Raw genomic sequence first — 56,961 nt, forward strand, 5'->3', positions numbered from 1 at the left:
CCAGGGCGCGTTCGTCATCAACGCCGCCAACAACTTCCCGGTCGTCTACAGCGGCATCGGTCGCCGCTCCGACGAGTTCGCCGTCGTCCGCGCCGGCCTGAACTACAAGTTCGGCTCGTACTAAGACTGCGCCAACGGAGCGGACGGGCCGGCCTGCCGGTCCGCCGCTCCCCAGGTCTGTCGATCGGCGAGGCCGCTTCCGCGAGGGGGCGGCCTCGTTGCTTTTGGAGGTGGCCCGACCGCGTCACGAGCCGCCCGCGCGGGCGCCCGCCACCACCATGATCAGCGCCTCACGGTCGATCCGACCCGCGATCCGCGCGTCGCGCGGTTCCGAGAGGTCCACTTTCGGCGCGGGATCCTCGGCCACCCGCTTGGCGCTTCAATGCCGCCAGGAGGGCGTCGCGCACCGTGGTGTTCCGATCCAAGGGGTCGGCTCCCCGCCGGCCGGAGGCGTGCAGGTTCCTCCGGCGATGGCATGGGACTAACAGGCCATCCGCTGCGCCCGTTTGCGCCGCGCTCCAGCGCTCTCCATCGAAGGAGATATCAGTTCGGCGCAAGAGTGCGCGTCAGGACAAAGGCTTAGGGCCCCGCAAGGACCACGGCATAAGATCGGAAAGCCTTGGACCGGCACTCCAACCCTCCGCCTCATCTTGAGGTGCCGGAGCGCAGCGGAGGCCTCGAAGGAGGGCTCCAAGGATCGCTCGGCCGGCTGGGGCCCTCCTCCGAGGCCCGCTGCGCGGGCACCTCAGGATGAGGCGGAAGATTGGATGCAATCGGGCGCTGTCCTGTCGCGTTGGCCTGCCAACGTAAGTCTGGTCAGGCCGCCGAGGGCCGGCGGGCGCCCGGATCCGGCCGCGGGGACCGGCCCGGCACGAGCGACAGGGCTGCCGAGAGCAGCGCGAAGGCCACCAGGGGCAGGAGGCTCAAGGTGAAGCTGCCGGTCCCGTCCTTGATGGCGCCGATCAGGTAGGGGCCGAGGAAGCCGCCGAGATTCCCGACCGCGTTGATCGCCGCGATGCTCGCCGCCGCGGTGGCGGGGGGCATCTGCTCGGTGGCGAGCGCCCAGAACGGCCCCTTCAGCATGTAGACGCCGACCGCCGCCACGGTCAGCGCCGCCACCACCGGGCCGAGCCCCGTCAGCACGGTGCCGCCCGCGAGCCCGAGCGCCAGGATCAGGAAGGACAGCGCGAGATGCCAGCGCCGCTCGGCCGTCCGGTCGCTGTGCCGGCCCCAGAGGATCATGGCGACCGACGCGAAGCCGTACGGGATGCTGTTCAACAGGCCGGTCTCGACATTGCCGAGGCCGAAGCTCTTGACGATCTGCGGGGTCCAGAACGAGAGCCCGTAGCTGCTCGCCGTCGACCCGAAATAGATCGCCGCGAACAGGGCGAGGCGCCGATCGCGCAGGATCTCCCACAGGGGCGGCTTGGCGGCCTGCCCGCGCTTCGTGTTGCGCGCCGCCTCGGCCCGGAGCTGCCGCTCCAGCCAGTTGCGCTCGTCGGCGGGCAGCCAGGCCGCGTCCCGCGGGCCGTCCGGCAGCAGCCACAGGACCGCGACCGCCATCAGCACCGCCGGCAGCCCTTCGAGGATGAACAGCCACTGCCAGCCGGCGAGCCCGAACCCGGTCACGTTGAGCAGCGCCCCCGAGATCGGCGAGCCGAGGAAGGACGAGATCGGGATCGAGATCATGAAGACCCCGATGATCCGCGCCCGGTAGGCCGCGGGGAACCAGTAGGTGAGGTAGAGGATCACGCCGGGGAAGAATCCCGCCTCGGCGAGTCCCAGCAGGAAGCGCAGGCCGATGAACGACCACGGCCCCTGCACGAGGGCCATGGCGGCGGAGATCAGCCCCCAGGTCGCCATGATCCGGGCGATCCAGAGCCGCGCCCCGAAGCGCTCCAGCATCAGGTTGCTGGGAATCTCCATCAGGAAGTAGCCGAGGAAGAAGATCCCGGCGCCCCAGCCGAACACCGTCGCGGTGAGGCCGACATCGTGGTTCATCTGGATCGCCGCGAAGCCGACATTCACGCGGTCGAGGAACGAGATGAAGTAGGCGAGGATCAGGAACGGCACGAGCCGCCAGCCGATCCGGCGCATCGCGGAGCGTTCCAGGGCAGACTCGTCCGGGGTGCCGGGTATCGGGCCGGTGGTGGGGCCTGTCGCTGGGCCTGTCATGGGGCCTGTCCTCGTCACGCGTCGCGGGGTCCGCGCGGATTCGAGGGGGCCGCGCACAGCCGCGACAGCGGCGTGACGGACGTCTCGGGCTTCCTCGCGGGCCGGTCATCTCTGGCGGTGACCTGTGCCGCTCCTGCTTAACCCGTTCCCGGCGCGGCAGGGAAGCGCGCGCGACGCGATGCGGGACCGGAATTGTTGATGGTCCGGCGGTCTTCGTACGCCAGGGGACCTTCGAACACCGCACGCTGTTCCGCGTCGCGCGGCGGGCGCCCGTCCTGAGGGCCCGCCGAAGGGACTCAGCCGTTTGGCAACCCGGATCCCGGGTCGGTCAGGTCCTCACGCCTGATCCGGATGCGGATCGTGTCTGCGCACCGTGACCTTGCCGTCGTGTTCGCTGTCCGGGACCGGGAGCCAGCCATACGGGGCGCGCCTGAACGGCGAGCGGGGCCAGCTCATCGCGTCGATCGCCTCCGTCAAGGGCAAGATCTCGGAGATCAAGCTGCAGAGCCTGCAGGTCGATGCCGAGATGCGCACGGAGGTCGGCAAGGATCTGTCGGACATCCGCAGCAAATGGTTCGAACTGGTCGAGAAGCGGATCGCCGCGGAGGACCAACTGCGGCGTGTCGAGATGCGGGCGCCGCAGAACGGCGTGGTGCATCAGATGAGCGTGCACACGGTGGGCGGGCTGGTGGTGCCGACCGAGCCCGCGATGCTGATCGTCCCGGATGCGGACCGGCTGACCGTGGAAGCCCGCGTGCCGCCGCAGGACATCGACAGCGTGCAGCAGGGCCAGGCCGGGCTCCTGCGCTTCCCCGCCTTCAACGTGCGCACCACGCCCGAGATCGAAGGTCGGATCTCGCGGGTGTCCGCCGATGTGACCACCGATCCGAAGACCGGGCAAAGCTACTACACGGTGCGCGTCGCGATCCCGGCGGAACAGCTGGATCGGCTGGGAACCGTGCGGCTGGTGCCCGGGATGCCGGTCGAGGCCTACCTCAAGCTCGGCGACCGGACGGTGCTGAGCTACCTGCTCAAGCCGCTGCAGGATCAGGTCTCGAAGGCTTGGCGCGAGCGCTGGAGCGCGCTCCGACGCAGTGAACACCGGTTCGGCGCTTGAGACCGCAGCCCCTGCGCCGACCGGGCCTCGACGCGGCGACCCCGACCCGTGGCCCTGCCGCGCGGCAGGGCCGACCCGCGCGCAGGGCCCGCCGGCCGAGGCTCGGTATCGAAGACCGAAAGTGCTGTACGGGCCGGCAGCATCGACCGAGCGCTTGCGGACTAAGCATTTTTTGTCCGGGCACAGATCCTGGCGCAATCAGCCGCTCGGACTGCCCCCAAAGGCTATCTCACGCAATCACGGCACATCCCATCAAGGATGAGCTGATCTTGGCTGACAGAACATCGCTCCGATGAGAAATCGACCACGGAAATTTAGCTTTATGGGCTCTCAAACGTACATCTAGGAGAAAATATTTTGGTAAAATACCCAACCAATACAGTCCGAAAAACATTCGATACGACGGCATGCCGACGCGGCATGGGCATCGTGGCCGCTCTTGAATATTATTACGCTCGCGAAGTATGGGCGCCGAATTTTTATAAATGCTTGTCGAGAGCTTAATGCCGAGTTAAACAGCTGAGCTAAGACAGTGCCCGAAGTGGCACATCGCAGGGATCGCTGCCTTCAGGCATCCGGCGGCCGCACCCGGTCGATCCGGATCTGAATAGGGGCTCATCGCATGAACGCCTTGGAACGCAGCTTGGCTGCGGACGAACAGTTGGCGCCCATGACGTCCGGCAGCCGACATCAGCCAAGTGCGATCCTGCGCATCGGATTCGACGCCGCCATCGCGGCGCTCGCCCTGTTCCTTCTGGCGCCGCTTCTGGCGATCGTGGCGCTTCTGGTGCGGCTGGACAGCCCGGGCCCGGCGCTGTTCCGCCAGACCCGGACCGGCCTGAACGGACGCGCTTTCCTGATCTACAAGTTCCGCACGATGCAGGTGCAGGAGAACGGCGCCGTCGTCGCCCAGGCGCGCCGGGGCGATGCCCGGCTGACCCGGCTCGGCGGCCTGCTGCGCAGCACCAGCCTCGACGAGCTGCCGCAGTTGATCAACGTGCTGCGCGGCGAGATGGCGCTGGTCGGCCCGCGCCCGCATGCCCTGGCCCACGACCGCCATTACGGTGCGCTGCTGAGCGCCTACCACGGCCGCTTCGCAGTCCGGCCCGGCATCACCGGCTGGGCCCAGGTCAACGGTTCGCGCGGCGGCACGCCGCGTCTCGCCGACATGCAGCGCCGGGTCGAGTTCGACCTGTGGTACGTCGAAAACCGCAGCTTCGCCCTCGATCTCAGGATCCTGGTCGCTACGGCGATCCACATTATGCCCGGCCGCTCGGACGCCTACTGATCCGACGCACCACGCGTCGGCCGGGTCTGGGACGCCGCCGCTAGGCCGGAGAGTCCACAATCCGACGGATCGCTCCGCGGCGCCTGGGCGCCGGCCGACCCGTCATCCTCCACGAGCGGTGCGCACACCGCCTCACTGAGGCAGTAACCGACGCACGCCAGCGTCACGATGGCCCCAGCCAAGCATGCGCCCCCACAGGGGGATCGGTTTGCTGTGATGATTTTCATGCCCCGAGCGGCATGCGATGACAGTTACCAATTCGCACAACAACCTGAAGCTATTATTAATTCTGGTCGATTGACCGGATCACCTTGATTCCTGTCGGATTGCGGGACTGAAACGGCACGGCCAGAGTCTTCACGATCAACCCGCACGTGCGCCGTCGCCAAGCTGGACGACGGAGCCGGCGGGTTTCGCGGAAGGCGGCTTCCGGTTTTGCGCGGCGATCCTGCGGTCCACGGCAGGTCCCGCCTACGGGGGTGCCGGGCGATCCCCTCCCCGCTCTCATCCTCAAGTGACCGTATCGGCGGGCCTTGACGGACGGCGCCTTCGAGGCCTCCGCGACGTGCGGGCACCCCGGATGAGGGACGCAAGTCCGCGCGCCGATCGGACGTGTCTCAGGCTCGCGTCATGCCCCCGACCCGGGCATTCCATGGTGAGGGGACGGGTTCGGTGCGCCCGGGTCGATCGCGCGCCCGACGCCGGTCGCCTGCGAGCCGACATCCGGCCGGCGACGCGGTTCGGCGCCGGCCCCCATCACCCCAAATGGATTTCCGTCCGCGTGATCGCGGAGCGGTTGCGGCGGCCGGACGACGACCTGCTCCGCTGAAACGCGAGATACGCCCCGATCACCATCGCAATGCCCCCCGCCGCCAGGGGGGCGACCAGGATTGCGGACGCGCCGATCCAGAACCACGCCCCGATGAGCGTCAGAAGGCCACCGATCACGGAGAGCACGATTACAGCGATCATCTCGATTCTCCCTTCGCCGGCCTTCAGGGTACCGACGTCAACCGCCCGGCCTCCGCAACACCGTCGGACCGGCACGCCGACCGGGATCGGCAAGCAGGGACGCGTGCGCCCGGATCGTGCGCGCGCAGGGGCGCCAACGATCGGCCGATGCCGGCGACGCAACCGGGACGAGCCCCGACCGGACCTTGGAGGACGCGGGAGGTAGCCCGGCGCGAAGACGCTCGATGGCTGTGCGATCAAGCCGTCGGTGTGAACCGCGGCCCGAGCCGCACAACCGGCACGTCGGGTTTCGTGGACAGGTCTTCTGGCTGCGAAGCGACGACCTCAAGGAAAAACCCTGACGTCATCACACTCTCAGGTGGTCTCGCGCGACCACAACTAAACATTGCACGACCCAGTGGTACCGACAAGGATGTGTTTGTACGCAGACACCCATTAACCACACTTCCCGACGCTTTCGTATCGCCCGGTCCGCACCTGCGATGACCTGAAGAGCTTTGATCCAAGACTTATTTGACGCAAGATACGCGCATCGACAGAACGGAATTGAGGATCTTCAAACGAGAATGACAATTCCAAATCGTGTTTTGTCGATTGGAGCAAAGCAGGCGCGCCAATAAGACAAACGATGCATTCGCCCGTGCCAATCCTGAGTTGCTGTTGCCTCGGCAGCGTCAGCCCCGGACGCGGACATCGCTTGCGGGCACGATTTAACCACGTCCCCACATCGAGTCTCCGGAACCCGCTCACCACCCCAGGAGCGATGACGAGGTCGTCCGCCGTCAGGCCGACGGACGGTTCAGCCACGCTGTGAGGCGACGGAGCACGCGCGGCGTGTTACCCCGGTTATGGGGGGACTCCGGAGCCGAGACGCGTATGCGCGAGGCAGATCCTTCGGAGGCCGGTCGCCGCTGGAGGGTGTGTACGGACGCAGGCTGAGGCGTCACCGAAACCAGCCGAGCGCCATCGATCCGATCCACCACGCGGCATAGCCCCAGGTCACGATCACGATCAGCGTGATCACCGCCAGGACACCGAGCGACAGCCACTCCGTCGGGGGGCGCCGGCCTTGCGATCGACTGGTCTGCTTGGGGGCGTCCAACGGCTCCTCGTTACTGCCTATTGCGATAGAGCCGGAACGAATTCTGAATTGAAGACAGAATGTCTCTCATTATATACCGGAAGGTGCTGACGAGACGCGAAAACCGCGAACCCTCACCCGTGCAGTCTACCTAGGGCCATCCTCGATTGCGTCGCGGTCGATCCACGTCACAAGATCGGGAAGATTTCGGGTTCGGTAACCCAACTCCCCCCTCGACCCGAGACGCCGGAGCCTGGCGAAAACGTCGTTCGCGGCCCGCCGACGCGGTCGCATCACGACGAAGGGGATTGGGTGGGACCACCCGATGGCCCTGCAGTCAGGGGCTGTCGTGCCCCGCGCGCGTTGCCCCCGATCAGGCCGCTTGGTCTTCCGCGTGATACGCTCCCTGACGCTGATCCGATACCAGCTCGGCGGAGCGCGCTCCCGGACGATCAGGCCCGAGCGGCACTTTCAGCGCCAAGCCCGATCCCGCCAGGAGCGGACTTCCTGAGCCGCGAGGAGACTGAAGCGGGACCACACGCGCAGGCGCTCACGACCGTGGACGGGCGCCAAAGCCGGCCAGATCCTGTTCAAGGCGAGGTAGATCATGGCGATACCGACGAGGAACGTCCCGATTACGCATAGGCCGCCGACGATCGCCGCGTCGCGCAGCAGGATGACGCCGGGTCTGGCTTCTTGCTCTCCGCTTTGAAGCCGGACATTGACGTGAGCTGTTTTCGCCATCGGGTCTCCGGTCCTGACCGCGTAGGAACTACGCATAGTCAGGCGTCTGTGTCGATGTCGAGGCTACGGGCCTCATCGCGCAGACCGGCCGGGAGACTGCCGTGCAACGGGCGCCCGAGAGCCCGCTCGACCCGGGAGACCGGGTCTCGAAGGGCTGGAACCCTTTGGTGTGTCGTCAGGGCAAGGCCCTGGCAGAGTCGCGGATCCTGCCGTGGATCTGCGAAGCGTCTCGATCTTTCGAACTCCCGACGGGCGCCCTGCCTACGCCGTGGGCGGCGCGATCGGACCACCGCTTGCAGGAATTGGCCATCCCGGGAGCGGAGGGGCGCGATGACTGCTCAAAGCGGAACACACGTGGTTCACACTGAGACTTGGCCTCCCCGATGGAGACATCGGGCCGAGGGCGGGGTCACGACCCTGGTCACGCGGGTCGCGGTCCCCGCCGGCTTCCTCGTGATCATGGTCGTCGCCATCATCGTCACGATCGCCGGCACGGCCCTCGCCCAACCCTCCCAGCGCCGACCGGCCGCCGCCCCGGCGGCCGACATCGGTTCGGCCCCGCACCCGAGACTGCCTCCAGCAGCCGCCTTTGCGCGCAGCGAAGCCCTCGCCCGGCGCGCGCTCGGATCGATCTGCTCGGGTTGCGCGTCCGGTCCTAGCCGCACGGCCGGCCCAATCCAGACCGCGCCTGCACGCCCTGCGACGGGGCCGGCCACGGCGTCGGTCACCCCGTCGGCCAAGTCCAGGGGGCCGACCCGCTACCGGGTCGAGGCCGCCCACGAGCGCCACGTCATTCCGCGCTGAGGCCCGCTCCACCGAACGGGAGGCCGATCCAATCGGGCGCGCATCAGGACAAAGCCCCGGAGGCGCCTATCTGGTCCTCCACTGGCCGGGCGCTTGCGAGGGCGAGACCCGAGCCGTCCTGGCTGGCGTGACGCGGAGAGGGGCGATCAGTGATCAGAGGCACGCGACCGCTCCTCATCGCGCTGGCAGCCGCGCCGCTGCCGGGCGCCCTGCAGGCGCAGGAGGGTCTGGCCCTGACGCCGCCCGCAGCCATGCCGGCGACCAAGACCCAGCCCAAAACGCGCCTCAAGGTCCGATCGAAGGCCAAAGGCTTCGTGTACCGCAAAGCCGAAGCCGACAACGCGCGCGCGATGCGCTGGACCTGCGTCGGCTGTACGGATCGGCAGCGCCTCCGCCCGGATGCGGGGGCTCGTACTCAAGACCCCAACGGCTCCGACGAGCCGGTGATCGCGGACCCGGCGCGGGCTCCGGTCATCGACTAGGCATCGGCGGCGCGGCTCCGATCGGCTGGATGGTTCAGGCCGGCCTGTCATTCTCGCAGCGCGGCGGCGCCGCGACAGATCACGACGGAGCAAAACCGGGCGTTGCGGCGGATCGCACTGCGATCCGATCCACTTCTAGTGCATCGATCCAGACGGAGGCTTCAGCCGAGTCTGGAAAAATTGATGCTCGAACAATGAGCGAGTGCTCCCTCGCATGAACGAAGTGAGTGCGTCTGAGCACTACGCGTCCAGGGAGACGAGCCATTCGTGGCGGTAATCGCCGCGATACGTGATTCGGGCCCTGTGGCCGTACTGCGATGCGTATTGCAGCGCGCCGGCCTCGTTGTCGAAGACGTAAAACTTGATGGCCACGCGTGCGCCTCCAGCAATCCCCGCTGGCAACAAGAATGGCGCCCCGACGCGCGTTGGCAATACTCTATTCCTTCGGAAGGCTGCGCAGGACCACGTCGGGCTTCAGCAGGGAGCTCCCCGCGCCGGCCCGATGCTCAGGCCGCGCGGACGCCGATGCTCGACCCGGGCTCGACGCGGCCGCGCGCTTCGGTGGCGTCGGGTGCGCGCCGAAATTTCGAGTCCGACCCGCTGATCGTCGGCCGGTGTGGCACCGATGCACGCGGCAGACGTCTTGTTTTCGCCTTTTGATAGTCTGCACGCCGACCCTGCAATCATCAAATCTTCAGTTCCGATCTTCGCCCTGATATATCGCCACTTTTGAATATAAATGCTGATGCAAAGCAAGACACGTTTTCGGATCGATCTATGCAGGCCAGGATGAGCTTACTATAAGCCGCCCGTTGCTGTGCGGCGCCAGAATTTGGATTGGCGCCGCGCGGCTGAAACGCTGCAGATCCCTGTGGTTCCGCCATGCCCTCGCCGCTCCGTCCGGCCGGGGCGGGTAAGAGGCGTATGGCTGATGTCGTGCTCGCGGGTGGCGTGTTCCCTCGGGAACTTTGGCAGGCGCATTCGGCTGTCGACGCGACTTCTGGCAACGTTTGCCCTGGCCGGAGCCCAGGGCTTCCCCCCACCCGTCCAGGCCGCCGAGCGCCCCCAGCCCCAGGTCGTCATCGGCGCGGATGGCCGGGACGGCAAGGTCTTCATCCTCGGGCGGAACAGGGAGGCGACGCCGGGCCAAGCCGGCGGCGACCTGAGCCTGACCGACGTCGATACCGCGGAAGCCGGGCGTGACGCGGCCGCGACCATCGCGATCGGCTCGCAGGGCGGGCGCGGCGGACGGGGCGACGATTACGGTTCGGGTTCCGTCTACGGCGCCAAGGGCGGGAGCGGCGGTGCCGTCTCGGTGACGCTGTCGGAGGATGTGACCGGGCGGGGCGACCAAGTCAGCCAGACCGGCGCGCCGGCCTTCGCGCCGATCCCGCGGTTCCTGGTCTTCTCCCGGGGCGGGAAGGGCGGTTTCGCCCTCACGAATTTCGGCGGCGGCGGCGATGCCGGCCCGGTCGCCCTCACCCTGTCGTCCACGGTGTCGACCGTGGGGCAGGCCTTCCTGGCCGTGCGGGTCAGCGCCATCGGGGGCGATGCCGGCTCGGGGGGCACGGCCGCCGACCAGACCGCGTTCCGGAAGGGCGGCGCCGGCGGTTCGGCCGCGCTCACGGTGACGCCCGCCGGCCGGGTCAGCACCGACGGCGTCGGTGCCACCGCGGTCATCGTCGAATCCCTCGGCGGCGCGGGCGGTGACCGCGGACGGGGCAGCAGCTTCTACAGCAAGCCCCAGGTGACCCAGGGGGGCGTGGGCGGTCTCGCGAAGCTCGACATGGCCGGGACGATCACGACGGCCGGCAACTACGCCTTCGGCGCCCTCGTCCAGAGCGTCGGCGGCCGGGGCGGCAACCAGGGCGATTCCGGTGGACGCGACGGGGCCCGGGGCGGGAACGGCGGCACCGTCACGGTGACCCAGCGCGGCAGGGTCGTCACGCAGGGGGATTACGCCCTGGGCGTCGTGGCCCAATCGGTGGGCGGCCCCGGCGGCAGGGGCGGCGGCGGCGTCTTCGGCGGCGGCACCGGCGGCGATGCCGCCACGGGCGGGGCCGTGACGCTGACCAACAGCGGCACCGTGACGACCGCGGGCACGGGGGCGATCGGCCTGGTCGCGCAGAGCATCGGCGGCGGCAGCGCCGACGCGGCCCTGCCCCTCTCGCCCCTCGCCGTGCGGTCCACGACGAATGGCGGCGGTACCGGGGGTGAGACGCTGTGGTTCTCCAGCGGCGGCGGCGGCGGGACGGGGGGCTTCGGCGGCGCCGCCGAGATCATCAACACCGAGGGCCGGGTCGCGACGACGGGCGAGGCCGCGTACGGGGCCCTGGTGCAGAGCATCGGCGGCAGCGGCGGCAGCGGCGGGCGGGCCTTCACGGCCAACGCGTTCATCTCGGTCGGCCTCGGCGGCAGCGCCGGGGGCGGCGGCGATGGCTCCCTCGCCAAGTTCACCGGCCTCGGCGGGACGATCGAGACCGGCGGTGACGGCGCGACGGGTGTCCTGGTGCAGAGCATCGGCGGCGGCGGCGGTGCCGGCGGCGACGCCAACAGCAAAGCCCTGGGCTTCGGGCTCGCGGCCTCCTGGGCGATCGGCGGCAGCGGCGGCCGGGGCGGACAGGGCGGCACCGCCGCCATCGAGAGCACCACCACCGTGACGACCCTCGGCCTCGGCGCCGACGGCCTCGCGGCGCTCAGCATCGGCGGCGGCGGCGGCGTGGGCGGTCTCGCCGACGCGACGGCGATCGCGGCGCCCTTCGTGACGCCGAGCGGCAACACGCTGCCGAGCTTCGCCTTCTCCACCGCGATCGGCGGGTCCGGCGGGGATGGCGGCGCGGGCGGCACGGCGCGCCTCCTCAACGGCGGCGCGGTCACCACCTACGGCGACGGAGCGGCCGGCCTGCGCGCCCTCAGCATCGGCGGCGGCGGCGGTATCGGTGGCGATGCAACGGCCTACGCGCTGGCGGTCGCACCGCCGGGGCAGATGGCCGTGGCGGCCACCACGACCCTCGGCGGCACGGGCGGCGGCGGCGGCAACGGCGGCAAGGCCCTCGTCACCAATAACGGCGCCGTGCGGACCTCCGGCGATAGCGCGTCCGGCATCGAGGCCGTGAGTATCGGCGGCGGGGGCGGCTCCGGCGGCGGCGCGACCGCGACGGCCAACACCCTGAGTCTGCGCCAGAACGTCACCATCACCCGGGGCATCGGCGGCAAGAACCGCGACCAGAGCGGTGGGACCGGCGGCGGCGGCGGCACCGGCGGGGACGTCACCGTCGAGCAGGCGGGCAGCGTCACCACCGGAGGCGACGCCGCGATCGGCGTGCTCGCGCTCAGCGTCGGCGGCGGCGGCGGCAATGCCGGCCCGGCCTCGGCGGTCGCGACCTCCGGGGTCTCGTTCGACAAGACCCTCAACGAAGTGCTGAACAAGCTCCCGATCGCCGACACCCTCGTGGCGAGCGACACCGTCGGCGGCGAGGGCGGCACCGGCAATCGCGGCGGCGGCGTCCTCGTGACGAACGGCGGCGCGATCGTGACCGGCGGCTCGAACGCCACCGGCATCCAGGCCCAGAGCATCGGCGGCGGCGGCGGCAATGGCGGCGACGTGTCGGGTGCCGCCACGGGCAAGCTCAAGCTCACCCGAAGGATCGGCGGGACCGGTGGGACCGGCAGCACGGGCGGGTCCGTGACCGTCACCAACGAAGCGGCCGGCACGATCACGACGGCGGGCGACGGCGCGCACGGCATCCTGGCGCAGAGCATCGGCGGCGGCGGCGGCACGGGCGGCAGCCTCGCCGCCGGGACCCAGGTCACGCCCGATGCCGTGGGCGAGATCTGGCAGCAGATCAAGCAGGCGATCGGCGTCGAGGCTTACCAGAAATGGGCCGCCGACAAGGCCAACAAGGACGACAAGAAGGCCCTCGACCAGTTCCTCAAGGACATCAAGTCGAGCGATACCTACAAGGGCCTCGCCGACAAGCTGAAGAATTCGGATTTCGGCAAGGCGCTGAAATCCTACTCCAGCAGCATCTCGACCTATCTGGACAAGCAGAAGAAGACCGCAACGAAGCTGCCCGATGTCGAGGCGAGCTTGGCCCTCGGGGGCGCCGGGGCGAGCGGCGGCACCGGCGGCGACGTCAACGTGAAGAACGACGGCACGATCACCACCGTCGGCGCCTCCGCGCACGGGATCCTGGCGCAGAGCATCGGCGGCGGCGGCGGCCAGGGCGGCGTGTCCTTCGCCGAGGCCACCAACCAGACCAATCTCACGGCGACCGTCGGCGGTTCGGGCGGCACGGGCAATACCGGCGGCTTCGTCGGGATCATCAACACCGGCCGGGTCGCCACGCAGGGGGACGCCGCCTACGGCCTCACCGCGCAGAGCATCGGCGGCGGCGGCGGCAACGGCGTCGGGGGGAGCGTCACCAGCAAGGCCGGCAAGGGGCTGACCCTCAACCTGAATGTCGGTGGCAGCGGCGGGACCGGCGCCAATGGCGGCGTGGTCACGATCGAGAATCGCGGCACCGTCACGACGGCCGGAATCGAGGCGCATGCCCTGGTCGCCCAGAGCATCGGCGGCGGCGGCGGCAGCTTCGCCGCCCCGGCCAGCGACGATGCGGAGGCGGGCGGAACGGACTCCGGGAGTGGTGCCCAAAGTGACGCCAAGGGCGATGCCAAGAGTGACGCCAAGAGTGACGCCAAGACGCTGACCAACGCGCTGCTCGCGGCGCTCGACATCGTGCAGATCGCGCCGCCGGAGGATCCCGCCTCCATCCCGGCGAAGTCGGGCAGCCTGACGCTCGGCGGCTCCGGCGCCCTGGCGGGCGATGGCGGCTTCGTGCAGGTCGTCCAGGACGGCACGGTCGCCACGAGCGGCTTCGGAGCCGTCGGCATCCTGGCCCAGAGCATCGGCGGCGGCGGCGGCCTCGCCTCCGTGGCGGCAGGGCCGGGCGGCCACACATACACGTTCGGGCTGGGCGGCTCGGGTGGCGCGGCGGGCGACGGCGGCGCGATCGAGGTCCGGCTGGGCGCGAACGCGCAGGTCTCGACCACCGGCGACGCCGCGCCGGCCCTGCTGCTGCAATCGATCGGCGGCGGTGGCGGCTACGGCGGCGCCCATCAGGCGATGGGCTACGCGATCCCCTACGCGTTGAAGGATGGCGGCCGCGGCAATGGCGGGGCGATCACGGTCAGCCTGGAGAAGGGCTCCGTGATCCGCACCACCGGCACGGAATCCCACGGCCTCCTCGCCCAGAGCCTCGGCGGCGGCGGCGGGCTGCTCGTCGGCCTGTCGGGCGAGACGACGAACACCGTGCGGAGCCGCGCCGTGACCGGAAACGGCGGCGCCATCACCATCGCGTCGGCCGGATCGATCATCGCGTCGGGCCTCGACGCCCACGCGATCTACGCCCAATCGGGCGTCCAGCGCACCGACGGCAGCCTCGAGGCCGATCCGAGCCGCGGCGGCCAGATCGTCATCCGCGTGAACGGCCTCGTCACCGGCGGCAGCGGCAGCGGCGCGGCGCTGCGCGTCGAGGGCGGCAGCGACAACAGGATCGCCATCGAAGAGGGCGCCGTGGTCAGCGCGGCCTCGGGCCGTGCGATCACCGGCGCCTTCACCACCGGCGTGATCACCAACCGCGGCACGCTGATCGGCGACGTCGACCTGGGCGGCGGCGGGCCGGCGGGGCGCGTCGTGCTCGACAACGGGTTCGACGGCGCGACGTCGGCGATCCTGCGCACGGGTCCCCACGGCCTCGTCGCGCTGGGCCGCGACGGGCTGCTGCGCAACGGCGGGATCCTCGATATCGGCGGCGTCGGCACGGTGGCGCAGGCGACCGTCACCGGCAACTTCGTGCAGGGCACGGCCGGCCGCCTGCTGGTCGACATCGCGCCGCTGTCGCCCGCCGGCACGCCGCGCAACGACCTCCTGACGGTCACCGGCACCGCGACCCTGGGCGGCGTGGTCGAGCCCCACATCGTCAGCGGCCTGCTGCCGGGCCGCTACACGTTCCTCAAGGCCGGTCAGATCCAGGCCGTCACCGCCACCACGACCGACGGCACCCTGCATTCCGGCGCGGTTCCGATCTCGTGGGCGCTGGTCCCGTCCACCGACGCCGTCGCGCTCGCTCCGCAGGCGCATTTCACGACGCCCGTGGGCATCACGCTGACCACCGACCAGCGCAACGTCGCGCAGGGCCTGCAGGATGCCTGGGACGGCAACACCACCCGGCTCGGCAACCTCTACGCCCGCTTCCTGTCGGTCGACAGCCAGAAGGGTTACGCCGCCGCGCTCGACGAGCTGAAGCCCGAATCCAACCAGGACACGCTCACCGACCGGACGCTCGACACCCGCAAGGGCCTGCAGCGGGCCATGAGCTGCCCCGCCTTCGTGGGCACCGGCACGCTGCTGCGCGAGGGCGAATGCGTCTGGGGCCGCATCACCGGCACCAACACGCGGCAATTCGCGACCCCCGACGACGGCGGCTATCACCAGAACGCCCTGAGCTACCAGGCCGGCCTCCAGACCGAGTTCGCACCGGACTGGTTCTTCGGCCTGACGGGGGCCTACACCCGGGCGATCCAGAGCGATCCCGACCGGATCACCGGCACGACGAGCGATGCCGGCGACGTCTCGGCCGCGCTCAAGCATCAGGTCGGCCCGTGGCTGTTCGCGGCCTCGGCCAATCTCGGCTACGCCTGGGCGGACAACAAGCGCCTGATCGACTTCGCGGGGGCCCGCGCCACCGCGCGCAGCCGGTCCGACATCCTCAGCGCGGGCGGGCGCCTGCGGGCGAGCTATCAGGTCCTGTTCGGCGACTGGTACATCAAGCCCTACGCGGATCTCGATCTGCTCTACAGCTACAGCCCGGCCTATTCGGAGACGGGTGCGGGGGACTTCAACCTCGACGTGCGACCGCTCGCCAAGACGCTCGTGGCGTTCAGCCCGACCGTGGAGATCGGCGGCCGGATCGATCTCGACGGCGGGCGCTGGATCCGCCCCTACGGCACGCTCGGCATGATGGTCCTGTCGGACGACCACTTCACCGGCCGGGCGAGCTTCCAGGGCACCGGCGCGCTCGGGCGGTTCGCGACGGAATCGCCGATCCCCGATCGCCTCGGCGAAGCCGGGCTGGGGCTTCAGCTCAGCCTCGGCAACGGTGTGGAGGTGACGGGCGAGTATCAGGCGCAGGTCGGCGACCACTTCGTCGCGCAATCCGGGACCGCGCGCCTCCAGCTCCGCTTCTGACACGCCGGTGCGGCCTGGAACCGCATCCCGGCGTGTCTTGCCTCGGCGACGAAGCCTACGAAGACGCGCCGGGACTTGTTCACGCGCGATCGGCCGGTGGATTAACTGCTTGATGTGACCACAATTAAGTCGTGTGCTATCTGTAGTTGCAGACTGACTGATTTGGGGGAACCAGGCCGATGCGAATGTCGGGAGGCGTGCACGCCCATCCGGGGCACGAGGAGCTGCAGACCGTTCTCGACGATGCCGATACGGTGGGTCGCTGGCAGATCGACGTGCGCCGCGGCATCGTGATCGCCGACCCCATCGTCGCTCTGCTGTTCGGCTTCACGCCCGAGTTCGGCGCAGCCGGCATCCCGTTCGCGACCTTCAACGGCGGCGTCCACCCGGATGACCGCGCGCACGTCATGAAGCACATCCTCGGATGCGCGGAGGCCGGCGGATGGTTCATCGCCGAGCACCGGGTGTGTTCGGCGGACGGTCAGATCCGCCGGATCCTGGCCCGCGGGAAGTTCGACCCCGACGAGACCGGCGCCGTGGTGTCGGGCCGCGGCATCGTGGTGGACATCACGCAGAGCGACAGCGGCGACGATCCCCTTGTCGCGTCACGGATCTCCCAGGCGACGCCGCCGCTCGAGCACGTCGTCGACCTCGTTCTGACCAGCTACCGCGCCCTCAAGGATCTCGGGGAGCCGAAGGCCCTGGCCTCGACGGAGGCGCTGCTGCTGGAACTCGGCTTCAGCCTGGCCCGCGCGCAGGTGCGCGCCCGGCTCGCCCAGCTGCACTGATCGGATCGGCCGCGCGGCGTCACGCCGTGCCGGCGCGGTCCTGTCGCGGCGGCGTGACGGCCCCCGCGTTGCGGCGGGGGGCAAGCGCGACGCGATCGTCCTGGGCGACATCCCGGCAATCCCGACCTCCTGCTCGCGCAGAGGGGAGACGCGCCGGGACGTCTCCGCCTCACGCGAGCGACATGCGCAGCGGCGGCTCGACCTCCGGGGGCAGCGGCGAGACGTAGCCGGCCGCGCCCCGCCGCCGGGCGAGCTCGGCCTTGGCGGCCTCGCGCAGGCCCGCATCGGTGAGCGCCAGGGTCCCGGTGGCCGCCATCGCCTTGGCGACCTGCACCATCGCCTTGTGGGCCGCCGGGGTCTTGCCCTGCGCCACCACCTGCCAGGTGTGGAACGGCGTGCCCACCGCCACGGTCGGCGCGTGCGCCTGCACGGTCGGCACGACCCAGCTCACGTCGCCCACATCGGTCGAGCCGATCGCGGGGTTGCGCGGGGCGTCGAGGGGCACGAGGAAATCCGCGAGGGGCGCCTCGGTGCGCGGCATCCCGATGGCGCGGAACACGGCGTCGATATCGCCGTCGCTGAGCGTCGCCCGGATCTGGTCGGCGAAACCCCGGTCGGCGTCGTCGAAGGGCGGCGGGCCCAGCTCCTCCATCACCCCGTGGAGCGCCTGCTCCAGCGGCGTGTTGCCCAGGAGGTTCGACACGGCGCTGACGATCCGCACCTCGACCTCGGTCTCGGTCATCAGGGCGGCCCCCTCGGCGATCTTCTTCACCCGTTCCACCAGCGCCAGCATGCCGGGCAGGTCGCGGGCGCGGATCGAGTAGCGCACCCGCGCCCGCGCCTGCACGACGTTCGGCGCGATGCCGCCGGCGTCGAGATAGGCGTAGTGGACCCGGGCGTCGGATGGCATGTGCTCGCGCATGTAGTTCACGCCGACGCTCATCAGCTCGACGGCGTCGAGCGCCGAGCGCCCGAGATGCGGCGCGGCCGCCGCGTGGGCGGTCCGCCCGGTGAAGGTGAAGTCCGCCCGGGTGTTGGCGAGCGCGGCGGGCGGTGCGACTTCCCAGAAGCTCGCCGGGTGCCAGGAGATGGCGATGTCGGCATCCGCGAAGGCGCCGGCACGCACCATGAAGGCCTTGGCGGCCCCGCCCTCCTCGGCCGGGCAGCCGTAATAGCGCACGCGGCCGGGGGTTCCGGTCTCGGCGAGCCAGTCCTTGACCGCGGTGGCGGCGAGCAGGGCCGCCGAGCCGAGGAGGTTGTGGCCGCAGCCATGCCCGTGGCCGCCCGCCTCGATCGGCCGATGCGCGGCCACGCCCGCCTCCTGCGACAGGCCGGGCAGCGCGTCGTACTCGCCGAGGAAGGCGATGACCGGCCCCCCCTCCCCCGCCTCGCCCATCACGGCGGTGGGGATGCCGGCGACCTGCTCGGTGACCCGGAAGCCCTGGTGGCGCAGCTCGGCGACGTGCTCGGCGCAGGACCGCGTCTCCGTGTAGCAGACCTCCGGCATGCCCCAGACCCGCTCGGACAGGGCGATCAGCCGCTCCTTCTGCGCGTCGACGTGGCGCCACACGGTGTTGCGGTTGTCCATCGTGTCGTCTCCGGGCGCGGTACCGATCGAATCCACAAAGCGCCCCTGCATGCAGGGGCGAGGCCATGAAGGCGTCCGGAATACAGGATCGTCAACACGTTTCGATTGAACCGTCACTGGCCCGCCCCTTGCCAAGCCCGCCCCCGGAATGGTGCTGTGCCGATCGCGGCGACAACCAGGGATGATTATGGACGAGCGGGATCTGCACGGCCTCATCGGACGCGTGAAGGACGGCCGCCTGTCGCGGCGCGCCTTCGTGCAGCGGATGGTGGCTTTGGGCCTCACCGCCCCCATGGCCGGGCTGATGCTCGCCGGCAACGGGGTCGCGCTGGCGGCCGACATCCGGGCCGGCTACAAGCCGACCAAGGCCGGCGGCGGCGGTGCCCTCAAGCTGCTCTGGTGGCAGGCCCCGACGCTGATCAACCCGCATTTCGCGGTCGGCACCAAGGACCAGGACGCCTCGCGGATCTTCTACGAGCCGCTCGCCGCCTGGGACCCGGACGGCAACCTGACCCCCGTGCTGGCCGCCTCCATCCCGTCCCGGGAGAACGGGGCGCTCGCCGCCGATGGCCGCTCGGTGGTCTGGACGCTCAAGCCCGGGGTGACCTGGCACGACGGCAAGCCGCTCACCGCCGACGACCTCGTGTTCACCTGGGAATACGCCCGCGACCCCGCCACCGCGGCGGTGACGACCGGCTCCTACAAGGATTGCAAGGTCGAGAAGATCGACGACCTCAGCGTCCGGGTCCTGTTCGACAAGCCGACGCCGTTCTGGTGCGATGCCTTCGTGGGCGTCGTCGGGATGGTGCTGCCCAAGCACCTGTTCGGCCCCTACAGCGGCGCGAAATCCCGCGACGCGCCCCAGAACCTCGCCCCGGTGGGCACCGGCCCGTACCGGTTCGTGGAGTTCCGGCCCGGCGACATCGTCCGCGGCGAGCGCAACCCGAACTACCACCTGCCGAACCGGCCCTACTTCGACACGATCGAGATGAAGGGCGGCGGCGATGCGGTCTCGGCGGCCCGCGCGGTGCTCCAGACCGGCGAGTACGACTATGCCTGGAACATGCTGATCGAGGACGAGGTGCTCAAGCGCCTGGAGACCGGCGGCAAGGGCCGGGTCGACGTGGTCTATGGCGGTAAGCTCGAATTCCTGCTGCTGAACGCCACCGACCCGAACGTCGAGGTCGACGGCGAGCGGTCCTCTATCACCACCAAGCACCCGGCCTTCTCCGACCCGAAGGTCTGCCGGGCCATGAACCTCCTGGTCGACCGCAAGTCGATCCAGACCTACATCTACGGCCGCACCGGCAAGGCCACCGCCAACACGGTGAACGGCCCCGAGCGCTTCGTCTCGAAGAACACGGCGTTTGCCTTCGATCCGGCCAAGGCCAACGCGCTCCTCGACGAGGCCGGCTGGGCGAAGGGCTCGGACGGCATCCGCGCCAAGGACGGCAAGAAGCTCAAGCTCGTCTTCCAGACCTCGATCAACGCCCCGCGCCAGAAGACCCAGGCGATCATCAAGCAGGCCGCCGCCAAGGCGGGCATCGAGACCGAGCTGAAATCGGTGACCGGCTCGGTGTTCTTCTCCTCCGACCCGGCCAACCCCGACACCTGCACGCATTTCTACGCCGACATGGAGATGTACGCCTACGGCGCCACCCAGGCCGATCCGGCGATCTGGCTCTTGATGTACGCGTCGTGGGAGGTGGCCCAGAAGGCCAACAAGTGGCAGGGCCGCAACGTCGTGCGCTGGCGCAGCGACGCCTACGACGAAGCCTACAACGCCGCCCAGAGCGAGCTCGAACCGGTCAAGCGGGCGGCGCTGCTCATCAAATGCAACGATCTCGCGGTCTCCGAGAACGTGCTGCCGCTGATCCACCGGGCCGAGGTCTCGGCGGTCGGCGCGAGCCTGACGGCGCCCCGAAGCGGCTGGGACAACGATCTGGCGTTCCTGCCCGACTGGTACCGGGACGCCTGAGCGGGAGGGGGAGCGTCCGATGGGCGCCTATATCCTGCGCAGGCTCCTGATCGCGATCCCGAGCCTGCTCGGCATCAGCCTGATCCTGTTCGTCGTCCTGGCGCTCGCGCCGGGCGACCCGTTCGGCGAACTCGCCGCGAACCCGAACGTGCCGCCCGAGGTCCGGGCGGCGCTCCGGGTCAAGTTCGGCCTCGATGACCCGATCTTCACCCGCTATCTGAGCTGGCTGACCGCCATGCTGCACGGCGATTGGGGCTTCTCCTTCGCCAGCCGGGTCAACGTCGACACCCTGATCCTGCAGCGGCTGCCGACGACCCTGTTCGTGGTCGGCTCCTCCCAGGTTCTGGCGCTGCTGATCGCGATCCCGGTCGGCCTCTATGCGGCGCGCCGGCCCTACTCGCTCGCCGATCAGGTCGCCAACACCCTGGCCTTTGTGGGTTTCTCGCTGCCGACCTTCTTCACCGGCCTGCTGTTCATCCTGCTGTTCTCGATCAAGCTCGGCTGGCTGCCCTTCGTCTACCAGGCCGACCTGCCGGGCTCCGGGCTGCCCTGGCTCTGGGCGAATATCCGGCAGGCGATCATGCCGGTGGCGGTCCTGGGCTTCTTCCAGGCCGCCTCCTACACCCGCTACGTGCGCGCCTCGGCGCTCGACGTCGCCCGGCTCGACTACGTCACCACGGCCCGCGCCAAGGGCCTGTCGGAGGGCACGGTGACCCGTCGGCACATCGCCCGCAACGCGCTGATCCCCGTGGTGACGCTGGTGGCCCTGCAGATCCCGGCGGTGTTCGGCGGCGCCATCGTCACCGAGCAGATCTTCCGGATCCCCGGCATCGGCTCGCTGCTGATCGACGCGATGCTGTCCAACGACACGCCGGTGGTGATGGCGGTGACCTTCGTGTTCGCCGGCCTCGTCATCCTGTTCAACCTCGTCGCGGACCTGCTCTATGGCTGGCTCGACCCTCGCATCGCCCTCCGATGAGGCGGTGCCCGTCGCCCGCGCGCCGGCCTCGCCGGGCCGGGAGACGTGGCGGCGCTTCCGGCGGCACCGGCTGGCGCTGGCGAGCGTCGGCGTCCTTGCCGTATTGGTGGCCGGCGTCGTGTTCGGCGGCCTGCTCTGGCCGGTCGCCATCGACGACATCGACTTCGCGGCCCAGCTCCAGGGCCCGTCCTGGGACCACCCGTTCGGCACCGACGATCTCGGCCAGGATCTGCTCGCCCGGATGATCTATGGCGGCCGGATCTCGCTCGCGGTCGGCTTCGCCGCCATGGCGGTGGCGAGCCTGATCGGGGTTCTGGTGGGCGCCCTCGCCGGGATGTCGCGCCGGCTCCTCGACCCGGTGCTGATGTGGCTGACCGACCTGTTCCTGTCGCTGCCGCAACTGCCGCTGCTGCTCCTCGTGATCTACCTGTTCCGCGACAGCCTGAAGGCCGTGTTCGGCAGCCAGGGCGGCGTGTTCCTGATGATCGTCGCGGTGATCGGGGGCCTGCGCTGGATGCCGGTCGCCCGGCTGGTGCGGGCGCAGTTCCTGACGTTGCGCGAGAAGGAGTTCGTGGAGGCGGCCCGCTCGCAGGGGGCGACCACCGGGCACCTCGTGCGCCGGCACATCCTGCCGAACGCGCTGGGTCCGGTGATCGTGGCGGCCTCGATCGAGGTCTCGGCGGCGATCATCGCGGAATCGACCCTGTCGTTCCTGGGTCTCGGCTTCCCACCCGATATCCCGACCTGGGGGCGGCTCCTGTTCGACGCCAAGGACCACCTCGACGTCGCCCCGCACTGGGCCCTGTTCCCGGGGGGCGCGATTTTTTTGACGGTGCTGTCGATCAACTTCATCGGCGACGGGCTGCGCGACGCCCTCGACCCGCGACGGGTTTTGTAAGGGGTTGAGGGTCGTCCGGTGACCGGAGATCGCATCACGGCACGCGTATCTCCCTCCCCCTCGGCGGACGACGAGCGACACAGGTTTGACGCCCCCGCGGGCTTGCCCTTCGACAGGATGAGGCGCGGGTCCCCTCTCCCGTGCGGGAGAGGGAGCAGGCCGCGATCGGTCATTGCCTGCCCGCCTCAAACCTGTGCTGCCCGTAGCTTTACGAGAACGGGAAACCCGCGGCCCGCTCAGCCCACCTGCCGCAGATGCCCGCCCCGCGCGGCCGGGACCGCCTGCATGGCGCGGATGAAGGCCGCGATCCGCGGCGCGATCACCGTGCGGTAGCGCGAGCCGTTGAACACCCCGTAATGGCCCACCCCCGCCTGGAGGTGATAGGCCTTGCGCGCCTCCGGCAGGTTCGGCGTCAGGTCGAGGGCCGCCTTCGTCTGGCCGACGCCCGAGATGTCGTCGTTCTCGCCCTCGATCGCCAGGATCGCGCAGCGGCGGATGGCGGCGAGATCGACCGGGACGCCCCGGTGCCGCATCTCCCCCTTCGGCAGGGCGTGGTTCACGAACACGGTCTCGACCGTCTGCAGGTAGTACTCGGCGGTGAGGTCCATCACCGCGAGATACTCGTCGTAGAACTCCCGGTGCTTCTCGGCCGAGTCGCCGTCGCCCCTCACCAGATGGTCGAACATGTCCGAATGGGCGGTGACGTGCCGGTCGAGGTTCATCGCCATGAAGCCCGAGAGCTGCAGGAAGCCCGGATAGACCCGGCGCCACGCCCCCGGATAGATCGGCGGCACGAGGCTGATCGTGTTCTGCTCGAACCATTGCTGCCCGCGCTCCTGCGCGAGGCAGTTCACCGCGGTGGGCGAGCGGCGCGTGTCGATCGGGCCGCCCATCAGGGTCATCGAGCTCGGCACGGCCGGCTCGTCGGCGGCTTCCATCAGCGCCACGGCGGCGAGGACCGGCACCGCCGGCTGGCACACCGCCATGACGTGCAGGTCCGGACCCAGGAAGGCGAAGATCTCCTGCAGGTGGTCGATGTAGTCGTCGAGGTCGAAGCGCCCAGCGAGCAGCGGCACCATCCGGGCATCGGTCCAGTCGGTGATGAACACCCGGTGGTTCGGCAGCATCGCCTCCACGGTGCCGCGCAGCAGCGTCGCGTAATGGCCCGACATCGGCGCCACGATCAGGAGCTTCGGCTGCGCCTCGGCGGGGGGCGTCGCGAAGGCACGGTCGAAGGCGATCAGGCGGCAGAACGGCCGCTCCCAGACCACCCGCTCGCTGACCGGCACCGCTTGGCCGTCGACCAGCGTCTCGGTGAAGCCGAAGGCCGGCTTGCCGTACTGGCGGGTCACCCGCTCGAACATCTCGCAGCCGGCGCTGACCGCCCGCGCGTAGGGCCCGTAGGCCAGGGGATTGCCGGGGATCTGGAGGCCGTAGCGCGTAAGATCGGCGGCGACCCGGGCCGGCGTCATCAGGGCGCGGGCGCCCTCGTATAGCGAATAGGCCAGGAGCATCGTTACCTCGCGGGTCGTCATCCGGCCAGCGACGCCCCGCGCCCACCGGCGATGGAACCCCCTGTAATCCGAATCGGCAGGATAATGTTCCACCCTGAAGGATAATGGAACATACCCAGGTGGGACGACTTGCCTGTGACGACGACGCCTGTGACGATTCGGCCCGGACGGCTTGCCGGCGTCCGGCATCCGCGACATCGCCGGACTTGAACAGTGGTGGGTTCGGTGAAGATTTCGCGCCGGACCGGTCCGTCCGACGCTCGACTGAAGCAGTCCATGCCCGATACCGATCTCAACGGCCTCGTCCACGACGCGCGACACCTGCGGCTCGACACCTTCGTCCGCCTGCGCTGGCTCGCCATCACGGGCCAGAGCGCCGCCGTGGTGGGCGCCCAGTTCGGCCTCGGCCTGCCGCTGCCCTTCGGCTGGTGCTTCCTGGTCATCGCCACCTCGTCCTGGCTGAACCTCGCGCTGCGGATCCGCTTCCCGGCGAGCTACCGGCTCAGCGACGATTCCGCGGCGCTGCTCCTGGCCTTCGACATCGTGCAGCTCGCCGCCCTCCTGTTCCTCACGGGCGGGCTCCAGAATCCGTTCTCGCTGCTGTTCCTCGCCCCCGTGCTGATCTCCGCCACCGCGCTTCCGCCCGAGCGGACGCTGGCGCTCGGCCTGCTGGCAGTGGGGCTCGCGACCCTGCTGGCCCTGGTCCACCGGCCGCTGCCCTGGTTCGCGGACGGGCGGATCGAACTGCCGTTCCTGTACGTCTCAGGCGTCTGGACCGCGATCCTGCTCGGCACCGCCTTCACGGGCGTCTATGCGTGGCGGGTCGCGGAGGAGACGCGGCTCCTCTCCCAGGCTCTGGCGGCGACCGAACTCGTGCTCGCCCGGGAACAGCACCTTTCCCAGCTCGACGGGCTGGCGGCGGCGGCCGCGCATGAGTTGGGCACCCCGCTCGGCACCATCATGGTGGTCACCAAGGAGCTGATCCGCCAGCTCGGCCCCACGGCTTCGCCCACCGTGGCGGAGGATCTGAACCTGCTGCGCGAGCAGGTCGACCGCTGCCGCGGCATCCTGGGCAAGCTCACCTCCCTCGACGGCGACGGCGCGGGCGCCGGCTTCCTGGAGACGGTGACGTTCAGCCACCTCGTGGAGGAGCTGGTGGCGCCGCAGCGGGCGCTCGGCACCGCGCTCGACGTCACGAGCCTCGGGGAAGGGCCGGAGCCGGCCTGCCGCCGCAACCCGGGGGTGATGTTCGGGCTCGCCAACATCCTCGACAATGCGGTGGACTTCGCCGAGGCCCGGGTCTCCGTGGAGGGGCGCTGGACCCAGGAGCGGGTCTGGATCGAGATCCGCGACGATGGCCCCGGCTTCTCCAGCGAGGTTCTGCTGCGCGCCGGCGAGCCCTACGTAACCACCCGCAGCCAGGATCGGCCGCAAACGGGCGGCACCGTCGGGGCAGGGCTCGGCCTCGGATTGTTCATCGCGAAAACCCTGATCGAGCGCTCCGGCGCCCAGCTCGTCCTGATGAACATGCCCAGTCCGGAGGCCCATGGGGCGGTGGTGCGCGTGTCCTGGGCCCGGCACATCTTCGAGCGCGGGGCAGTCCCGCGTCATTCGCCGGAACTCAATATCCGGCACCCCCTGCCGCCGCGCGATGTCGTCCCTATATAAGGACAGACCAAGAACCCGACGACGAAAACCCGAAAGGAATGCCCGATGCTCACGCAGCCCGGGACCGCGGCGGCGACCGACGCTGCCGTGATCAGCGATGCCGATCCGCTGGCCGCCTTCTCCGACCGCAGCCTTCTGATCGTCGATGACGACAAGCCCTTCTCGACGCGCTTGGCCCGCGCCATGGAGAGCCGCGGCTACCACGTGCAGGTGGCCGACAGCGTGGCGGAGGGCGTCTCGGCCGTCGAGGCGCGGGCCCCCGCCTTCGCGGTAATCGACATGCGCCTCGGCGACGGCAACGGCCTCGACGTGATCGCCCGCCTGAAGGAGCGCCGGCCGGAGGCTCGGGGCGTGATCCTGACCGGCTACGGCAACATCGCGACCGCCGTCACCGCCGTGAAGCTCGGCGCCTTCGACTATCTCGCCAAGCCCGCCGATGCCGACGAGATCCACGGCACGCTGATGGCGCAGCCCGGCGAGCGGGCCGACCCGCCCGAGAACCCGATGTCGGCGGACAGGGTCCGCTGGGAGCACATCCAGCGGGTCTACGAGCTGTGCGGCCGCAATGTCAGCGAGACCGCCCGGCGCCTGAACATGCACCGGCGGACGCTGCAGCGGATCCTGGCGAAGCGCGCGCCGCGCTGAAGGATCGCCTCTGATTCGTGTGGATCGGTTGCACAGGCCGGTCCCGGTGGGTTAGCTGCACGGGTCTCGGACGGTTCCGTCCGGGACCCGTGCGAGTTTTAGGGGTCGATCGCGTGAACGGGCGCAACGCCATCACCATCGTGAGCATGATGGTCCTCGTCGGCACCGAGGTGTTCGCCGTGGCCATCGCGGCCGGCTGGGCGCTGGCCGGCCTGTTCGATCTAGGGGACCGGGTCGGCCATGTCCTGATGGGCGTGTTCAGCCTGTTCGCCGCCTGGATCATGCTGCAGCTCTGGCGCCGGGCGACCAGCATCGAGCCCCTGCGCGCGGGTACCGTTTCATCCCGGCGATAGGCGGGCAACGTTCGACAGGCGGGCGGCCTTCCTGCTACTAGAGATCTGCGGCATCCTGTGAAACGTTGCCGCAGGTTATGCCCTCGTTCCGGCGACGCGCGAGATCCGACGACCCATGAAAGCCCGTATCATCGTCACCCTGAAAAACGGCGTGCTGGACCCGCAGGGCAAGGCGATCGAGGCTGCGCTCAAGTCGCTCGCCATCGAAGGTGTCGAGGGGGTGCGGCAGGGCAAGGTCTTCGACATCGAGGTGTCGGCCACGGATGCCGCCGCCGCCGAAGCGACGCTGCGCACGGCCTGCGACAAGCTCCTGGCCAACACGGTGGTCGAGAACTACGCGATCGAGATCCTCTGATGCACGCCGCCGTCATCGTCTTCCCGGGCTCGAACCGCGAGAGCGATGTCGTCCGGGCCCTGCGCCGGTCGGGCGCGCAGGTGAGCCTCGTCTGGCACGCGGACCACGACCTGCCGGCCGGCACCGACCTCGCCGTCCTGCCGGGCGGCTTCTCGTATGGCGATTACCTGCGCTGCGGGGCGATCGCGGGCCGCGCCGCCGCCATGGATGCGGTGCGCGCGCATGCGGCCCGGGGCGGCCTCGTGCTCGGCATCTGCAACGGCTTCCAGATCCTGTGCGAATCAGGCCTCCTGCCGGGCGTGCTGATGCGCAACGTGAACCGGCGCTTCATCTGTCACCGGCAGACGCTCCGGGTCGAGCGGACCGACACCCGCTTCACCAGCGCCTACCGACAGGGTCAGGTCATCGACGTCTGCGTGGCCCACGGCGAAGGCAACTATTTTGCGGATCCCGAGACCCTGGCGCGGATCGAGGGCGAGGGCCGGGTGGCCTTCCGCTACTGCGACGCGGAGGGCACCATCACCGTGGAGGCCAACCGCAACGGGTCGCTCAACGCGATCGCGGGCGTCCTCTCGGAGAACCGCGCCGTCCTCGGCATGATGCCGCATCCGGAAAATTTCGTCGAAGACCTGATCGGCGGGACAGACGGGCGCGGGCTGTTCGACAGTCTGGCCGCGTGAACTGTCGCGAAGACTGGTATTTACCGTTCGTTAAGGCTTCTGATTCATAAAGAGGCATCCAGAGATCTGGATGTCGAGTTGGACATCTCGTCCGCTCTGTTTGATGCCTCCCTGAAGACTCCTCGAAGCCGCTCCATCCGGGGCGGCTTTTTTCTGTTCGGACGTCGGGGATGCGCGGCGTCGGCGCTGATTTCCCGCCCCCCTCTACGGGCGACGATGCTTACACAACAGGATCTTGCACGCGCGTCTCCCTCCCCCACTGCGGGGAAGGGAGAAACGCAGCGACCTTCGTGCCCGTTCTCGAGCGGAAATGTGTGAATCGACGAGCCGGCAGAGGGGTAGGGAGACGCGGCTCAGCCCCGTCCTCAATACAGCCCACCCGCCTGCGCGGCCCGGTCGGGATCGGCCGGGACGGCCGCCGCCGCGGGGGCTTGGCTGCCGCCGGACGGCGCCACGTAGGAATCCGGCGGGGCGGTGCCGGGCTTGAACGCCTCCAGGATCGTCCCCGCCCCCTCGCTCGAACCGGCGCGGGTGCCGCTCGCGAGGTTGATGCGGATCAGCTTGATCCCCGGGGGCACGCGGAACGGGGTCGGCGGCTTGTCCTTGAGGGCGGTCTTCAGGAATTCCAGGGCGATCGGCGCCGCCAGCCCGCCGCCGGTGGCGCGGTCGCCCAGCGAGCGGGGCTTGTCGAAGCCCATGTAGATGCCCACCGCCAGATCCGGCGAGAAGCCCACGAACCACGCGTCCTTGGCGTCGTTGGTGGTGCCGGTCTTGCCGGCGAGCGGCTTGCCGATCTGCTTCAGGATCGTGGCGGTGCCGCGCTGGACCACGCCCTCCATGATCGAGACCATCTGGTAGGCGGTCAGCGGATCGAGCACCTGCTCGGAATCGTCCACCAGCTTCGGCTCGTCCTGGCCCGACCACTTCTCGGCGTCGCAGCCGATGCATTTGCGGTTGTCGTGCCGGTAGATCGTCTCGCCGGTGCGGTCCTGGATCCGGTCGATCAGGGTCGGCCGGATGCGTCGGCCGCCATTGGCCAGCATCGAGTAGGCGGTGACCATGCGCATCACCGTGGTCTCGCCCGCGCCGAGGGACATCGGCAGCACCGGCAGCATGTCGTCGTAGACGCCGAAGCGGCGGGCGTACTCGGCGATGAGCGGCATGCCGACATCCTTGGCGAGCCGGACCGTCATCAGGTTTTTCGAGTGCTCGATGCCGTAGCGCAGGGTGTGCGGGCCGCCCGACTTGCCGTCGTAGTTCGAGGGCGACCAAGCCTCCTGGCCGGGGCCGGCCTCGATGGTGATCGGCGAATCCTGCACGATCGACGCCGGGGTGTAGCCGTTGTCGAGGGCCGCCGAATAGACGATCGGCTTGAACGAGGAGCCGGGCTGGCGCATCGCCTGGGTGGCGCGGTTGAACTCGGATTCGTCGTACGAGAAGCCGCCGACCATCGCGTGCACGCGGCCCGTATTCGGGTCCATGGCCACGATCGCGCCGGAGACCTCAGGCTTCTGGCGCAGGCGGAACTGGCCCTTCCCGCCCTCGATCGCCTCGACATACACCATGTCGCCGGGCTGGAGATTCGCGCGGCCGGCCCAGCGCATCCCCTCGGGGGTGATCACGCCGGTCTCCCGGTCCTTGCCCACCTGGCCGGACGCCTCGCGCTTGGGCTGGAGGCCGACCTGCACGCCGCCGCCGCCATTGCCCAGCACCACGGCGAGCCGCCAGGGCGCCACGTCGCCGAGCGCCGGAACCTCGGCGGCCGCCATGCCCCAGTCGCGCCCGGTCAGATCGACCCGGGTGACCGGCCCGCGCCAGCCATGGGCCTGATCGTAGCGCACGAGGCCGTCGACCAGCGCCTTGCGGGCCCAGCCCTGCATCTTCGGATCGAGGGTGGCGCGCACCGAGAGGCCGCCCTCGTAGAGCTTCTTCTCGCCGTAGCGCTCGGAGATCTCGCGGCGGACCTCCTCGGTGAAGTAGTTGGCGTTGGCGGCGTTCGGGAAGGCGACGCGCGGGTTGACGCCGAGCGGCATCTTCTTGGCGGCGTCCGCCTCGTCCTTGGTGATGTAGCCGTTCTCCGCCATCAGGCGGATGATCTCGTTGCGGCGGTCGAGGGCCGCCTGGGTCTTGCGGTAGGGGTGGTAGTTGTTCGGCCCCTTCGGCAGGGCGGCGAGGTAGGCCGCCTCGTTGATGGTCAGCTCGTGGACCGACTTACCGAAATAGTCGAGCGCCGCCGCCGCCACGCCGTGCAGGTTGCGGCCCGGGACGATCGTGCCCAGGAAGATCTCGTTGAGGTAGAGTTCGAGGATCTTGTCCTTGGAGTAGGCCGCCTCGATCCGGAGCGCCAGCAGCGCTTCCTTGACCTTGCGGTCATAGGTCTGCTCGGAGGACAGGAGGAAGTTCTTGGCGACCTGCTGGGTGATGGTCGAGGCGCCCTGCTTCTTGCCGCTCTTGGCGTTGGTCAGCACGGCGCGGACGATCCCCTCGGGGTCGATGCCGCCATGCTTGTAGAAGTTCTTGTCCTCGGCCGACAGGAAGGCCGCGACCACGATCTTCGGCATCGCCTGGATCGGCAGGTAGAGCCGGCGCTCGCGGGCGTATTCGGCGAGCAGCGAGCCGTCGGCCGCGTGGATGCGGGTCATCACCGGCGGCTCGTAATTGGCGAGCGCCGCGTGGTCGGGCAGGTCCTGGCTGTACTTCCAGTAGAAGTACGCGCCGGCCCCGGCGGCGAGCACGAAGACCACCGCGCCGGCGCTGAACAGGATCCCGAAGAAACGAAGGATCAGACGCATCCGGTGTTCCGCTCGTCGCTGGCCCGGCGGCATGCCGGAATCGGCTCACCCGGCGCGTGGCCGCCGCGCACGATGCGGCCGGCCCTCGGATGATCCCGTGAGGCCCCCTCGAAATGCCGGTGCGACGGCTGCGAGCGGGCGTTCGGACGGCCCGTATCCACACTTACTCTATGGTAAAACTGGGGCGACGGCGGCCGAGCGACGCGTCATCGTGGGTCGTCCCAGGGTGGCGCGATTGGTGAAGAACAGGTCGATCGCCTTGGCCATGGAGCCGGTGACGCCCGCCCGCCACTCCGGCGATTGCAGCATCTCCAGGTCGCGCTTGCTCGACAGGTAGCCGAGCTCCACCAGCACGCTCGGCACGTCGGGGGAGCGCAGCACCACGAAGCGGGCCTCGCGGTGGGGCTTGGTGCTCATCTCCATCACCGGGGAGAGCTGGCCCATCAGGGTCCGGGCGAAGCCCGACGAGAAGCCGCGGGTCTCCCGTAGGGTGAGTTCCTGCAGGATGTCGGCGATGTCCGGCGGCGCCTCGGCGGCGTCGACACCCGCGGCGGCATCGGCCCGGTTCTCGCGCTCGGCGAGCTTGGCGGATTCGAGGTCGGTCGCCTTCTCGGAGTTGGTGTAGATCGTGGCGCCGCGCACCTGCGGGGCGGCCGAGATCGAATCGGCGTGGATCGACACGAACAGGTCGGCTTTGGCCTCCCGGGCGAGGCGCACGCGCTCGGCCAAGGGCACGAACACGTCCCGGTCGCGGGTCATGCGGACCCGGTAGCGCCCCCCCGCCTCCAGCTTCTCGACGAGCGCCTGGGCGAAGCCGAACACGATGTCCTTCTCGAACACCCCCCCCACCGCGATGGCGCCCGGATCGGTGCCGCCATGGCCGGCATCGACCATGATCAGCGGGCGCTGGTCGGCCGGCTCGGGGGCGGCGGCGCGGGCCTGCGCGGGGGCGGGATCGGCCGCGGCGGCGGCCCTGCGGAACGCCTCGCGGTCGGTGCGCTGGAGCGGGATCGTGAGCAGCACGGCGCCGTCCTTGGCGCGGGTCGTCGTCTCGATCTTGCCCACCGTGGCGGGGTTGGCGAGGTCGATCACGATGCGCGAGCGCCCGGGGGCGAACAGGCCGTAGCGGAAGGATTGGACGAGGCCGTCCCGGCGGCTGCCGGTACCCGATTCGAGCTGGAAGTTGACCTCGGGCAGGTCGATCACCGCCCGGTCGGGCCGCTCCATCACGAAGCCGCGGGCCTCGACCGCCCGGGACAGGGTCAGGGTGAGGCGCGTCGTGCCGCCCTGGCTCGCGAGGTCGGCCCCGATGGCGATGGCGGGCTTGTCGCCGGTCTGCGCAGCCGCGGGGGGACCCGCCAGCGCCGGCGCGAACGCCAGGGCGAGGCAGAGGCAGACGGAACGGATCAGGCGCGCGCAGCTCGGCATCGGTGCGGTTGGGTTTCCCGTGCCCTCCGTCACGGCATGGGACCGATAGGGTTAACGCGCGGTTGCCGCAACCGCCCCGGTCCGGAAGCCGACGCCGCGGCGGAGCGTCAAACCGGCCTCAGCGAAAGGCGACGGCGCGGCTCGCCTTGCCCATCACCGTGACCCAGCAACTCAGGGAAGCGTCGGCGGCGCGCTGAGCCTCATTGACGTTCAGGCGGATCAGATCGGCCGGCGTGCGGACATCCGACAAGGCCCGGAAATGCGCCAGGGCAGCCACACCCTCGTCCTGCATGTAACGGGCGATGGTCGAGCCGATCTCGATCATATCGACGCGATCGGGCGCGAACATCAGCCGGTTCAGCGCCGAGGGCTCGGCGACGCTCTGTACCACGGCGGGGACGAGGTCCGGCGCGGGGACCGCATGGCGTTCCGTCTCCGGATCCACGCCGTCATCCGCACGCGATTCGCCAGGGATGTCGTGAGGAGCCTCTGCGTCGCGATCCGCCTCGGGGGGGCTCACGGCGTGGGCAATGCGATCGGCAAGATCGGATTCAGGCTCGGCCTGGGCGAGGGAATCCGCCGCCGGGGCTGACGCCAGGACCGGCTCGGCCTCCGCGAACGCGGCGCGCGACAGGGCCGCCACGGACACGTCCGACTCGTCTGCCGGCACCTCGGACACGGATTCGGGGGGAGCGGGGATCTCGGTGTCCAGGGGCGGCTTCGGCTGCCAGTTGGGACGGCTCGTTTTCGGCCGACGCGGCTTTCCCATCGCGCGATCTCCTCCTGTCCGCTTCAGCCGACCCGCTTGTGCGCCCGCTTGCGCGTTGGTCGGCCCGCCTCCGGCCTGCCGGCGTCGGACCTGCGACGCCCGGGCGCCGAATCATGGGATCCGGCCGGTCTGAAGCGGCCGCCCGAATCGTTGGAACACCCCCGATCCTTGCGGACCGGGGGAAGCCAGCCCTTAGCGAGCGGCGTTCTGGGCGAGGGCGCCGTAATCCTTGGCCTGGGCCTGGAAGGCGGCGAACTGGCTGCGGACGAACTCGGACTGCAGCTCGAAGGCCTCGCGCAGGTCCTTGGTGCGCACCAGCTTCTGCGCGAAGTCGAAGGTCGCGTTGGCGTTGGCCTGGGCGTGGTCGAAGCCCTTCGCGATCGCAGCGCTGAAGGTCGACTGGAAGGTCTGGCCCGAAGCCTGAGCCTGCTCGGTGGCCTTGACGGCGTTGGCCATCAGGGTGCCGACGGCGTTGCGGGCCTGGTCGACGCTCTTCTCGGCGAAGTCGCGCATCTCGGTCGGCATCTCGAAATTCGGGGTCTGCATCGAAGTCTCCAGGTCGATTCGTGGAGCGGGACGCCGGCTGCGTCCGCCGTGACGCGCTCGTATATGTTGCACTGCAACAAGAAGTCAAGTGCATGTTGCTGAGCCGGGGGCGACCCGCTGCGCATCGATAAAATGCCGGATCCATGATCTCGGACAGTTATCAGGCCGGGAACGCGCCGATGAACTAGACTCACGGCTAAGCTATGCCGTTTATTGCGGCGGCATGAACTGCTGATTCGGGTCGGCCATCGGTTTACAAAAATCCATCCTCTTGTCTAGAGGGCAATTGACGGGCCGTGAAATCTTGATGCGGCCGCTGCGATCAGACAGCCCCGGAATCGGCGTCCCTGACCGATCCTGCATGATGCTGCATCGCAGCAGGAACGTCCGCCGCGAGGCCGCCATAGAGCGTCCGGAGGGCGGCCGCATGGGCTGCCAGCGTCATCGGCGTCGCCCGGGCCTCGGCGTAGGCCCGGGCGCCGAGGTCCCGGACGCGTGCCCCGTCCCGCAGGGCCGTGAAGGCCGCCGCAAGGGCCCCGGCCTCCGGGGCGACCACGAAGCCGGTCTGCCCATGCCGGACCTTCTCGGCGGCCCCGGACCGGTCGGAGGCCACCACCGGGATCCCGGCCGCCAGGGCCTCGTAGACGGTGAGCGGCCCGGTCTCGTACCAGCGTGACGGCGCGGCGAGCGCCCGGGCGCGGCGGCGCAGGATCTCCCAGACCGCGTCGGGGCTCTGCCAGCCGATCACTTCCACGCCGTCCCGGGCGCGCAGTTCCGCCTCCAGCGGCCCGGCGCCGATGAACAGGGCGGGCAGGCCGGCCGCGCGGGCGGCGTCTGCCACGAGGTCGGCCCCCTTCTCGCGGGTCAGGCGCCCGACATAGGCGATCGCGTCGCCGCGTTCGGGTGCGGCCGCCGGCCCTTCGGCGATCCGGACCGGATTGTCGATCCGGTGGTGGGTGACGGCGGTGCCGCCGAGCAGGTCGCCCATCCGCCGCCGGCTGGCGTCGCAGACATGGACCACGTGGAGCGGTCGCCCCTTTACGGCCTGCCGCAGCGCCACGGTGCGGGCGACGCGCACCAGCTTGTGGGCGCGGCTGCGCGCGTCGCAGGGCGCCACGATGCAGGCGGCCGACAGGGGCGTCAGCCCGCAGGGCTCGGCCCGGTCGAAGCGGTAATAGACCCCGTTCGGGCAGGCCAGGGCGTAGTCGTGCAGGGTGACCACCAGGGGCACGCCCGCCCCCGACAGCACCGGGAAGACGGCCGGCGACAGGGCGCGGGTCCATTGGTGCAGGTGGATGCAGTCCGGACGCTCCGGCAGGGCGGCGAGCGCCGCCGCGAGCGTGCGCGCGGCCTCCGCGTGCCAGATCCCGGCCGCCGCCGCCCTGGCCCCGCCGAGCGACCAGATATCCGGCAGCCCGAGCACGACCCGCCGGATGTTGCCATGCGCGAGCAGCGGATCGGCCGCGCCCGGGATCGCCTGGAGATAGGTCACCGCGACGCCGGCCTCGGCGAGCCCCCGGGCCGATTCCAGCGCGACCTTCTCGGCGCCGCCGCTGGCGGACGCGAACTCGGCCAGGATCACGACGTGCATGGAGATAGCCCCGGTCTCTGCTGCCGGGATGATGGCGAAGACCGGTTTACGGGGGATCAACCGCCAGCGGTTACAGGTCTTCGTTCCAGATCTGAGCCTCGGAAACACGACCGTGCACGTCGTCCTCGTCGCAGACCACGCCTCGATCAACGGCGGCCAGGCCAAGGTGGCGATCGAATCCGCCCTGGGGCTCGCCGCCCGCGGGGTCCGGGTCAGCCTGTTCGCCGCCGTCGGGCCGGTGGATCCGCGGCTCGAACCCGCCGGCATCCGCGTCGTCTGCCTGGGGCAGGACGATATCGCCACGACGCGCAACAAGCTGGCCTTCGCCGCCCAGGCGATCTGGAACGGCGCGGCCAGCCGGGCGCTCGCCCGGGAACTCGCCGCCTGCGATCCGCGGGACACCGTGGTCCACGTCCACGCCTTCGCCAAGGCGCTCTCGCCGTCGATCGGCACGGCTTTGCGGGCCTCGGGGCTGCCCTGCCTGTACACGATGCACGAGTTCTTCCTGGTCTGCCCGACCGGCGGCTTCTACGCCTACCCCGAGCAGCAGATCTGCCACCGCACGCCGATGTCGGCCTCCTGCATCGTGGCGAACTGCGACGCGCGCAGCTATCCGCGCAAGGTCGCCCGGATGGTCCGCCATGTCGGGCTGCAGCAGGTGGCCCGGCTGCCCGAACTGTTCTCCCACGTCATCACGATCAGCGACCTGCAGGAGCGCGTGGTGCGGCCGCTGCTGCCCCCGGGAACCGTGTTTCACCGGGTCGACAACCCGATCGCGGTGGCGCAGGCGCCGCTGCGGGATGGGCCGCCGGGCGATTTCCTGTTCGTCGGGCGGATCTCCACCGAGAAGGGTGCGCCGATCTTCGCCGAGGCGGCGCGGCTTGCGGGGGCGCGGGCGGTGTTCGTCGGCGACGGACCCGAACGGGCCGATCTCGCGGCGCGCTACCCTGAGGCCGTCATGCTCGGCTGGCGCCCGGCGGACGCCGTGCAGGCGCTGATGCGGCAGGCCCGGGCGCTGGTCTTCCCGAGCGTCTGGTACGAGGGCCAGCCGCTCACCGTCTACGAGGCGCTGGCCTGCGGCGCGCCGGTGATCGTCAGCGACGTCTGCGCGGGCCGGGAGGCGGTGGTCGACGGCGAGACCGGGTTCTGGTTCCGCTCGGGCGATCCCGAGGCGCTGGCCGCACATCTGCGCAGCTTGGCCGATGACGATCGCGCCGCCCGGATGGGCCGGGCCGCCTACGACCGCTACTGGTCGGCACCGCTCAGCCTCGACGCCCATCTCGACCGTCTGGCACGCGTCTACGAGACCGTGATGCGCGGCGCCGATGCCCGCGGTCCGGTCGTGGCCCGGGTGGCCGAGCGGCCGACCGCGACGGCCTGATGCCGCGCGACCCCCGAAAAATCGGAAACACCCGCCCTCGCCTGCGTTGTTCCGCACCGGCACCCTTGCGTGCCCCCGTCACGGACGAGCGAGCGACATGGCCGACGAGCAGAAGCGGAACGAGACCAAGCCGGGCTTCCAGCAGGGCAGCGCCAAGCCGGGCGACGCGAAGCACCCCGACAACAAGCAGGAGAAGCTCAACGAGCGGCTCGACGAGGCCCTGGAGGAGACCTTCCCGTCGAGCGACCCGGTGTCGGTGAAGATCACCAAGTAGGCCTGGGCTTCCAAAGGGCCTGGGGCCCTTTGGCAGGGTGTCGGGGCGGAGCCCCGACGATGCCGGGCGGCGGGGCCGCCCGGTCGGTCGTCAGGCGGCTTCGAGCAGCCGGCGGGCGATCACCTGGGCCTGGATCTCGGCCGCGCCCTCGAAGATCGACAGGATGCGGGCGTCGCACAGGATCCGGCTGACCGGATATTCCAGCGCGAAGCCGTTGCCGCCGTGGATCTGCAGGGCGTTGTCGGCCGCCGCCCAGGCGACGCGGGCGCCGAGCAGCTTCGCCATGCCGGCCTCGAGGTCGCAGCGCTTGCCCTCGTCCTTCTCGCGGGCCGAGAAGTAGGTGAGCTGGCGGGCGATGTTGATCTCCACCGCCATCATGGCGAGCTTGTCGGCGACCCGCGGGAAGCTGACCAGCGGCTTGCCGAACTGCACCCGCTCCTCGGCGTAGCGCAGGCCGACATCGAGGGCCGACTGGGCCACGCCGATGGCGCGGGCCGCCGTCTGGATGCGGGCCGACTCGAAGGTCTGCATGAGCTGGGCGAAGCCCTTGCCCTCGACCTCGCCGAGCAGGTTCGCGGCCGGGACCTCGAAGCCCTCGAAGGCCAGCTCGTACTCTTTCATGCCCCGGTAGCCGAGCACCTCGATCTCGCCGCCCGACAGGCCCTGGACCGGGAACGGCTCCTCATCCGTCCCGCGGGGCTTCTCGGCGATCAGCATGGAGAGGCCCTTGTGGCCCTTCTCCTCCGGCTTCGTCCGGACCAGCACGGTCATGATGTCGGCGCGGACCGGATGGGTGATCCAGGTCTTGTTGCCGCTGATCTTCCAGGTGTCGCCGTCCTTGACGGCCTTGGTGCGCAGGCTGGCCAGATCCGAACCCGTGTTCGGCTCGGTGAAGACGGCGGTGGGCAGGATGTCGCCGGACGCAATCTTCGGCAGGAAGCGCTGCTTCTGCTCCTCGGTGCCGCCGCACAGGATCAGCTCGGCGGCGATCTCCGAGCGGGTGCCGAGCGAGCCGACGCCGATATAGGCGCGGGACAGCTCCTCCGAGACCACGCACATGGCGGTCTTGGGCAGGCCCATGCCGCCGTATTCCTCGGGGATCGTCAGGCCGAAGACGCCGAGCTCGGCCATCTTGGTCACGATCTCCATGGGGATGTAGGCGTTCTTCAGGTGCCACTCATGCGCCTGATCGACCACCTCGGCCTTGCCGAAGCGGCGCATCTCGGAGCGGATCGCCTCCATGTCCTCGTCGAGGCCCGAGGCGCCGACCGTCGCCGCGCCGCTGCCGTCGCGCATCTGGGCGACCAGGGCGGCGCGGTTCTCGGGCGTGTTGCCCTCGGCGATCAGGGTCTCGACCGCGTCGGTGCGGTACTGCGCCACCTCCTTGGCGGAGAGGCCCAGCGACCCGATGGGGCGGACCATCTCGCCCTGGCTCATCGGGATGCCGGAGAAGAGCTGGTCGAGATACTCGCCCGCCCCGATCCGAACGAGGAGCGACTCGGTCTCCCCGAACCGGCCCTCGGCCTGAAGGCGCTCGGCGTAGCCGCCGAGTTCGGCGATGGCCTCCGCGTAGGTGGCGAGCCACGCGAGCCCGTGGGCGGCGTGCTGCTGGCCTTCGAGCTTGGCCGCGTCGATCCGCCCGTCCGTCCCGAGGATCCGCGTGCGGACCCGGCGGGTGGCCTCGGCGGCCAGCGCCTTGGCGCTCTCGCCTGCGCTCTTGGTCAGGGACACGAGGTCCTGCGGCTCGGTCTGGATCGCGGGGGATGCGGACATGGTTCTTGCTCGCCTGGCGTTTTTCTGGATCGTGCCTTTTAACCCGTTCGCGGCGCAAGCCGAAGCAGATTTCGTTTGCGGCGTCTTGAACTGAAGTTGAACAGCGCGGGACTTGGGAAGAGACTTCGAGAGAGTCTGGCGATGCGGACAGCCTGATCGCGTCGCGAGTCACGCATCCGGCCTTGGATTCGGAGAGGCGCCGGATCCGCAAACCTCCCTCCCCCCCTTTGCGGGGGAGGGAGGGCGCGCGGCAGGCCCGGTCCCTCAGTTTCTAGAAAACCCCGCCCAAGCTCAGCGCTTCTGCTCGCAACGCGTCTTCACGTACGCGCCGTCCTCGCCCTTGAAGCCGGAATTGGCGGCGAGCACCGGGCCCTGGATCAGGCATTCCTGAAGGGTGTGGGCCGGGCCCGTGACCACGTCGATGGCGGTGTCGCGCGAGCAGTCCGGGGCCTGGACCGAGGCGGCACAGATGAGGGCGACGACGAGGATCTGGTTCATGGGGCCTCCCGGCTCGGCCCGGCTTCTCGGACGGCGGGCGGCGTCAAGCGAAAGGCGTGGGTGCGGGTACAGGTTCCATCACACCAGCGCGGCCAAATCGGCACCGCCCTCGATCGCCGCCGGATCCGGCACCCGGCCCTCGCCCAGCAGGTGCAGGAACGCCGTGAACGGCTTGTTGCGGCCGATGCTGCAGGCCGCGACCGCCCGACCCTCCCGGACATAGTAGGCGATGAAGTCGAGCGCCGCCGGGTCGCCCTGCAGGATGATCCGCTCGAAATCCGGCGCGTAGCCGCCGTAGTCGAGGCGCTTGTCGCCCTGGTTGCTCCAGAAGAACGGCGCAGCGACGAAATCGCCCTGCGCCCCCAGGATCGCCTGGGCGGCGTGCGTGCCGTGCTGCTGGGCGAGCCGCCAGTGCTCGATCCGCGCGGTGACGCCGCTGCCGTGCTCCGGGAAGGCCGCGATGTCGCCCGCGATCCAGACCCGATCGGCGAGCGTGAGGTCCGCGCCGACCCGCAGGCCACCCTTCTCGTCCGGCTCCACGCCGGCGACGATCCCGGTCTCCGGCGCGGCCCCGGCGCCGATCAGGACGAGATCGGCCGGCAGGCTCCCGCCATCCTCGGTCTCGACCGAAGCGACGCGGCCGTTGCCGGCGATCCGGGCGACGGTGCCGGTCACGAGGGTGATGCCGTTGCCGGAATGGTACTGCTTCAGCGCCGCCCCCACGGCCTCGCCGAAGCGTTTGGCGAAGGGGATCTCCTCCCGCGACAAGACCGTCACCGACAGGCCGCGCTTGGTCAGGAAGGCCGCCGCCTCCAGGCCGATGAAGCCCGCCCCGATCACCACGACGCGCTTGGCCTGCTCGGCGGCCTCGCTGAGCCGCACGGCATCGTCGAGGCTGCGCAGCGTCATCACGCCGTTGAGGTCCTTGCCCTCGAAATCCGGCACCACGGCGCGGCTGCCGGTGGCGATCAGCAGGGCGTCGCCCGTGAGCGTGCGCCCATCCGCCAGGGTGACGCTGCGGGCGGCCGGGTCGACCCGGGTGGCCTCGGCCTCGATTCGCTCGACCTGGTGGGCGGCGGCGAAATCCGGCTCCAGCAGGGTCTTTTCCGGCGGCGTGGGCTTGGCCAGGAACTGCTTGGACAGCTTGGTCCGGTCGTAGGGCGGATGTCCCTCGCGGCCGACCATCGTGATCCGGCCCGAAAATCCTTCGCGGCGCAGGGTCGTCACGCAGGCGACGGCGGCCGCACCGGTGCCGACGATCAGGACGTGGCCCACGGGCGCCGCGGCGCGCTTGGCTGGGGCCGGTTCGGGGGTGAGCGTCGCCACCGCCTCGCCGCCCTCGATCCGGACGGGATAGCGGGTCAGCGCCTCCAGCGCCGGGGGCTCCTCCAGGCTGCCGTCGGACAGCGCGAAGGCCGCCTTGTGCCACGGGCAGTAGAGCCGGCCGCCACAAATCTCGCCCTTGGCGAGGGGCGCGCCGAGATGCGGGCACTTGGCCTGGAAGGCGCGCACGCCGTCCGCGTCGCGCACGAACAGGACCGCGTCGTCGCCCGCCTTGCCCTCGGCCTTGCCGCCGACGGGAATGGCATCGAGGGCGAGGCGGATCTCGCGGGGCTTGTCCTGGTCCATGCGTGTCGCGCTCGATGCCGGCCCGGGCTGTTTCGGCCCGCGCGCATCAAACCGCGAGGCGGCGAAGGGTTTCCGGGCCCTGCGGTCGCAGGCCCAAATTGGGGTTTCGAAAGGGCGAGCCCTTTCGCGGGTCCAGGGCGGAGCCCTGGTGTCGGGCCAAGCCCGAACTCAGGGGCTCCGCCCCCGAACCCCCGCCCAAGGGCTCGCCCTTGGGGAACCCGGGCCGACAGCGCTCAGCCCCGGCTCGCCACCGCGACCCCGAGGGCGGCCAGCGCCATGCCGCCGCCCTGGAGCGGCGTCAGCACCTCGCCGAACAGCAGGTAGCCGAGCACGGCCGCCACCGGCGGCACGAGGAAGAACAGGGCCGCCACCCCCGCCACCGCGCCGCGCCGGATCAGCGCTAGAAGGAGCAGGATGCCGGCCACCGAGTTGATCAGGACCGCCCAGGCGAGCCCGAGCCAGACCGGCGCCACGGACTCGAACTGCGCGCTGCCGAAGGCGAGTGCCAGGGGGATCGCGCAGGCCATGCCGCCGACGAACTGGAGCGTCGCCCCGGCGAGCAGATCGACCCGGCCGCCGGTGCGCTTCTGCCAGAGGGTGCCGAGGGTCAGCGACAGGACCGCCAGGAAGCTCACCGCCAGCGCCAGCGGCGGGATGCCCGAGGGATCGGCGGCGCCGATCTTCGGGGCCAGCACGAGCCCGGCCCCGGCGAAGCCCATCAGGATGCCGAGCGCCCGCCGGCCGCTGACCCGTTCCCCGAGCAGGGGCTGGGCCAGGAGCGCGGTCAGCAGCGGCTGGAGGCTGCCCACGAGGGCCGCGATCCCGGCCGGCAGCCCGCGGCTCACCGCCCAGAAGGTGCTCGACAGGTAGATCCCCTGCATCAGGAAGCCCGCGATGACGGGATCGCGCCAGCCCGCCCGGTCCGCCGGCCAGCGCACGCGGGACACGACCGCGATGCCCGCCAACACCAGGGCGACCGCGGTGAAGCGGACAGCCGTGAAGGCCAGCGGATCCGCATGGGGCACCACGGCACGCGCGGAGATGAAGCCGGTCGCCCAGATCGGCACGAACAGGGCCGGAAGGACGCTGGCCGCGCGGCCGGGGGGTCGTGAGGGTGTCGGCATGGCCGTATCTAAGGCGCATTCGGCCGGCGACTCGCAACGGCGATCCCACGGCGATCCCGCGGCGATCCCGCACGCCCGTGGAGGGCGTGGCGCCCGTGCGTCACCGGTTCGTGTTCGGGACCGGATCGCGTCACCCGCGTTGACGGGCCGGCCCCGGCACCGTTCATCGGCTGGCGGCCAGAGGATGATGAGACCGAGGATCGTGAAACCGCTCCGCAACGGATTGCAGGTGATGGGCGTCGCCGCGCAGCGCTTCGTCTCCCATGACGGCTGGGCGATCGCGAGCCACATCGCGCTCTCGACCCTGACGTCGCTGTTCCCGTTCCTGATCCTGCTCGCCGCGCTCGCCGGCCTGTTCGGCACGCAGTCGCTCGCCGACGAGGCCGGCGTGCTGATCTTCGACGCGTGGCCCCGGGAGATCGCCAAGCCGATCGTCGGCGAGGTGCACCGGGTGCTTACCGAGCAGCGTAGCGGCGTGCTGACGCTCGGCGCGCTGTTCGCCCTCTACTTCTCCTCCTCCGGGGTCGAGAGCCTGCGGGTCGGGCTGAACCGGGCCTACGGCCTGCGCGAGAGTCGGCCGTGGTGGCTGACCCGACTCGAATCGATCGGCTACGTGATCTGCGGCGCCTTCGCGATGCTGACCTTCGCGCTGCTCGTGGTGCTGGGGCCGCTGATCTGGCGCGCCCTCGTGCTGGTGGCGCCGGGGTTGGAGCCCCTCAGCCTCACGGTGGCGATCGGGCGGATCGGGATCACCGCGCTGCTGCTCGCCGTGATCCTCGTCATCGCCCACAAGTTCGTCGCGGCGGGGCGGCGCACGATCCTGTCGGTGCTGCCGGGGATCGGGGTGACGCTGGTGCTGTGGTTCTTCGCGGGCCTCGGCTTCGGCTTCTACCTCGACCGCTTCTCGAACGCCTATGCGTCCACCTACGGGGGCCTGGCCACCGCGATGGTATTCCTGGTGTTCCTCTACTGGCTGGCCGCCATGTTCCTGTTCGGCGGCGAGATCAACGGCACGGTGATCGCCGCGCGCCGCAGCCGCCTGCAGGCGCGGATGCTGGCGCGCCGGGCCGAGATGGAGGGCAAATGGACGGGATCGAGCACCTGAGACTCCGCGCCAACGGGGCGGACCTGCACGTCGCGCGCTGCGGCACGGGGGCACCGCTGCTGCTGCTCCACGGCTGGCCGGAATTCTGGCTGACCTGGGAGCCCGTGATGATGCGGCTCGCGGATCGCCACACGCTGATCGCCCCGGATCTGCGCGGCTTCGGCGACAGCGACAAGCCGGAGGGCCCCTTCGGGCCGGCCGACCACGCCGCCGACCTCGTTGCGCTCCTCGACACGCTCGGGATCGCGCAAGCCGGCATCGTCGGCCACGATGTCGGCGGGGCGGTGATCCAGGCGCTCGCCCGGGCCAATCCGGAGCGTTGCGCCGGTCTGGTCCTGTTCGATTTCGTCTATCCGGGTATCGGCCCCCGCCTCGGGGCGCCGGACCGGCTCACCGAGATCTGGTACCAGTCCTTCAACCAGATGGACTTGGCCGTGCAGCTGGTCGGGGCCAGCCGCGAGAGCTGCGCCGCCTATATCGGTCACTTCCTGCGGCACTGGTCACACCGGAAGGAGGCGTTCGACGACGTGCTCGACGCCTTCGTGGACGCCTACATGAAGCCGGGGAACCTCGCGGGCGGCTTCGCGCATTACCGGGCGGCCCATGCCGGGCGGGTGGCGATGATGAAGGGCGAAGCCCCGCCCCTGCCGCCGATCACCGTGCCGACCTGCGTGCGCTGGGCCGAGCACGACCCGATCTTCCCCTATGCCTGGACCGACCGCCTGGGCGAGACCTTCTCGGATCTCGACCTCGCGCCGTTTCCCGGGGTGGGGCATTTCCCCCACCGGGAGGATCCGGAGCGGGCGGCGGCGGCGATCGCGGGATTCTTTAAGCGAATCGGGTGGGGGTGAGTCACCGCAGTCTGCCGGATGCGATAGGTCCTCTCTCCCGGAGGGCTACCGGATTGGTACGCCGTGCGGGGCACAGTGGCGACCGAATGAGGCGCGGGTCCCCTCTCCTGAAGGGAGAGGGACAGGGTGAGGGGTGTGCGGCTTCCGAGGAGAACGCGATCTGACCGCGCCTCGAGGGTGCGCCCAACCCCTAAAATTGTCAGTCGTGCTTGATGCCGGCAGGTTCGGGAGGTGTCGCGTGTCGGCGTCGAGCAATGATCGGACAAAAGTCATCGATCGCGCACGCACCTTGCGCCGTAACCAGACAAGCGCCGAAGCGAAGCTCTGGCGTGTGCTACGGGACCGGGCACTGAACGGTCTCAAGTTCCGGCGCCAAGTCCCGATCGACCGATACGTTGCCGATTTCGTCTGCTTCGAGGTCAAGCTCGTTATTGAAGTCGATGGAGCGACGCATTCCAGGCATGACGAAGTTGCTCGGGATGCGGCGCGAACGGCCATGATCGAGCAGTCAGGATTCGCAGTCCTGCGAATTTTCAACGCGGACATCTATGATAATCTTGAAGGTGTCCGAGAAACAATCCTCGCTGCCGCCGAGCGCCGCGACACGGTGTGATGCCCCGCTTCTTCAGAGAGTGATGCGAGGCGCCTTTCTTGCTCCGACTATAATGGTCATTGGTGCCAGACGCCGGTGACGGACCGCGACCTGCCCCCTCTCCCGTGCGGCAGAGAGTTGGGTTGAGCCACGAGAAGCTTCACAAGCAAGCGCCTTCGAGGTTCGTCGACCACGCGAGTCCTTCGGAGAGGTCTTACCCCTCACCCTGTCCCTCTCCCTTCAGGAGAGGGGACCCGCGTCTCGCCCCGAAAGGCACCGCTTGCGGCTGGCATCAGCCCGTCCTCACGCCGCCAGCGGCAGCCCTTCCTCGGCGTCCGCCTCGGTCGCCATGAACTGCGCCCGGGCGAGTTCGGCGAAGCGACCGCCCTCGGCCACCAGCGCGTCGAAGGTGCCGGCCTCGACGATCCGGCCCTCGTGGAACACCAGGATCCGGTCGGCGTCGCGGATCGTGGCGAGGCGGTGGGCGATCACGAAGGTGGTCCGCCCCTCCATCACCGCCTCCAGCGCGCCCTGGAGCTTGCGCTCGGTGGCGGCGTCCAGCGCCGAGGTCGCCTCGTCGAGGATCAGGATCGGCGGGTTCTTCAGGAGCGCCCGGGCGATCGAGAGCCGCTGGCGCTCGCCCCCCGAGAGCGACCGGCCGCGCTCGCCGATCACCGTGTCGAGCCCGTTCGGCTGGCGCGCCAGGAAGGCGCTGGCCTGGGCCCGCTCCAGGGCGTCGAGCATCTCGGCATCCGTGGCGTCGGGGCGGCCGACCTGCAGGTTCTCGCGGATCGAGCGGGCGAACAGCATCGGCTCCTGGAACACCACGCCGATGTTGTGCCGCAGGCTCGCGAGACCGATGTCGCGGACATCCATGTCGTCGATGCGGATCGCGCCGGAGGCCGGATCGAAGCTGCGGTGCAGGAGGCCGAGCGTCGTCGACTTGCCCGAGCCGGTGGTGCCGACCAGCGCGATCGTCTCGCCGGGCCGCGCCGTGAACGAAACGCCGTCGAGCGCCTGCCGCTTGCCGTCATACGAGAAGGTCACGTCGTCGAAGGTCACCGCGCCCTCGAACCGCGCCACCTGCCGGGCATGCGGCCGGTCGGCCACCGCCGGGACGGTGTCGTAGATCTCGAAGAACTCCGCGATCTTCGGCGCCTGCTGGAACAGGCCGTTGACGAAGCCGACCACATGGTCGAGCCGGGCCACGAAGGCGGTCGCAAGGCTCATGAAGGCCACGACCTCGCCCACCGTGGTGGTGCCGGCCTGATAGAGCCAGATGCCGGTGACGAAGATCGCCGTCATGGTGATGGTCGCGGACGCCCGGGTCGCCACGTTGGCGAGCGCCCACCAGGACAGGACCGGGATCTGCGCCGCGAGCAGGTTGGTGATGATGCCGCGCATCGCGTCCTTCTCGGCCTTGGCGCGGGTGAAGGACTGGATCACCGCGACGTTGCCGAGCGCATCCGAGGCGTGGGCCGCAAGACCCGAATTGAATTCCTCGACCTGCCCCTGGAGCGTCTCGGTCCGGCGCATCACGAAGGTGGTGAGCGCCGTGAACGCCAGCACCAGCACCACGAGGATCGAGCCGAGCTGCCAGTTGATGAACAGGGTCATCGGCAGGAGCACGCCGAGCGAGACCAGGGCGACGAGGTGGTCGCGGAAGAAGCCGAGCCACAACCACGCCATGCCGTTCGTGCCCTCCAGCATCGCCTTCAGGACGCGGCCCGAATGGTTGGCCGAGTGGAAGGCGAGCGGCAGGTCGAGCACGTGCTCGAAGTAGCTCGCCATGGAGGACAGGCGGTTGCGGTGGGCCAGCCGGTCGGCGTGGAGCGCTATGAACACGCCCGCCGCGATGGTGAAGAAGCCGAACGCCACCCAGGCGGCGAGGAGCGGCAGCATCGTGCCCATGGCGTTGCCGCCGCGCTGGAGATGGGAGAGCTGATCGATGATCCGGCCCATCAGCAGGGGCTCGGCGAAGGCCGCGATCGCCAGCACGACGTTGGTCGCCGCCAAGCCGACCGCCAGCCGCCGCTCCGCCTTCAGAAACCCTAGGACCCGTCCGTAGAGACGAACCATCGTACCGCTCCGCCACCCCTGGCACGGCCCGTGTGACCCGGGTCCTGCGCCATTTCTTAACGGGGTTCGGCCGGCCGGCAGTGTCGCCGGTCCTGCCGCCAAACCCCTCGTACGACAGCGGTATGCCAGGGTTTGCCTGAACGGGCGATGACGGGACGATACAGATTGGAAACAGGCGTCTTAATTGTTCGTTCAGTAAGGTTACCAACGCCTTTGGCCGGCCGATCGGGCCGCGTCTTACCCGCCCCCGGGATCGCCCCTACTTGGCGGTCAGCAGCGCCCAGTAGACCTTGTATTTCGACCCCGGCGCGTAGGCGGTGGCGATGCCCATCTTGGTGGCCTTCGGGTCGAGCATCGTGGCGTCGTGCGGCGCGCTCTCGCGCCAGCCCGAGAAGGCCTCGGCCAGGGTGTGGTAGCCCGCCGAGAGGTTGGCGTTCACGTCCGCGTAGCCGAGCCGCTCCACCGCGGCCTTGACGGTCTGCGCCTTGCTCGGCCGGTCGGCGAGCGCCATCGACGCCGCCTCGGCCTCGGCCAGGCGCTGCAACTCCGGATCGACCGCGAGCGGCGCCGCGCCGCGGTTGCGGCGGTAGGACGAGATCATGTCGCGGGCCGCCTCGACGTCGATGTGGGCGCTGTTGTTGGCGAGCGGCAGGTAGATGCTCGGCAGCGCCGACGAGGCCGGCGCCTGGGCGGCGCATGAGCCGAGAAGCGCCAGCACGGGCAGGCAGGCCGTCCGCCGCAGAATCCGTCTCCTGTGTCGTGCGCCCACGTTTCCTGGTCCCCACCCCGGCAGCCGGCTCGGATGCCTGAGCCATATAAGCACTGTCGGACCAGCCCGCATCCACGCAGCAGAATCATCCACCCGACGTGATAGGACGTCGATGTCGTATCATCCTGCCCGCCCTCGACGTCCATGGCACGCGCGCGACTCCTGCTCGATGACAAGAGGGTCTTCGCGGATGGTATGATCCTTCAGCTCAAACTGTGGGAACTTCAGCCCCCCGATCGGGTGCGCGGTTCGCTGCACGGCTTCAAATATTCGCTGTTCTATGGCCGTGAGGGTCAGCGGATCCTGGCCTATGACAATGAAGCAGGTAAGGGTGATCACCTCCATCGCGGTGCGGAGGAGACGCCCTACCTGTTCACGACGTTCGAGACGCTGCTGGACGACTTCCTGACCGAAGTCGGCATGCTGCGCGGAGGTGAGCGATGAGCGATGAAGTGACTGTCGTCATCGGCGGATCGGTGGAGGATATGCGGGCGCGTTTCCTCTCGGCGGTGCGGCGCGTGGAGGCCGGCGAAGCCGTTGAGCCGGAACGCGTCGTCACGTTCGAGAACTGGGCGACCTTCCTCAAGACCTTCTCGGCCGACCGGATCGCGTTGCTGGAGGCTCTGGCGGTAGGTCCGGCCGACTCGATCGACGCACTGGCCGGCTCGCTCGGCCGGACCTACCGACGCGTGCACGACGACGTGGCGGCTCTGGAAAAGGCCGGCCTGTTGAAACGGACCGGGACGCGGGTGATGCTCGCCGCCGAGGGCGCATGCGCCCATCTCGACCTGCGGCCTTCCCGGGCGCGCCGGCAGGAGGTGCCCTCCTCCTGAAGGCAAAGCCCGGGGTTCGCCGGTTCAGCCCCCCGCGCTCCGCAGGCCGCGGTCCCGCTGCGTCCGGGCCCCCTCCCCGGCCTCGGCGGCGGGTGCTGCGGCCGGCGCCGTCAGCCCGAACCGGCTGGCGATCTCGCCCATGGCGCTCTGCATCGTGTCGAGCCCCTGCACGGTCACGATGCTGGAACCGGGGCCGAGCGGCGGGATGAAGCCGGCCCCCGAGAGCGTCGAGAACACCGAGAAGTTCAGGTCGGTCAGCACCTTCTGTCCGAGGCTGACATCGGTGATCCAGACCAGCAGCTCGAATTCGAGGAACGGATCGCCGATCTTCTTGAACACCACCCGGGGCACGGGTTCCTTCAGCACGTCGGGATGGGCCGTCGCGCAGGACGTGATCATCTCGGCGGCCCGGACCGGATCCTGGTTGCGCAGGACGCTGACCGTGATGCTCACCCGCCCCGAGCGGTCGCCCCGCACCCGGTTCTTCACGACGCCGGAGATCAGGTTGGAGTTCGGCACGATCACGGCCGAGCGGTCGAAGGTCTGGATCTCCGTGGAGCGGACCGAGATCCGCTTCACGATGCCCTCGGAATCGCCGATCACCACCTGATCGCCGACCCGGATCGGGCGCTCCCACAGGAGCAGCAGGCCCGAGACGAAGTTGTTGACGATCGACTGCAGGCCGAAACCGATACCGACCGACAGGGCGCCGGCCACCAGGGTGAGCTTCTCGAGGCTCAAGCCCAGATACGAGAAGGCGAGCGCCAGGGCGAGCAGGAAGCCGCAATAGCCCGCCACGGTGGTGATCGAGTTGCGCAGGCCCGCGTCGAGATCGGTGGCCGGCAGGTAGGTGTTCTCCAGCCAGCGCTGGATGCCCTTGGTGATGAACACGCCGACCACCAGGATGCCGATCCCCAGCACGATGCTCGACAGCGAGATCGTAACGTCGCCGACCTTGAAGCCGAAGAAGGCCTGCCGGACCGACGAGACGATGTCGGTCGAGTCGAGCCCCCAGGGCGCCAGGACGAGGACCGCCGCCGCCAGGAACAGCACGACCCGGGCGGCGCCGGTCGCCAGGACCGAGATCTGGTTCAGCGAGCGCTTGCGCAGGCCGGTATTGGCCTGAAGCGTGGTGGCAAGCCGCGTCTCGTCGCTGAGCGCCTTGCCGACGAAGATGTCCACGCTCTGCACCAGCAGGTAGAGCAGCACGAGGATGCAGGCGGCCCAGATCAGCTGGTCGATCAGGAAGGTCGCGAAGGCGACGTAGCCGACCAGCGCGCCGAGCCCGATCACGCCGACCGCCGCCCAGCCGAGGAGCCGGGCCGGACCGCCGATGCCCGTGGTGGTCTTGGTCGGCACGTAGGGGCCGAAGCAAGCCTCCTCCTCCTGCTCGGTGTCGGCGAAGCGATGTAGGCCGATCGCCAGGATCAGAGCGGTCGCCACGGCGCCGAGGCCCCGCGTGGCGATGGAGATCGGCAGGGCGGCCGAGATGCCGGAATTCAGCGCCTCGACGGACTTCACCACGGTCACCACCGTGGCGATGCCGACCGCGAGGCGTGTGAGGCGCGTGGCCGCCGCGTCGCCCACAGGCGCGGGGCGCCAAGCCGGCTTCTCGGGGCTGAGCAGCCCGTCGCAGAGCGCCTCCACGAAGGCGATGAAGGCGAGCCCGCCCGAGATCGCGGCCGCCACCGGCAGGAGCCGGGACGGCAGGAGGTTGGTGGCGTCGAGCGCGTAGTAGACCGCGTAGGAGCCCGCCACCGCCGGCACCGTCCCGAGCAGGATCACCCGCCAGGCGGCGAGCAGCCGCGCCCGCCGCGACGGCTCCGTCTTGCCGGCATCCCGGCGGGCGCCCCGGGGCGCGATGTTGCGCCGGCCGAAATACAGCGCCACCGAGATCCCGAAGGCGAGCCCCAGGAACAGCAGGTTGCCGATGCTGCCGTTGCGCCCGAACAGCAGGCCGATGTCGGAGACGGCACTCTGAAGCGCACGCGTGTCCCGGGGGATGTCGGCCATCACCTTGGCCCAGAGGCCCGGGCCGATCAGCGGCTGGGAGCGCTGGAACAGGTCGCGGGTGAAGGATTCGCGGCGGCGGTTCGAGACGCGGTCGACGATCTGGTCGCCCTGCACCACCAGGGAGCGGGCCAGCCGCTGGGTCTCGTCGATCCGGGTGACGGCGGCCTCACGCTCGGCGCGCTGCTCGGCGACCTCCGGGCTCTCCTGGGTATCCTTGGGCTTCGGCCCGAGCTGGGTCAGCCGCTCCCGGGCGGCCTCGAGCGGCGCGTCGAGCCGCGTGACCAGGCCACGGATCTCGTCGGTGACCGTGGCGGCGCTGTCGCGAATGGCGGTGAGGTCGGTCACCGTCAGGTCCGTGTGTCCGAGCTGCTTCTCGCGGGCGTCGAGCTCGGCCTTGGCGGCATCGAGCTTGGCCCGCACGGCCTTGTACTGCTCCGGGAGGTCCGCCTGCGCCTGCGCCGGGGTCGGCTTGGCCTCGGTGGGCTTGGCGGCGGGCTTGGCGTCCGTGGGCTTGGTATCGGCGGGCTTGGTATCGGCGGCTTTGCCGGCCGGCGCCTGGGCGGGGGCTTGCGCGGGTGCCTGAGCCGGATCCTGGGCGAAGGCCGGCAGCGCCGCCATGGAGAAGCCCAGCATCAGGGCCGTGAAGAAGGCGGGCAGGCGGGACGGGCGCGCGCCGCCATCCGGCCGGGGGGTACGCGCTGGCGTACAAGTCATGGGCGACCTCTCGTCGGGCGCGCCGGACGCGCGGTCGGCTTCCGGCATCGGCGAATCGGCGGCGATAGGGGACCGGGCGGGCCTCCTGGCGGCTCGGCGCTCTGGGGGAGCAATAGGGCGAAACCGTGCTCCTGCCCACCCAGCGCCCGATCCGGTTGCGCCTCACCCGGCCGGACTGCCGGCGCAGACGACCTGCAGGGACGTCCTGTGGGTGCGTCCCTCGGCCCACCCGGAAAAGCTTCACAAGGGTGTCACGCTGGGATTAGATGAACATCTGATGGACAGGGCCTTTTCGTCATCACGCGAAAGGGCATGGCCGGCAAGCGCGCCGGCCCGGCCCGGCCGCGTTCTGGATCTGACCGCCTCGACTGGCGCCCCCGCGCGCCGGCCCGCCGCCCTGTTGTTCCTTCCGTCTCTCCCGCCAAGCCGACGCGTCGCGCGCCGGCCCGTCCTGCATCGGCCCCGGGCCGGTTCGGACGGGCCGGCGGGGCGACGGCGCGGTCCCGCGCGTTATCCGCGTCAGAGATAGTCCGAAGAGTCGCGCCGATGATGGATCTCCAAACCCTCGTCCTCAACGCGGATTATCGGCCGCTCTCGTACAATCCGCTCTCCCTGTGGTCGTGGAAGGACGCCTTCACGGCCCTGTTCCTCGACCGGGTCACCCTGGTGGCGAGCTACGACGTCGAGGCGCGCTCACCCTCGCGGTCGCTGCGGGTGCCGAGCGTTGTGGCGCTGAAGAACTACGTGGCGCTCGCCCGCAGCCCGGCCTTCACCCGCTACAACATCTACCTGCGGGACGGTTTCAGCTGCCAGTATTGCGGCCTGCGGCTGCCCTCGGGGGGCCTGACCTTCGACCACGTGGTGCCGCGCTCCCGGGGCGGCCTGTCGAGCTGGGAGAACGTCGTGGCGGCCTGCTCGCCCTGCAACCTGCGCAAGGCCAACCGCACCCCGGGCGAGGCCGACATGCCGCTGATGACCGAGCCCCGCCGGCCGACCCGCTACGAGCTGCATCACCGGCAGCCCGAGTTCGACCACAAGCAGTATCACCACACGTGGCTCGACTACCTGTACTGGGATAGCGAGTTGGAGAGCTGAGGCGGGGCAGCGCGTCGAACGTCGTTTGCGCGATGCCATGAACGTCGTGGATGCGAACGTCATCAAGAGCGGTCTCCTGTCGCGGAACGGGGCCTCCAATGCCGTCCTCACGGGAATGCTCGACGGGACGATCCCCTTCGCAGCTTCGACCGCCATCATCCTCGAATACGAGGACGTGCTCATGCGCGGTGGAGAACGGAGCGTCTTGCCGCTGATCGGCAGCACCGGCGTGGCCACGATCCTCGACGCGCTCTGCAGAATGTGTCTGGCGACCTCGATCTTTTACCGCTTCCGGCCCTTTCTGGCTGATCCGAAGGACGACCTGTACGTCGAGTGCGCCCTGGCTTCGCGATCGGACACCATCATCACGTTTGACGGCCACTTCGATCACCGTGACCTCACCGCCTTCGGATTGCGGAGAGCTACTCCGAGAGACATATTGATCGCGATGGGCTTGGCGAGACAACCCACATGAGCGCTGCCGACATCGTGCTCTCAGACGACTTGGCCTCACGGGTCAGATCCGTCGCGCGCGCGCGCGGCGTCACAGTAGAGGCCCTCATCAGCGAGAGCGTCGATACGCTTCTGGCTGTGGAGCGACAGCTCGCCTACCTGGAGGAGCGTGCTGCGCGATCAAACGTCCAGGCCGCAATCAAGCTCGTGCGCCAAGCACCGGATGTCCCGGCCGAAGCTGGCGACGACATGCTGGACCCCCTTCGTCGGCAGGGCGTAGGCGGCCGGTAAACGACGCAACGTCCGTTACGCCTTCCCGGCGACCGCCTCACCAAGCCGGGCCGTAGCGGGGCGGCTCGTTGTAGAGCGGGACGTTGTGGTTGCGCGGCAGGTAGTCCCGCACCAGCACAGGCGGCGGGATGACGGGGACGACCGGGACGGGCCGGACCCGGACCCGTTGATGGCGGATGACGTGCACCTCGGTCCGGTCCCCGGGCCAGGCGGCGGGGGAGGCCAGGACGGGTCCCGCGGCGAGCAGGGCCGCGGCGAGTGCGAGACGGCGACGACCACGCATGGACAGGCTCCCACCGGCAAGCAACATCGGACCGTGCCGCATCAGAACTTGACGGCCGCGCCGGCGCGGACGGTGTTCAGATTGACCTTGTGGCCGTCGAAATCGCTGAACAGGACGTACTGATACTCGGCCCGCAGCAGGATGTTCGGGGTGATCGCGTACTCGATGCCGACCCCGCCCGCCACGCCGGCGACCACCTTGGTCCGCGACTGCGCCTGGATCGACGTGAACGGCGTGCCGCTGTAGGGCGCGCTGGAATCGAAGCTCGCATAGCCGAAACCGGTCACGGCGGTCGGCGTCCCGGCCAGGTTGGCGTTGTAGGCGGTCAGGTTGAAGCCGTAGTTCGAATAGGCAGTCGAATCGGCGATGCGCGCCCGGCCGATGGCGACGCCGCCGGTCACGTAGGGCATGAAGTTCTCGAACGCGTAGCCGATCCGGGCGCGCAGCGTGCCGTAATCGTTGACCCGGGTGGCGGTGGCCCCGCTCAGGTTCACGGCTTCGTATACGCCGGCGGCCGTGGTCTGAATGCGGGCGACACTGTCGCGCGACACCCCCATCTTGCCGAAATAGGTGTAATCAGCTTCGACACCGAAGACGAATTGATCGAACTGGACGTTATAGCCCACGAAGGCGCCGAAGCTCGCCGCGCCGACCCGCCGCGACGGCGGGCTGAGCAGGGTCGAGGCGCTGAAGTCGGACTCGCCCGTGGTGTTGTGGGAATCCCGATAGATCAGGGGTTGCAGGGCGCCCTTGCTGCCCAGCGCCGCCGAGGTGTAGCCGCCATGGCCGCCGACATACACGCCGCTCCAGTCGATCACCCGGACCGGGGCCGGAACCGGATCGTACTCGGCGCCGCGCAGGTAATCGTAATCCAGGTCGGCGGCCCGGGCGGTGTTGGCGCCGCAGAGACCGAGAACCGCCAGCAGCGGAAAGGTGACGGTACGCATCGGGATCGTCCTGGAACTGACGTGATAGGCGGCGGATCGAGCCTCAGCACCGGGATAATCGAGTAACCTTAATCATCCGTTGCTCGATATGAATTTCCTCGTCTCAATGCTGTTGTATCGGTGTTGTCGACCAGTTCCCGGACGACATCGATCGACTTGTGTGATGTCCGCGGCTGCCTTGCGCCGGACGGCCCTGAAACGCGAAACGGCGCGGAGAGCCTCCGCGCCGTCGCCGTCCGATGATGAGATCGGGGTGTGATCAGTACTTGCGCACCAGCGGGCCGACCGGCTCCGGCATCAGCGGGGGCAGCGGGGCCGCCACGACGCCGCCGAGGTAGTAGCGCAGGCCGATCCTCACATCGTGCGCCTCGATGTCCTTCACCTTGATCGCCTGAAGGCTGCCCGTGCAGCACGGCACGTAGCCGGCGCCGGTCTCGGCCTTGCCGAGGTTCAGGTAGCGGTAGGCCAGTTCGATCTTGAACGCGTCGGTCACGTTGTAGGCGAGACCGGCGTGGAGCGCCCAGGCGAAGCTGCCGCTCGACTTGTCCTTGTAGAACTTGCTGCCGCTGTTGGTGTTGTAGACCGCATTGCCGTTCGCGTCGTAGACCGGCCGATAGTTGTAGGACGGCGCGCCGCAATCGCAGCCGTAGACCGGATTGCCGTAATCGTAGCCGTAGGTCGGGCTGGTGAACTGCTGGTTGGTCGAGTAGGACGAGATGTGGTTGAAGGCGTAGCCGACGCCGCCGCCGATGAACGGCGTGATGCCGTACCACGTGCCGAGATCGAAATACGCGTTGGCGAGCACGACGGCGGAGTCGAAATGGCCGCTCGACTTGTTGACGCCGTAGGAGCCGAGGCCGTCATCGTAATCCGGCCCGCGATAGTACTCGCTGCCGCGCAGGCCGGTGGCGTAGCGATACTCACCGGTGATGTCGCCGCGGAAGAACGGGGTGAACTGGTAGCCGACGCCGACGCCCGCGAAGCCGCCGCCGCCGATCTCGTTGCCGAAGGAGCGGTTGGCATCCGGATAACCGGTGTAGTCGTAGGCCTCGCTGTATTTCGGACGGTTGTAGACGCTGGCGCCCACATCGCCGCGCAGGTACCAGCCGCCGCCGACCTCGATCGGCTCGGGCGGCGGGGGCGGAGGCGGGGGCAGCAGGTCCGCCGCAGCGGCGAGGCAGGGCGCGCCGACGCTCGCCGCGAGCGTCAGGCTACGCACCAAAGCGGTGAGCTTGGAGCGGGCCATAAGAATTCCTTTACTGAACTCGTGAGCCCGACACTCCATGTGCGTGCTCGGGGTTACCCTGTGAAGAATGCGCGCAACGTCTTAAATCCAGCTTAACGTTAAATCTTAGGCTTGCGCGTTTCCAATCTGCTGTAGCGGATCGTTGTTCGACCAATATTTGTCTGTCTGCCGGCTGTAGGCCGTTCCATGTTCAACCCACCTGCCCGTGAGGACATCCCGATGCACAAGGTACCCCGCTCGTTACACCGGGACAGGCTCCGGCTGGGCAAAACGGGGCGCGGCGCCGGTGCTGCCTGAGGATGTGCGCATCCTGGCGCTGATGCTGCCCGAGGTGGTGGCGGGCGCCCATAGCGGCAACCCGGATTTCCGCGTCGGCGGCCGGGTGTTCGCCACCCTGTGGATCGAGGAGGCGCGGGTTGTGCTGCGGCTCGCGCCCGCCGATCAGGCCGCCCTGTGCGAGGCCGAGCCGGACCTGTTCACGCCGCTCGACGGGGCCTGGGGCCGCCGGGGCTGGACCAACCTCGATCTCGACCTGTGCGCGGAGGAGACGCTCCGCACCGCCCTCCTGGCAGCGTGGCGCATGACAGCGCCGGACCTGAGCGCGGCCTACGATTGAGCGCGCAAGTCCGGGTTTCAAAAGGTCGTCGACCTTGTGCGGGTGCAGGGCAGAGCCTTGCGATCGGGGCTCCGCCCCCGAACCCCGCCAAAGGGCTCGCCCTTTGGGATCCCGAACTTCAAGCCGCGGCGCGGGTGACGGCGTCGACCACCTCGTCGACCACCGCGTTGACGAGGCCGCGGTCGTCGCCCTCGGCCATCACGCGGATCACCGGCTCGGTCCCGGAGGGGCGGATCACGAGGCGGCCCGTATTGCCCAGCCGCTCGCGGGCATGCTCGATCGCGCTCACGACACTGTCCTGGCGCAGGGGCTCGCCGGCCTTGTAGCGCACGTTCTTGAGGATCTGCGGCAGGGGCTCGAAGCAGTGGCAGACCTCGCTCACCGGCCGGCCCTGGCGCTGCACCACGCTGAGCAGCTGGAGCGCCGCCACGAGGCCGTCCCCCGTGGTGGTGTAGTCCGACATGATGATGTGGCCGGACTGCTCGCCGCCGAGGTTGTAGCCGTGCTCGCGCATATGCTCGAGGACGTAGCGGTCGCCCACCGCGGTGCGGGCGAGCGTCAGCCCGAGGCCGCCAAGATAGCGCTCCAGGCCGAGATTCGACATGATCGTCGCCACCACCCCCGGCTGGGTCAGGCGCTCGTCCTCCTGCCAGGAGCGGGCCACCACCGCCATGAGCTGGTCGCCGTCGACCACGTGGCCCTTCTCGTCGACGATCAGCACCCGGTCGGCGTCGCCGTCGAGCGCGATGCCGATATCGGCCCGGCGTTCGCGCACCTTCGCGACCAGCGCCGCCGGGGCGGTCGAGCCGACATCGCGGTTGATGTTGAAGCCGTCGGGCTCCGTGCCGATGGCGATCACCTCGGCGCCGAGTTCCCACAGGGTCTCGGGGGCGACCCGGTAGGCGGCGCCGTTGGCGCAGTCGACCACGACGCGCAGGCCCTCCAGGGTCACGTGCCGCGGCAGGGTGCGCTTGGCGAACTCGATGTAGCGGGCATGCACGCTCTCGATCCGCTTGGCCCGGCCGAGATCGTTGGAGCCGGACAGGCGCTTGTGCATGTCGGCGTCGATCAATTCCTCGATCTCGCGCTCGATCGTGTCGTTGAGCTTGAACCCGTCGGGCCCGAACAGCTTGATGCCGTTATCCTCGAACGGGTTGTGCGAGGCCGAGATCATCACGCCGAGATCCGCCCGCATCGAGCGGGTCAGCATGGCGACGGCCGGGGTCGGCACCGGGCCGAGTTGCAGCACGTCCATGCCGACCGAGGTGAAGCCCGAGATCAGGGCGGTCTCGATCATGTAGCCGGACAGGCGGGTATCCTTGCCGATCACCACCCGGTGGCGGTGGTCGCCACGCTGGAACACGAGGCCCGCGGCCTGACCCACCTTGAGGGCGAGTTCGGGGGTAATCACGCCGTTGGCGCGACCGCGGATGCCGTCGGTTCCGAAATACTTGCGCACGAGGTCGTCTCCGAGGGTCGGTCTCACCGGCCGGACAAGGCTTAGCAGACAATCGTTTACGCCGGATGCCGAGCGGCCGGCGGGGCCAACCGGGTGCTTCCCGACAAAGGCGGTCGAAATGGGGCCACGGCCCCGACGGCCGCTACAGGATCCGCGGCAGCGACGCGCCGACCAGGGCGAGGCCCGAGAGGGTCAGGAGGCTCAGCACGAGGGTGCGGAACGACGCCTCGCTGATGCCGAGATAGATCCGCGCGCCGAGGACGGTCGGGATCAGCATGGCGGGCAGCACCACGGCCAGCATCGGCAGCATGTCCCGCGTGACGAGACCGGTGGCGATGTATGTGACGACCGTGACGGTGAGCATGGCGAGGTTGAAGTTCTGGATCACCGCCCGCTGCACGTCGCGCTCGTAGCGGCGCAGGGTGCACCAGAGGGTCGGCAGCACCCCCGTG

Annotated in this window: 48 protein-coding genes and 2 pseudogenes (1 of these 50 only partly in view); 26 read left to right on the forward strand and 24 right to left on the reverse strand. The window is 69.7% G+C overall.

The window, feature by feature from the left end:
• Positions 1-124, forward strand: a pseudogene (locus AAHG09_RS26655) (porin family protein); the annotation flags it as partial.
• A 692-nt stretch (positions 125-816) separates the two neighbouring features.
• Here the strand turns inward: AAHG09_RS26655 and AAHG09_RS26660 are convergent.
• On the reverse strand, positions 817-2,175 hold the full coding sequence (locus tag AAHG09_RS26660) for an MFS transporter (protein WP_342110521.1): 1,359 nt from the start codon (positions 2,173-2,175) through the stop codon (positions 817-819).
• Positions 2,176-2,599: 424 nt separating this feature from the next.
• On the opposite strand from AAHG09_RS26660, the pseudogene AAHG09_RS26665 reads away from it, so the two are divergent.
• Positions 2,600-3,292, forward strand: a pseudogene (locus AAHG09_RS26665) (HlyD family type I secretion periplasmic adaptor subunit); the annotation flags it as partial.
• Between the two features lie 622 nt (positions 3,293-3,914).
• Positions 3,915-4,580, forward strand: a complete 666-nt coding sequence (locus tag AAHG09_RS26670) for a sugar transferase (protein WP_342110522.1) — start codon at positions 3,915-3,917, stop codon at positions 4,578-4,580.
• 756 nt (positions 4,581-5,336) lie between these two features.
• On the opposite strand, the gene AAHG09_RS26675 is transcribed toward AAHG09_RS26670, so the two are convergent.
• The 3 genes from AAHG09_RS26675 to AAHG09_RS26685 form a co-directional block, all read right to left on the reverse strand.
• Positions 5,337-5,552 carry a hypothetical protein gene (locus tag AAHG09_RS26675; protein WP_342110523.1) on the reverse strand — a complete coding sequence of 72 codons (216 nt, stop codon included), beginning with the start codon at positions 5,550-5,552 and terminating at the stop codon, positions 5,337-5,339.
• 943 nt (positions 5,553-6,495) lie between these two features.
• Positions 6,496-6,654 carry a hypothetical protein gene (locus AAHG09_RS26680; protein WP_342110524.1) on the reverse strand — a complete coding sequence of 53 codons (159 nt, stop codon included), beginning with the start codon at positions 6,652-6,654 and terminating at the stop codon, positions 6,496-6,498.
• A 450-nt stretch (positions 6,655-7,104) separates the two neighbouring features.
• Positions 7,105-7,377 carry a hypothetical protein gene (locus tag AAHG09_RS26685; RefSeq protein ID WP_342110525.1) on the reverse strand — a complete coding sequence of 91 codons (273 nt, stop codon included), beginning with the start codon at positions 7,375-7,377 and terminating at the stop codon, positions 7,105-7,107.
• A 354-nt stretch (positions 7,378-7,731) separates the two neighbouring features.
• On the opposite strand from AAHG09_RS26685, the gene AAHG09_RS26690 reads away from it, so the two are divergent.
• Both AAHG09_RS26690 and AAHG09_RS26695 read left to right on the forward strand, forming a co-directional pair.
• Positions 7,732-8,181 (forward strand): hypothetical protein, encoded by a 450-nt coding sequence (locus AAHG09_RS26690; RefSeq protein ID WP_342110526.1) that lies wholly within the window; start codon positions 7,732-7,734, stop codon positions 8,179-8,181.
• Between the two features lie 149 nt (positions 8,182-8,330).
• Positions 8,331-8,663 carry a hypothetical protein gene (locus tag AAHG09_RS26695; RefSeq protein ID WP_342110527.1) on the forward strand — a complete coding sequence of 111 codons (333 nt, stop codon included), beginning with the start codon at positions 8,331-8,333 and terminating at the stop codon, positions 8,661-8,663.
• 240 nt (positions 8,664-8,903) lie between these two features.
• On the opposite strand, the gene AAHG09_RS26700 is transcribed toward AAHG09_RS26695, so the two are convergent.
• Complete coding sequence (locus AAHG09_RS26700; protein WP_342110528.1) at positions 8,904-9,035, reverse strand: hypothetical protein; 132 nt, start codon at positions 9,033-9,035, stop codon at positions 8,904-8,906.
• A 559-nt stretch (positions 9,036-9,594) separates the two neighbouring features.
• Between AAHG09_RS26700 and AAHG09_RS26705 the strand changes: the two genes are divergently transcribed.
• On the forward strand, positions 9,595-15,912 hold the full coding sequence (locus tag AAHG09_RS26705) for an autotransporter outer membrane beta-barrel domain-containing protein (RefSeq protein ID WP_342110529.1): 6,318 nt from the start codon (positions 9,595-9,597) through the stop codon (positions 15,910-15,912).
• 179 nt (positions 15,913-16,091) lie between these two features.
• Positions 16,092-16,700, forward strand: coding sequence for a PAS domain-containing protein (locus AAHG09_RS26710; protein ID WP_342110530.1), 609 nt, complete (start codon positions 16,092-16,094; stop codon positions 16,698-16,700).
• 169 nt (positions 16,701-16,869) lie between these two features.
• Here AAHG09_RS26710 and AAHG09_RS26715 read toward each other — a convergent pair whose 3' ends face one another.
• Positions 16,870-18,288 carry a M20 family metallopeptidase gene (locus tag AAHG09_RS26715; protein WP_342110532.1) on the reverse strand — a complete coding sequence of 473 codons (1,419 nt, stop codon included), beginning with the start codon at positions 18,286-18,288 and terminating at the stop codon, positions 16,870-16,872.
• Positions 18,289-18,475: 187 nt separating this feature from the next.
• On the opposite strand from AAHG09_RS26715, the gene AAHG09_RS26720 reads away from it, so the two are divergent.
• Genes AAHG09_RS26720 through AAHG09_RS26730 form a run of 3 tightly spaced genes read left to right on the forward strand, consistent with a single transcriptional unit; the run spans position 18,476 to position 22,143 of the window.
• Positions 18,476-20,266, forward strand: coding sequence for a peptide ABC transporter substrate-binding protein (locus tag AAHG09_RS26720; protein WP_342110533.1), 1,791 nt, complete (start codon positions 18,476-18,478; stop codon positions 20,264-20,266).
• Positions 20,267-20,285: 19 nt separating this feature from the next.
• Positions 20,286-21,245 carry an ABC transporter permease gene (locus AAHG09_RS26725; RefSeq protein WP_342110534.1) on the forward strand — a complete coding sequence of 320 codons (960 nt, stop codon included), beginning with the start codon at positions 20,286-20,288 and terminating at the stop codon, positions 21,243-21,245.
• Complete coding sequence (locus AAHG09_RS26730; RefSeq protein ID WP_342110535.1) at positions 21,211-22,143, forward strand: ABC transporter permease; 933 nt, start codon at positions 21,211-21,213, stop codon at positions 22,141-22,143. The genes AAHG09_RS26725 and AAHG09_RS26730 overlap by 35 nt, the downstream gene beginning before the upstream one ends.
• Positions 22,144-22,379: 236 nt before the next feature.
• Here the strand turns inward: AAHG09_RS26730 and AAHG09_RS26735 are convergent, their stop codons facing one another.
• Positions 22,380-23,657 carry a polyhydroxyalkanoate depolymerase gene (locus tag AAHG09_RS26735; RefSeq protein ID WP_342110536.1) on the reverse strand — a complete coding sequence of 426 codons (1,278 nt, stop codon included), beginning with the start codon at positions 23,655-23,657 and terminating at the stop codon, positions 22,380-22,382.
• Positions 23,658-23,933: 276 nt separating this feature from the next.
• Between AAHG09_RS26735 and AAHG09_RS26740 the strand changes: the two genes are divergently transcribed.
• The 5 genes from AAHG09_RS26740 (at position 23,934) to purQ (ending at position 27,358) form a co-directional block, all read left to right on the forward strand.
• Entirely contained in the window at positions 23,934-25,325 is a 1,392-nt protein-coding gene (locus AAHG09_RS26740; RefSeq protein ID WP_342110537.1) for an ActS/PrrB/RegB family redox-sensitive histidine kinase, read from the forward strand.
• A gap of 45 nt (positions 25,326-25,370) precedes the next feature.
• Positions 25,371-25,970 carry an ActR/PrrA/RegA family redox response regulator transcription factor gene (locus tag AAHG09_RS26745; RefSeq protein ID WP_342110538.1) on the forward strand — a complete coding sequence of 200 codons (600 nt, stop codon included), beginning with the start codon at positions 25,371-25,373 and terminating at the stop codon, positions 25,968-25,970.
• Positions 25,971-26,083: 113 nt separating this feature from the next.
• Positions 26,084-26,323: a hypothetical protein gene (locus tag AAHG09_RS26750; protein WP_342110539.1), complete on the forward strand. Its 240-nt coding sequence runs from the start codon at positions 26,084-26,086 to the stop codon at positions 26,321-26,323.
• A 115-nt stretch (positions 26,324-26,438) separates the two neighbouring features.
• Entirely contained in the window at positions 26,439-26,678 is a 240-nt protein-coding gene (purS, locus tag AAHG09_RS26755; RefSeq protein ID WP_342110540.1) for a phosphoribosylformylglycinamidine synthase subunit PurS, read from the forward strand.
• Positions 26,678-27,358, forward strand: a complete 681-nt coding sequence (gene purQ, locus AAHG09_RS26760) for a phosphoribosylformylglycinamidine synthase subunit PurQ (protein ID WP_342110541.1) — start codon at positions 26,678-26,680, stop codon at positions 27,356-27,358. Before purS ends, purQ begins: the two co-directional genes overlap by 1 nt.
• Positions 27,359-27,723: 365 nt before the next feature.
• Here purQ and AAHG09_RS26765 read toward each other — a convergent pair whose 3' ends face one another.
• The 5 genes from AAHG09_RS26765 to AAHG09_RS26785 form a co-directional block, all read right to left on the reverse strand.
• The gene (locus AAHG09_RS26765) at positions 27,724-30,150 is read right to left on the reverse strand and encodes a penicillin-binding protein 1A (protein ID WP_342110542.1); all 2,427 of its coding nucleotides are present in this window, start codon (positions 30,148-30,150) and stop codon (positions 27,724-27,726) included.
• Positions 30,151-30,318: 168 nt separating this feature from the next.
• A complete protein-coding gene (locus AAHG09_RS26770; RefSeq protein ID WP_342110543.1) occupies positions 30,319-31,578 on the reverse strand; it encodes an N-acetylmuramoyl-L-alanine amidase in 1,260 nt (419 codons plus the stop codon).
• Positions 31,579-31,696: 118 nt separating this feature from the next.
• A complete protein-coding gene (locus AAHG09_RS26775) occupies positions 31,697-32,347 on the reverse strand; it encodes a hypothetical protein (protein ID WP_342110544.1) in 651 nt (216 codons plus the stop codon).
• A gap of 192 nt (positions 32,348-32,539) precedes the next feature.
• Positions 32,540-32,893 (reverse strand): phasin, encoded by a 354-nt coding sequence (locus tag AAHG09_RS26780; RefSeq protein ID WP_342110545.1) that lies wholly within the window; start codon positions 32,891-32,893, stop codon positions 32,540-32,542.
• 322 nt (positions 32,894-33,215) lie between these two features.
• Entirely contained in the window at positions 33,216-34,484 is a 1,269-nt protein-coding gene (locus tag AAHG09_RS26785) for a glycosyltransferase (RefSeq protein WP_342110546.1), read from the reverse strand.
• A gap of 112 nt (positions 34,485-34,596) precedes the next feature.
• Here AAHG09_RS26785 and AAHG09_RS26790 point away from each other — a divergent pair, with 112 nt between their 5' ends.
• Together AAHG09_RS26790 and AAHG09_RS26795 are read left to right on the forward strand one after the other, a co-directional pair.
• Positions 34,597-35,865 (forward strand): glycosyltransferase family 4 protein, encoded by a 1,269-nt coding sequence (locus tag AAHG09_RS26790; RefSeq protein WP_342110547.1) that lies wholly within the window; start codon positions 34,597-34,599, stop codon positions 35,863-35,865.
• Between the two features lie 97 nt (positions 35,866-35,962).
• The gene (locus tag AAHG09_RS26795; protein ID WP_167627699.1) at positions 35,963-36,139 is read left to right on the forward strand and encodes a hypothetical protein; all 177 of its coding nucleotides are present in this window, start codon (positions 35,963-35,965) and stop codon (positions 36,137-36,139) included.
• A 90-nt stretch (positions 36,140-36,229) separates the two neighbouring features.
• Here AAHG09_RS26795 and AAHG09_RS26800 read toward each other — a convergent pair whose 3' ends face one another.
• The 4 genes from AAHG09_RS26800 to AAHG09_RS26815 all read right to left on the reverse strand — a co-directional run bounded on the left by AAHG09_RS26800 (position 36,230) and on the right by AAHG09_RS26815 (position 41,163).
• Positions 36,230-37,912 carry an acyl-CoA dehydrogenase family protein gene (locus AAHG09_RS26800; RefSeq protein ID WP_342110548.1) on the reverse strand — a complete coding sequence of 561 codons (1,683 nt, stop codon included), beginning with the start codon at positions 37,910-37,912 and terminating at the stop codon, positions 36,230-36,232.
• A 291-nt stretch (positions 37,913-38,203) separates the two neighbouring features.
• Complete coding sequence (locus AAHG09_RS26805; RefSeq protein WP_342110550.1) at positions 38,204-38,410, reverse strand: hypothetical protein; 207 nt, start codon at positions 38,408-38,410, stop codon at positions 38,204-38,206.
• Between the two features lie 78 nt (positions 38,411-38,488).
• Positions 38,489-40,039, reverse strand: a complete 1,551-nt coding sequence (locus tag AAHG09_RS26810; protein ID WP_342110552.1) for an FAD-dependent oxidoreductase — start codon at positions 40,037-40,039, stop codon at positions 38,489-38,491.
• A 233-nt stretch (positions 40,040-40,272) separates the two neighbouring features.
• Entirely contained in the window at positions 40,273-41,163 is an 891-nt protein-coding gene (locus tag AAHG09_RS26815; protein WP_342110554.1) for a DMT family transporter, read from the reverse strand.
• 187 nt (positions 41,164-41,350) lie between these two features.
• Between AAHG09_RS26815 and AAHG09_RS26820 the strand changes: the two genes are divergently transcribed.
• The 3 genes from AAHG09_RS26820 (at position 41,351) to AAHG09_RS26830 (ending at position 43,732) form a co-directional block, all read left to right on the forward strand.
• Positions 41,351-42,268, forward strand: coding sequence for a YihY/virulence factor BrkB family protein (locus tag AAHG09_RS26820; protein ID WP_412760096.1), 918 nt, complete (start codon positions 41,351-41,353; stop codon positions 42,266-42,268).
• Positions 42,247-43,119 (forward strand): alpha/beta fold hydrolase, encoded by an 873-nt coding sequence (locus AAHG09_RS26825; protein WP_342110555.1) that lies wholly within the window; start codon positions 42,247-42,249, stop codon positions 43,117-43,119. Before AAHG09_RS26820 ends, AAHG09_RS26825 begins: the two co-directional genes overlap by 22 nt.
• A 238-nt stretch (positions 43,120-43,357) precedes the next feature.
• Positions 43,358-43,732, forward strand: coding sequence for an endonuclease domain-containing protein (locus tag AAHG09_RS26830; protein WP_342110557.1), 375 nt, complete (start codon positions 43,358-43,360; stop codon positions 43,730-43,732).
• Positions 43,733-44,014: 282 nt separating this feature from the next.
• Here the strand turns inward: AAHG09_RS26830 and AAHG09_RS26835 are convergent, their stop codons facing one another.
• Entirely contained in the window at positions 44,015-45,790 is a 1,776-nt protein-coding gene (locus AAHG09_RS26835) for a glucan ABC transporter ATP-binding protein/ permease (protein ID WP_342110560.1), read from the reverse strand.
• Positions 45,791-46,049: 259 nt separating this feature from the next.
• On the reverse strand, positions 46,050-46,508 hold the full coding sequence (locus AAHG09_RS26840; RefSeq protein WP_342110561.1) for a CAP domain-containing protein: 459 nt from the start codon (positions 46,506-46,508) through the stop codon (positions 46,050-46,052).
• Positions 46,509-46,703: 195 nt separating this feature from the next.
• Between AAHG09_RS26840 and AAHG09_RS26845 the strand changes: the two genes are divergently transcribed.
• Positions 46,704-47,003: a toxin-antitoxin system TumE family protein gene (locus AAHG09_RS26845; RefSeq protein ID WP_342110562.1), complete on the forward strand. Its 300-nt coding sequence runs from the start codon at positions 46,704-46,706 to the stop codon at positions 47,001-47,003.
• Positions 47,000-47,392, forward strand: a complete 393-nt coding sequence (locus tag AAHG09_RS26850) for an HVO_A0114 family putative DNA-binding protein (RefSeq protein WP_342110563.1) — start codon at positions 47,000-47,002, stop codon at positions 47,390-47,392. The genes AAHG09_RS26845 and AAHG09_RS26850 overlap by 4 nt, the downstream gene beginning before the upstream one ends.
• Before the next feature lie 24 nt (positions 47,393-47,416).
• On the opposite strand, the gene AAHG09_RS26855 is transcribed toward AAHG09_RS26850, so the two are convergent.
• Positions 47,417-50,119 (reverse strand): DUF3772 domain-containing protein, encoded by a 2,703-nt coding sequence (locus AAHG09_RS26855; RefSeq protein WP_342110564.1) that lies wholly within the window; start codon positions 50,117-50,119, stop codon positions 47,417-47,419.
• Between the two features lie 546 nt (positions 50,120-50,665).
• Between AAHG09_RS26855 and AAHG09_RS26860 the strand changes: the two genes are divergently transcribed.
• From AAHG09_RS26860 to AAHG09_RS26870, 3 genes are read left to right on the forward strand one after another with little or no spacing between them, the layout of a single operon-like run.
• Positions 50,666-51,214 carry an HNH endonuclease gene (locus tag AAHG09_RS26860; RefSeq protein ID WP_342110566.1) on the forward strand — a complete coding sequence of 183 codons (549 nt, stop codon included), beginning with the start codon at positions 50,666-50,668 and terminating at the stop codon, positions 51,212-51,214.
• Positions 51,215-51,251: 37 nt separating this feature from the next.
• Positions 51,252-51,689 carry a putative toxin-antitoxin system toxin component, PIN family gene (locus tag AAHG09_RS26865; RefSeq protein WP_342110568.1) on the forward strand — a complete coding sequence of 146 codons (438 nt, stop codon included), beginning with the start codon at positions 51,252-51,254 and terminating at the stop codon, positions 51,687-51,689.
• Entirely contained in the window at positions 51,686-51,958 is a 273-nt protein-coding gene (locus AAHG09_RS26870; protein WP_342110570.1) for a hypothetical protein, read from the forward strand. Before AAHG09_RS26865 ends, AAHG09_RS26870 begins: the two co-directional genes overlap by 4 nt.
• Before the next feature lie 37 nt (positions 51,959-51,995).
• On the opposite strand, the gene AAHG09_RS26875 is transcribed toward AAHG09_RS26870, so the two are convergent.
• The 3 genes from AAHG09_RS26875 to AAHG09_RS26885 all read right to left on the reverse strand — a co-directional run bounded on the left by AAHG09_RS26875 (position 51,996) and on the right by AAHG09_RS26885 (position 54,434).
• A complete protein-coding gene (locus AAHG09_RS26875; RefSeq protein ID WP_342110572.1) occupies positions 51,996-52,241 on the reverse strand; it encodes a hypothetical protein in 246 nt (81 codons plus the stop codon).
• Positions 52,242-52,282: 41 nt separating this feature from the next.
• Positions 52,283-53,188 (reverse strand): outer membrane protein, encoded by a 906-nt coding sequence (locus AAHG09_RS26880; RefSeq protein WP_342110574.1) that lies wholly within the window; start codon positions 53,186-53,188, stop codon positions 52,283-52,285.
• 259 nt (positions 53,189-53,447) lie between these two features.
• Positions 53,448-54,434 (reverse strand): outer membrane protein, encoded by a 987-nt coding sequence (locus AAHG09_RS26885; RefSeq protein WP_342110575.1) that lies wholly within the window; start codon positions 54,432-54,434, stop codon positions 53,448-53,450.
• A 286-nt stretch (positions 54,435-54,720) separates the two neighbouring features.
• Between AAHG09_RS26885 and AAHG09_RS26890 the strand changes: the two genes are divergently transcribed.
• Entirely contained in the window at positions 54,721-55,050 is a 330-nt protein-coding gene (locus AAHG09_RS26890; RefSeq protein ID WP_342110577.1) for an MmcQ/YjbR family DNA-binding protein, read from the forward strand.
• 118 nt (positions 55,051-55,168) lie between these two features.
• On the opposite strand, the gene glmM is transcribed toward AAHG09_RS26890, so the two are convergent.
• Both glmM and AAHG09_RS26900 read right to left on the reverse strand, forming a co-directional pair.
• The gene (gene glmM / locus AAHG09_RS26895) at positions 55,169-56,509 is read right to left on the reverse strand and encodes a phosphoglucosamine mutase (RefSeq protein WP_342110579.1); all 1,341 of its coding nucleotides are present in this window, start codon (positions 56,507-56,509) and stop codon (positions 55,169-55,171) included.
• A 142-nt stretch (positions 56,510-56,651) separates the two neighbouring features.
• Positions 56,652-56,961: the 3' end of a sulfite exporter TauE/SafE family protein gene (locus AAHG09_RS26900; RefSeq protein WP_342110581.1), read on the reverse strand. 437 nt of this gene lie beyond the right edge of the window; only the last 310 of its 747 coding nucleotides appear in the window; its start codon lies beyond the right edge, outside the window; its stop codon occupies positions 56,652-56,654.

The sequence above is a fragment of the Methylobacterium guangdongense genome, from assembly GCF_038442355.1.
Classification (GTDB): domain Bacteria; phylum Pseudomonadota; class Alphaproteobacteria; order Rhizobiales; family Beijerinckiaceae; genus Methylobacterium; species Methylobacterium guangdongense.

Bases quoted from the DNA above. Each gene is read 5' to 3' on its own strand.
- AAHG09_RS26660 (WP_342110521.1), bottom strand. From the start codon at position 2,175: ATGACAGGCCCAGCGACAGGCCCCACCACCGGCCCGATACCCGGCACC.
- AAHG09_RS26670 (WP_342110522.1), top strand. From the start codon at position 3,915: ATGAACGCCTTGGAACGCAGCTTGGCTGCGGACGAACAGTTGGCGCCC.
- AAHG09_RS26675 (WP_342110523.1), bottom strand. From the start codon at position 5,552: ATGATCGCTGTAATCGTGCTCTCCGTGATCGGTGGCCTTCTGACGCTC.
- AAHG09_RS26685 (WP_342110525.1), bottom strand. From the start codon at position 7,377: ATGGCGAAAACAGCTCACGTCAATGTCCGGCTTCAAAGCGGAGAGCAA.
- AAHG09_RS26705 (WP_342110529.1), top strand. From the start codon at position 9,595: ATGTCGTGCTCGCGGGTGGCGTGTTCCCTCGGGAACTTTGGCAGGCGC.
- AAHG09_RS26710 (WP_342110530.1), top strand. From the start codon at position 16,092: ATGCGAATGTCGGGAGGCGTGCACGCCCATCCGGGGCACGAGGAGCTG.
- AAHG09_RS26715 (WP_342110532.1), bottom strand. From the start codon at position 18,288: ATGGACAACCGCAACACCGTGTGGCGCCACGTCGACGCGCAGAAGGAG.
- AAHG09_RS26720 (WP_342110533.1), top strand. From the start codon at position 18,476: ATGGACGAGCGGGATCTGCACGGCCTCATCGGACGCGTGAAGGACGGC.
- AAHG09_RS26725 (WP_342110534.1), top strand. From the start codon at position 20,286: ATGGGCGCCTATATCCTGCGCAGGCTCCTGATCGCGATCCCGAGCCTG.
- AAHG09_RS26730 (WP_342110535.1), top strand. From the start codon at position 21,211: ATGGCTGGCTCGACCCTCGCATCGCCCTCCGATGAGGCGGTGCCCGTC.
- AAHG09_RS26735 (WP_342110536.1), bottom strand. From the start codon at position 23,657: ATGCTCCTGGCCTATTCGCTATACGAGGGCGCCCGCGCCCTGATGACG.
- AAHG09_RS26740 (WP_342110537.1), top strand. From the start codon at position 23,934: ATGCCCGATACCGATCTCAACGGCCTCGTCCACGACGCGCGACACCTG.
- AAHG09_RS26745 (WP_342110538.1), top strand. From the start codon at position 25,371: ATGCTCACGCAGCCCGGGACCGCGGCGGCGACCGACGCTGCCGTGATC.
- purS (WP_342110540.1), top strand. From the start codon at position 26,439: ATGAAAGCCCGTATCATCGTCACCCTGAAAAACGGCGTGCTGGACCCG.
- purQ (WP_342110541.1), top strand. From the start codon at position 26,678: ATGCACGCCGCCGTCATCGTCTTCCCGGGCTCGAACCGCGAGAGCGAT.
- AAHG09_RS26765 (WP_342110542.1), bottom strand. From the start codon at position 30,150: ATGCGTCTGATCCTTCGTTTCTTCGGGATCCTGTTCAGCGCCGGCGCG.
- AAHG09_RS26770 (WP_342110543.1), bottom strand. From the start codon at position 31,578: ATGCCGAGCTGCGCGCGCCTGATCCGTTCCGTCTGCCTCTGCCTCGCC.
- AAHG09_RS26775 (WP_342110544.1), bottom strand. From the start codon at position 32,347: ATGGGAAAGCCGCGTCGGCCGAAAACGAGCCGTCCCAACTGGCAGCCG.
- AAHG09_RS26780 (WP_342110545.1), bottom strand. From the start codon at position 32,893: ATGCAGACCCCGAATTTCGAGATGCCGACCGAGATGCGCGACTTCGCC.
- AAHG09_RS26785 (WP_342110546.1), bottom strand. From the start codon at position 34,484: ATGCACGTCGTGATCCTGGCCGAGTTCGCGTCCGCCAGCGGCGGCGCC.
- AAHG09_RS26795 (WP_167627699.1), top strand. From the start codon at position 35,963: ATGGCCGACGAGCAGAAGCGGAACGAGACCAAGCCGGGCTTCCAGCAG.
- AAHG09_RS26800 (WP_342110548.1), bottom strand. From the start codon at position 37,912: ATGTCCGCATCCCCCGCGATCCAGACCGAGCCGCAGGACCTCGTGTCC.
- AAHG09_RS26805 (WP_342110550.1), bottom strand. From the start codon at position 38,410: ATGAACCAGATCCTCGTCGTCGCCCTCATCTGTGCCGCCTCGGTCCAG.
- AAHG09_RS26810 (WP_342110552.1), bottom strand. From the start codon at position 40,039: ATGGACCAGGACAAGCCCCGCGAGATCCGCCTCGCCCTCGATGCCATT.
- AAHG09_RS26815 (WP_342110554.1), bottom strand. From the start codon at position 41,163: ATGCCGACACCCTCACGACCCCCCGGCCGCGCGGCCAGCGTCCTTCCG.
- AAHG09_RS26820 (WP_412760096.1), top strand. From the start codon at position 41,351: ATGAGACCGAGGATCGTGAAACCGCTCCGCAACGGATTGCAGGTGATG.
- AAHG09_RS26825 (WP_342110555.1), top strand. From the start codon at position 42,247: ATGGACGGGATCGAGCACCTGAGACTCCGCGCCAACGGGGCGGACCTG.
- AAHG09_RS26835 (WP_342110560.1), bottom strand. From the start codon at position 45,790: ATGGTTCGTCTCTACGGACGGGTCCTAGGGTTTCTGAAGGCGGAGCGG.
- AAHG09_RS26845 (WP_342110562.1), top strand. From the start codon at position 46,704: ATGGCACGCGCGCGACTCCTGCTCGATGACAAGAGGGTCTTCGCGGAT.
- AAHG09_RS26850 (WP_342110563.1), top strand. From the start codon at position 47,000: ATGAGCGATGAAGTGACTGTCGTCATCGGCGGATCGGTGGAGGATATG.
- AAHG09_RS26855 (WP_342110564.1), bottom strand. From the start codon at position 50,119: ATGACTTGTACGCCAGCGCGTACCCCCCGGCCGGATGGCGGCGCGCGC.
- AAHG09_RS26860 (WP_342110566.1), top strand. From the start codon at position 50,666: ATGATGGATCTCCAAACCCTCGTCCTCAACGCGGATTATCGGCCGCTC.
- AAHG09_RS26865 (WP_342110568.1), top strand. From the start codon at position 51,252: ATGAACGTCGTGGATGCGAACGTCATCAAGAGCGGTCTCCTGTCGCGG.
- AAHG09_RS26870 (WP_342110570.1), top strand. From the start codon at position 51,686: ATGAGCGCTGCCGACATCGTGCTCTCAGACGACTTGGCCTCACGGGTC.
- AAHG09_RS26875 (WP_342110572.1), bottom strand. From the start codon at position 52,241: ATGCGTGGTCGTCGCCGTCTCGCACTCGCCGCGGCCCTGCTCGCCGCG.
- AAHG09_RS26880 (WP_342110574.1), bottom strand. From the start codon at position 53,188: ATGCGTACCGTCACCTTTCCGCTGCTGGCGGTTCTCGGTCTCTGCGGC.
- AAHG09_RS26885 (WP_342110575.1), bottom strand. From the start codon at position 54,434: ATGGCCCGCTCCAAGCTCACCGCTTTGGTGCGTAGCCTGACGCTCGCG.